Raw genomic sequence first — 57,671 nt, 5'->3', positions numbered from 1 at the left:
GCAGCTTGTAGTAGGCCGACCAGGTTTCGTTGAAGCGGGAATCGTCTTCCGGGTCGACGATCTCGATGTTCTTGCCCGGCGCCAGACGCAGGCCGAACTTGCTGATGCGCATGTTGATGACGCTGGGGCGGCCCACCAGAATCGGGAAGGCGATCTGCTCGTCGATGGCGGTCTGGGCGGCGCGCAGCACGCGCTCGTCCTCGCCGTCGGCGTAGATCACGCGCTTGGGCGCGGATTTTGCCTGGCGGAACAGCGGGCGCATCAATTGCCCGGAGTGGTACACGATGCTCATCAGGGACTGGCGGTAGGCGTCCATGTCCTCGATCGGGCGGCGCGCCACACCGGAATCCGCCGCCGCCTGGGCCACCGCCGGGGCGATCTTGACGATCAGGCGGGGGTCGAAGGGTTTGGGGATGATGTATTCGGGGCCGAAGGACAGATCCTGGTCGGCGTAAGCCCCGGCGACTTCGGCGCTGCTTTCGGCTTCGGCCAGTTCGGCGATGGCCTTGACGCAGGCCAGTTTCATGTCCTCGTTGATGACCGTGGCGCCGCAGTCCATCGCCCCCCGGAAAATGAACGGGAAGCACAGCACGTTGTTGACCTGGTTGGGGTAGTCGGATCGGCCGGTGGCCACGATGCAGTCCGGGCGGGCGGCCTTGGCGTCCTCCGGCCGGATTTCCGGGTCGGGGTTGGCCAGGGCCAGGATCAGCGGCTGCTTGGCCATGCTGCGCACCATGTCCTGGGTCAGCACGCCGGGGGCCGAGCAGCCCAGGAACACGTCCGCGCCCTGGCAGACGTCGGCCAGGGTGCGCGCATCGGTGTCCTGCGCGTAGCGGGCCTTGTTGGCTTCCATGTTTTCGTCGCGGCCCCGCCAGATGACCCCGCGCGAATCGACGACGAAGATGTTTTTCTGCGCAACGCCCAGCTTGACCAGGAGATCCAGGCAGGCGATGGCGGCGGCCCCAGCCCCTGAACACACCAGCTTGACTTCGTTGAGCGCCTTGCCCACGACCTTGAGGCCGTTGAGCACCGCCGCCGAGGAAATGATGGCGGTGCCGTGCTGATCGTCGTGGAACACGGGGATTTTCATGCGCTCGCGCAGCTTCTTTTCAATATAGAAGCATTCGGGCGCCTTGATGTCTTCGAGGTTGATGCCGCCCAGGGTCGGCTCCAGCGCCGCGATGATGTCCACCAGCTTGTCGGGATCATGTTCGTTCAGCTCGATGTCGAACACGTCGATGCCGGCGAATTTCTTGAACAGGCAGCCCTTGCCTTCCATGACCGGCTTGGCCGCCAGCGGGCCGATGTTGCCCAGGCCCAGCACCGCCGTGCCGTTGGTGACCACCCCCACCAGATTGGCGCGCGAGGTGTATTTGGCCGCGGCGGCCTCGCCTTCGGCATGGATGGCCATGCTGGCGGTGGCCACGCCGGGCGAGTACGCCAGGGTCAGGTCGTCCTGATTGGCCAGGGGCTTGGTGGGTACCACCGAGATTTTGCCCGGGGTGGGGAATTCATGGTAATCCAGCGCCATTTTGGCGCGGTCGTCGTTCTGGATCATGATGTGCGAGGCTCCGATGTTATTTGGATATGGGGTGCTGTCGGGTCTGGTCGCGGGGTGTGGGGGCCAGGCCGTGCAAGTGTTTGATAAACCCAACGCCAATTTCGTGAAAAGCGGCATAGACCGGGCGTTTTGAGCCGTTCAGTTTAAACCCGCGAGGCAAGACGGGTATACTTTAGCCTTAATACGGCTTATGCAAGGCGTCGTACAACCGGCCTTCTGCCCCTGCTATCCGCTAATCGGTCTGGCCGAGTCGCGGAAGGTTTATTAATCTGCATCGTTCGGGTGAAACACCCGTCAGGTGAAGCGCACAATGTCCACGGAACAAGAACTCCAGTCCAACTCTTATCTTTTCGGTGCGAACGCACCCTACGTAGAAGAACTCTACGAAGACTACCTCAATAACCCAGGTTCCATCCCGGATCAATGGCGCGGCTACTTCGACCAGCTGCAGCATCAGCCCGCCGCCGATGGCCGCGAGGCCACCCGCGACCAGGCCCACGCCCCCATTGTGGCTTCATTCGCCCAGCGCGCCCGCGAAAACACCTTCCAAGTGCGCCCGGCCCAGGCTTCCGACCAGTCGCTGGCCATCGCCAGCAAGCAGGTCTATGTCCAGTCCATTATCGCCGCCTATCGTTCGATGGGCTCGCGCATCGCCCAGCTCGATCCCCTGAAACGCAGCGAACGCCCGGCCATCCCCGAGCTCGATCCCGCGTTCTATGGCCTGTCCGAGGCCGATCTCGACCAGATCTATTCCGCGACCAATACGTATTTCACCAAGGCCGACACGATGACCATGCGGGACATCATCAAGGCCCTGCAGGATACGTACTGCCGCAATATCGGGGTCGAGTTCATGTACATCGCGGACCCCGCCATCAAGCGCTGGATTCAAGAACGCCTCGAATCCACCTTGGGCGTGCCCGAATTCACCACCGAACAAAAGCGCAACATCCTGCAGCAGGTCACCGAGGCCGAGGGCCTCGAACGTTTTCTGCACACCAAATACGTGGGCCAGAAGCGTTTTTCGCTGGAAGGCGGCGAAAGCTTCATCGCCGCCATGGACGAAGTCGTCAACCACGCGGGTGAAAACGGCGTGCAGGAAATCGTGGTCGGCATGGCTCACCGGGGCCGTCTGAATCTGCTGGTCAACATCATGGGCAAGATGCCGGGCGATCTGTTCGCCGAATTCGAAGGCAAGCACACTCAGGCGCTCAGTGACGGCGACGTCAAATACCACAACGGCTTTTCCAGCGATCTCTCCACGCGCGGCGGCCCTGTGCACCTGTCGCTGGCGTTCAACCCGTCCCATCTGGAAATCGTCAATCCCGTGGTCGAGGGCAGTGTGCGCGCCCGCCAGGATCGCCGGGGCGATGCCAAGGGCGACCAGGTTCTGCCCGTGCTGGTGCACGGCGACGCGGCCTTCGCCGGCCAGGGCGTGGTCATGGAGACCCTCAACCTGGCCCAGACGCGCGGCTACGGCACGGGCGGCACCCTGCACATCGTCATCAACAACCAGATCGGCTTCACCACCTCCGACCCGCGCGATACCCGCTCCACCACCTATTGCACCGATGTCGTCAAGATGATCGAAGCGCCGGTGTTTCACGTCAATGGCGACGACCCCGAAGCCGTGGTGTTTGCCACCAAGCTGGCCCTGGATTACCGCCAGCAGTTCGGCCACGACGTCGTGGTGGACATCGTCTGCTTCCGCAAGCTGGGCCACAACGAACAGGACACCCCGTCGCTCACCCAGCCGCTGATGTACAAAAGCATCGGCAAGCATCCTGGCACCCGCAAGGTCTATGCCGACCGCCTGGTGGCCCAGGGGGTCTTGGCCGAAGGCGAACCCGATCAGTTGGTCAAGGATTACCGCCAACTGATGGAAGACGGCCAGCGCACGGTCGAACCCGTGCTGACCGACTACAAGAACAAATACGCCACCGACTGGTCTTCTTTCCTCGGGGCCAAATGGACCGATCAGGCCGATACCGCGGTGCCGCTGGCCGAACTCACCCGCATCGGCGAAAAGCTCACCCAGGTGCCCGACGGCTTTACCGTGCATCCCCTGGTGAACAAGCTGCTGCACGACCGCCTGGCCATGGCGCGCGGCGAACACCCCCTGGACTGGGGCATGGGCGAACACCTGGCCTTCGCCACCCTGGTGGCCAATGGCTACGCCATCCGCATCACCGGGCAGGATTCCGGCCGGGGCACGTTCACGCACCGCCACGCGGTCTTGCACGACCAAAAGCGCGAACGCTGGGACGCGGGCACCTATATCCCGCTGCAAAACGTTTCCGAAAACCAGGCGCCCTTCACGGTGATCGACTCGGTGCTGTCCGAAGCCGCCGTGCTGGGGTTTGAGTATGGCTATTCCACGGCCGAGCCCAACATCCTGACCATCTGGGAAGCCCAGTTCGGCGACTTCGCCAACGGCGCCCAGGTCGTCATCGACCAGTTCATCGCTTCCGGCGAGGCCAAGTGGGGCCGCGCCTGCGGTCTGGTGCTGATGTTGCCGCATGGCTACGAAGGGCAGGGCCCGGAACACTCCTCGGGCCGCATCGAGCGCTTTTTGCAGCTGTGCGCCGACAACAATATGCAGGTGGTGCAGCCCACCAACGGGGCGCAGATTTTCCACGTCCTGCGTCGCCAGATGATCCGCCAGTTTCGCAAGCCGCTGGTCATCTTCACGCCGAAATCCCTGCTGCGCAACAAAAGCGCGGCGTCGCCTCTGGAAGACCTGGCCACCGGCGGTTTCCTGCCCGTCATCGGGGAAACCCAGGCCGACATCGTGGCCGAAGACGTCAAGCGCGTCCTGGTGTGCTCGGGCAAGGTCTACTACGACCTCGTCCATGCGCGCGACGAACAGGGCCGCAAGGACGTGGCGGTTTTGCGCATCGAACAGCTGTATCCGTTCGCGCACAAATCCTTCCAGGCCGAGCTGCAAAAATACGGCAACGCCAAGGAATTGGTCTGGGTTCAGGACGAACCGCAGAACCAGGGGCCCTGGTTCTATGTGCAGCACCACTTGTACGAGAACATGAACGACGGCCAGAAACTGGGTTACGCCGGCCGACCGGCTTCGGCGTCGCCGGCCGTGGGCTACATGGCGAAACACCAGGAACAGCAGCGCGCCCTCATCGAGCAAGCCTTTTCGCCCAAGCTGAAAAGCTTTTCGCTGATCAAATAAACCGACTCATTCAAAGACAGATATACCGGAAAAATCACTATGGCCATTACCGAAGTTCTCGTTCCTCAGCTTTCAGAATCCATTTCCGAAGCCACGCTGCTCAACTGGAAAAAGCAGCCCGGCGAAGCCGTCGAGGCCGATGAAATCCTGATCGAGGTCGAAACCGACAAGGTCGTCCTCGAAGTCCCGGCGCCCGCCTCGGGGGTGCTGTCCGAGATCGTCAAGGGCGATGGCAGCACCGTCACCTCGGGCGAGGTGCTGGCGCGCATCGACACCGAAGCTAAGGCCGCCGCCCCGGCGGCACAGGCCCCCGCCGCCGCGCCCGAAGCCGCCGCTGCCGCCCCGGCCACCAAATCCTCGGTGGCATCGCCCGCCGCGGGCAAGATCCTGTCCGAAAAAGGCATTGATCCCGCCACCATCGAAGGCACGGGCCGCGCCGGCCGCGTCACCAAGGGCGATGCCCTGAACGCCGCCTCCGCCGCCCCGGCGGCGTCGGCCACCCCGGCCGCGCCCGTGCCGGTCAATCTGGATGGCCGTCCCGAACAGCGCGTCCCCATGAGCCGCCTGCGCGCCCGCGTGGCCGAGCGCCTGATCCAATCGCAGTCCGAAAACGCCATCCTGACGACGTTCAACGAAGTCAATATGCAGGCCATCATGGATCTGCGCAAGAAATACAAGGAAGCCTTCGAAAAAGAACACGGCGTGAAGCTGGGCTTTACGTCTTTCTTCGTCAAGGCCGCCGTGGCGGCGCTCAAGCGCTACCCCGTCGTCAATGCCTCGGTGGACGGCAAGGACATCATCTATCACGGCTTCTTCGACATCGGCGTGGCCGTGGGCAGCCCGCGCGGGCTGGTGGTGCCCATCCTGCGCAATGCCGATCAGCTGTCCCTGGCGGACATCGAAAAACAGATCGCCGATTTCGGCCGCCGCGCCCAGGATGGTAAGCTAACCCTGGATGAACTCACCGGCGGCACCTTCTCCATTTCCAATGGCGGGGTGTTCGGCTCGATGCTCTCCACGCCCATCATCAATCCGCCCCAGTCGGCTATTTTGGGGATTCATGCCACCAAGGATCGCCCGGTCGTCGAAAACGGCCAGATCGTGATCCGACCCATGAACTACCTGGCGCTGTCCTATGATCACCGCATCATCGACGGCCGCGAAGCGGTTCTGGCCCTGGTCGCCATGAAAGAAGCCCTCGAAGACCCGCAGCGCCTGCTGCTGAGTGTCTGACCGCCGGGTTGATGTAGTTTTGTACGCACCCTTCGGGGTGCGTCTTTTTGAGAGAACAAAATGGCAAAACAGTTTGATGTAATTGTGATCGGCGCGGGCCCCGGCGGCTATATCGCGGCCATTCGGGCCGCCCAGTTGGGTTTGAGCGTGGCCTGCGTGGACGCCTGGTCCACGGCCGAGGGCAAGCCCGCCCCCGGCGGCACCTGCACCAATGTCGGCTGCATTCCGTCCAAGGCGCTGCTGCAGTCGTCCGAGCACTACGACCAGATCAACCACCATTTCGCCGAGCACGGCATTACCGCCCAGGGCGTCACGCTGGATCTGGCCAAGCTGATCGGCCGCAAGGACACCGTGGTCGAGCAGAACAACCAGGGCATTCTGTACCTGTTCAAGAAAAACAAGGTGTCGTTCTTCCACGGCACCGGATCCCTGGCGGGCAAGACCGATTTCGGCTGGTCCGTCAAGGTCGCGGGCAAGGCTGATGAAGACCTCGAAGGCCGCCACGTGGTGGTGGCCACCGGGTCCAGCGCGCGCGCGCTGCCGGGCCTGCCGTTCGACGAGGACAAGATCCTGTCCAACGATGGCGCCTTGCGCATCCCGTCCGTGCCCAAGAAACTGGGCATCATCGGCGCGGGCGTGATCGGCCTGGAAATGGGCAGCGTCTGGCGCCGCCTGGGGGCCGAAGTCACCATCCTCGAAGCCATGCCCGATTTCCTGGGCGCGGTGGACCGCGATGTGGCCAAGGAAGCCCAGAAAGCCCTGGTCAAGCAGGGGCTCGCCATCCACACGGGCGTGCGCATCGGCGAAGTCAAGGCTGGCGCCAAGTCGGTCAGCGTGCCGTACACCGATGCCGCCGGGGCCGAGCAGTCCCTGGACGTCGACCGCCTGATCGTTTCCATTGGCCGGGTGCCCAACACCCAGGGCCTGGGGGCCGATACCATCGGCCTGAAGCTGGACGAGCGCGGCTTCGTCGTGGTGGACGAGGACTGCCGCAGCAACCTGTCCAACATCTGGGCGGTGGGCGACGTGGTGCGCGGCCCCATGCTGGCCCACAAGGCCGAGGAAGAAGGCGTGGCGGTGGCCGAACGCATCGCGGGCCAGCACGGGCATGTCAATTTCGACACCATCCCCTGGGTCATCTACACCTCGCCCGAGGTCGCCTGGGTGGGCAAGACCGAACAGGCCCTGAAGGCTGAAAGCCGCGACTACAAGGCGGGGTCTTTCCCCTTCATGGCCAATGGCCGCGCCCGCGCCCTGGGCGATACCACCGGCTTCGTCAAGGTCCTGGCCGACGCCAAGACCGACGAAGTCCTGGGGGTGCACATTGTGGGGCCGATGGCCTCCGAGCTCATCGCCGAGGCCGTGGCCATCATGGAATTCCGTGGCGCCGCCGAAGACATCGCCCGCATCTGCCACGCGCATCCCACCTTGTCCGAAGCCGTCAAGGAAGCCGCCCTGGCGGTGGACAAACGCACGCTCAACCTGTAAAGCCTTCGGATGGATGTCAGCGCGTATTACGCGCAGGCCCTGCGCGACAAGGGCTTCGTCGCCGACGAAGCCCAGCGCGCGGCGGTTCAGCGCCTGCAACAGTATTACGACGATTGGATTGCGTTCAAGCAGCAGCGCTCCAGCCGCCTGAAAAAACTTTTCCTGCACCCGGCCGTGCCCCGCGGGGTCTACCTGTGGGGCGGGGTGGGGCGCGGCAAAAGCTTTCTGATGGACGCGTTTTACCTGACAGTGCCCGTCAAACGCAAAGTCCGCCTGCATTTTCATGAATTCATGCGCGGCGTGCACCGCGAAATCCGCGCCGTCAGCGGCGAGGCCGACCCGCTGGATCACGTGGCGCGCAATATCGCCAAGCGCTACCGGCTGATCTGCTTCGACGAATTCCATGTCTCGGATGTGGCCGATGCCATGATTCTGTACCGGCTGCTGATGCGCCTGTTCGAATATGGCACGTCGTTCGTCATGACGTCCAACTACGAGCCTTCCACCCTGTATCCCGATGGCCTGCACCGCGACCGCATTTTGCCCGCCATCGCCCTGATCCAGGAAAAAATGGACGTTTTGAACGTCGATGCGGGCGTCGATTATCGCCGCCGCACGCTGGCGCAACTGCGCGCCTATATCACGCCCATCGTGGCGGCCACGCATGACGAGCTGCGTTCGGCCTTCGACCGTCTGGCCGACACCGCTCGGCAAAAACCCGTGCTGCTGATCGAAAACCGCGAAATCCAAGCCATCGCCCTGGCGGGCACGGTGGTGTGGTTCGACTTCATGGCCCTGTGCGGCACGCCGCGCTCGCAAAACGATTACCTGGATCTGGCCGACCGCTTTCAGACGGTGATCGTGTCGGACGTGCCGCGCATGGCGCCGCGCCAGGCGTCCGAGGCGCGCCGCTTTACCTGGCTGGTGGACGTGCTGTACGACCACAAGGTCAAGCTGATCCTGTCGGCCCAGTGCCCGCCCGATGAACTCTATACTGATGGCCCCCTGTCCAACGAATTTTCACGCACGGTGTCGCGCCTGATGGAGATGCAGTCGCGTGAATATCTGGACGAAGCCCGCCGGGCCGCCGTGGTGCTGTAGTGTGATGCGCCGGCGCTTCGTTGAACCTGAAACGAACCGCCGGGGCACGATGCTGACGCCGGGGCGGTATTCATTTTCGCCTTTTTCAAGCCTATGACCACGACCTCTCCTTCTCTCGCCGGCCGCCGCCGCGTCCTGACGGGCATCACCACGTCGGGCACGCCCCATTTGGGCAACTATGCCGGGGCGATCCGGCCGGCCATCCAGTCCAGCATCGAGCCGGACGTGGATGCGTTTTTCTTCCTGGCGGACTACCACGCCCTGATCAAGTGCGGCGACCCGCTGCGGGTGGCCCAGTCGCGCATGGAAATCGCCGCCACCTGGATTGCCGCCGGGCTGGACACGGATCGGGTCACGTTCTACCGGCAGTCGGATATCCCCGAGATCCCCGAGCTGTGCTGGATGCTGACCTGCGTCACCGCCAAGGGCCTGATGAACCGGGCGCACGCCTACAAAGCTTCGGTGGACGCCAATCTGGAAAAAGGCGAAGAACCCGACGATGGCGTCACCATGGGCCTGTTTTCCTATCCCATTCTGATGGCGGCGGACATCCTGATGTTCAACGCCCACCGGGTGCCGGTGGGGCGCGACCAGATCCAGCACCTGGAGATGGCGCGCGATATCGCCCAGCGCTTCAACCACCTGTATGGCCAGGATTTGTTCGTCCTGCCGGCGGTGCAGATCGACGAGGACGTGGCCACTTTGCCCGGCCTGGACGGGCGCAAGATGTCCAAGAGCTACCACAACACCATTCCCTTGTTCGAAGGTGGGGCCCGGGCCCTGAAGGCGGCGGTCGCGCAGATCGTGACGGATTCGCGCCTGCCGGGCGAACCCAAGGACGCCGACAGCGCCCATCTGTTCACCTTGTACCGGGCTTTCGCCACGCATGCGCAGGCGGATGCGTTCAAGCAGGCGCTGGCCGATGGCCTGGGCTGGGGCGAGGCCAAGCAGGCCCTGTGCCGATGCATCGAGGATCAGATCGGGCCGATGCGCGACAACTACGCCCGGCTGATGGCCAATCCGGGGCGCATCGAAGATATTCTGCAGGCGGGGGCGGAAAAGGCCCGCCGCATTGCAGTGCCTTTCATGGATCAATTGCGCGCCGCCGTGGGCCTGCGCCAGCCCGCGGCCGCCGGGGCGGCCGGTGGCCGGAAAACCGATGCCGCCCGGGCCGGAAAAGCCGCCCAGGCGCGCCTGGTGTCCTTCCGCGAAGCGGATGGCGGGTTTCGCCAGCGCCTATTTGCCGCCGATGGCGCCGAACTGCTGCTGAGTGAACCCTTTGCCGATCCCAAGCAGCTGAACCAGCTGGGCCGCCAGGTGGCCCAGCTGGATTTTGCCGCCCTGGCGCCGGACGCCGATGGCCAGGTCAGCCTGGCGGTGGCGGGCCAGTGCTGGGCGCGCTGCCTGCCCGAGGCCTTGCCCCGGGTGCAACAGGCCCTGGCCAGCCTTTAACCTTGGGGCCGGCTGGGCTTATTTTTGATAAGGCAGCAGCTTGCCGTCCTTGACGATGACATGCCGGTAGGATTCGGTCTTTTGCATGCCGTCTTCGTCGAAGGCCTTGTCGCCGGTCACCCCCGCATAGTTTTGCGAAACCGGGGTCAGGGCGTCGCGGATGGCGTCCGCATTGGCCGCCCCCGCCTGCTGGATGGCCAGGGCCACCAGCATGGCCGAGTCGTAGGCATAGCTGCCAAAGACACTGGTCGGGCTTTCGCCGAAGGCCTGCTTGTAGTCGGCTGAATAGGCGTCATAGGCCGGGCCGGCCGAACCGGGTTCCAGGCCCTTGATGCCTTCGCCGATTTCCGGGGTTTTCTCGATGTCGGTGATCCACAGGGACGGATAGTCGGCGTACCAGTTTTTCCCGACCTGGATGCCCTGCTGGTAGGCTTCCTGCATCAGCAGGCGGGCTTCGGCCCCGTAGGCGGTGAACATCACCATATCGGGGTCTTGGGAGACCGTGCGGCGCAGGTCGGCGTTGTAGTCCGATTTGCCTTCTTCATAGCGCACCTTGGTGACGCATTTGCCCTTGCCGGCGCTTTCCAGTTGCTGGCACGCCTGGATTTCCATCCCCACGCCGAACGGGTTGTTGGTCGACAGGGTGGCCAGTGTGCTGCCGCCGGAGTCTCCCTGGGCGAATTCCGCCACGGCGCGGCCCATCAGGTCATCCAGGCCCATGGTGCTGAACAGGTAGGGGCCGATTTTCCGCAGTTCGGGCGAAGTCGACGAGGAGCAGATTTCCACGACCTTGGCCTGCTGCGCGAATTGTCCGGTGGGGACGCAGACCCCGCTGGACAGAACCCCCAGCACCACGGGGACTTTGTCCACGTTGACCAGTTTGCGCATGGCGTCCAGGGCCGATGCCGGGCGGGATTCGGTGTCTTCGATCACCAGCTTGATCTCGCCGCCCAGTACTTTGGGATCGACGCGGATGGTCGAGCCGTCTTTTTGCGGGATGTCGAAACCCTGGTTGATGCGCTGGGCGGCCAGCTGGATGCCCCGGGAAATATCCTTGCCTTGGATGGCGCTGGTGCCGGTCAGGGGAACCAGGACGCCGATCTTGATGTCGGCGGCCAGGGCCGGGCTGATCAGGCCCGCGCAGAACAAGGCCGTGGTGGCCCCTGCGGCCAGGTGGATGAATGTCTTTTTCATGCTGTCTACCTCCGGGTGGGTGGCGGGCTTGCGGCCAGTGGCCGGGGCTGCGGGCCCGCCGGGTGGGCGCGCACACCGTGCGCGGGTTTCGTCAGGCTAGTGCTTGGCCGTGCCAAGATAGGCTTCACGAATCTTTTCGTCCGTCAGAATGCGGTCGGCGGGGCCGTCGAAGGCGTTTTTTCCGTCCGCCATCACAATGCCGAAGGCCGAGCACCGCAAAGAGAGTTCGGCATTTTGTTCAACAATCAGCACCGTGCGCCCCCGGGCGTTGATTTCCTGGATTTTCTCGAAGACTTCGGCGGCAATGCGCGGCGACAGGGCGGCGGTGGGCTCGTCCAGCAGCAACAGGCGGGGCTCGGTCATCAGGGCGCGGGCCAAGGCCAGCATCTGGCGCTCGCCGCCGCTCATGGTGTGCACCCGCTGGTGGCGGCGTTCGGCCAGGCGGGGGAAGCGTTCGTATTGCAGGGCGATGCGCTCGGCGACCTGGTCGCGCGCCAGGGTGTAGCCGCCCATCTTCAGGTTTTCCTCGACCGACAGCGACGGGAAGACATTGTCCAGCTGGGGGACGAAGGCGATGCCTTCCAGCACCCGGCTGTGGGCGGCCAGATGGGTGATGTCCCGGCCGTCGAACAGCACCCGGCCGGAGCGGGGGATCAGGAAACCCATGAGCGACTTCAGCAGGGTGGATTTGCCCGCGCCATTGGGGCCGATGATGGTGGTGATTTGGTTTTCGGCGACGTCCAATTGCACGCCGTGCAGGATTTCCGTATCGCCGTAGCCGGCCACCAGGTTTTGAACTTGCAGGATACCCATATGCCTTCCTATGCCTCGGTGGATTGGCCGCCGCCGGCGACTGCCGTGTCGGGGTCGAGCTGGCCCCCGGCGGCGATATAGGCCCGCAGCACGTCTTCTCGTCCCAGCACGTCTTCGACGGGGCCTTCGGCCAGCACGTGGCCCATGTCGAGCACGCACAGGGTGTCGCACAGTTCGCGGATCACCGCCATATTGTGTTCGATGATCAGGAAGCTCTGGCCGCCTTTGCGCAGGGTCTTGATGACCTCGACGATGTCGTCGATCAGCCGGGGGTTGACCCCCGCCACGGGCTCGTCCAACAGGATCAGCCGGGGGTCGGCCATCAGTACCTGCACCAGGGCCAGCAGCTTTTTCTGGCCCCCCGACAGGCCGCCGGCCAGTTCGTTGGCGTGATGCTGCAGCTTCACCATTTCCAGCAGATGCCAGGCGCGATCCAGGTTGCGCTGTTCTTCGCGGCGCACGGCCTGCGGATGCAGGGCGGCCATCAGAAGGCGCTCGCCTAGTTGCTGGCGGGCGCCCAGCAGCATGTTTTCCATGACGGTCATGCGCTGGGGATTCAGGGTGATCTGGAATGTGCGGCACAGGCCCAGGCGGGCGATCTGGTGCGGTTTCAGCTGTTCGATGGCCTGCCCTTCAAACAGGATCTGGCCGGCGCTGGGCCGCAGAAAGCCGGAAATAATGTGCACCAGCGTGGTCTTGCCCGAGCCGTTGGGGCCGATCAGGCCGGTGATCTGGCCTGCCGCCGCGGTCAGGGACACGTCCTGCAGCGCCACCAGGCCGCCGAAATGCCGCGATACTTTGTTGACTTCAAGCAGCATGGCGGTCTCCTGCGGCCGGGGCGGGCCGGTGGTACAGGCGTTTGCGTTCGGGCACCAGGCCGCGCGGCAGGTACAGGATGACCAGGATGATCAGCACGCCGATCAGCACCATGCGCAGGGCGGCCAGGGTGGCGGAGAATTCCGGCGGGACGTCGATGAAGCGGGTGGAGTTGTAGATCAGCTCGATGACCAGGGTGCCGGCCAGGGCGCCCAGGTTGTTGCCCGGCCCGCCCATGATCACCATGGCCCAGATCAGGAAGGTTTCCAGCGGCATGAAGAAGCGGGGGTCGATGAAGCCCACGAAATGGGCGTACAGGCTGCCGCCGGCGGCAGCCAGAATGCCGCCGATCACCAGGGCGCCGATCCGGGCGCGGCGCACGTCCTTGCCCAGGGCGCGCGCCACTTCGTCGCTTTCGCGGATGCCCTTGAGCACCCGCCCGAAGGGCGAGCGGTTCAGCCAGGAGACCAGCAGATAGGCCCCGGCCACGCACAGCAGGACGAGCGCCAGATAGAAGTAGCCGTATTGCGCGGCGGGGATGACGTCGCGCAGCGGCGCGGGGATGCCGCTGATGCCGTAGGATGCCCCCACGTAATCGCTGCCCAGGTTGGTGTTGAGGAAAATGATGCGGATGAGTTCGGCCGCCGCCAGGGTGGCGATGGCCCAGTAGTCCTGGCGCAGGTCGCCGATGGGCAGGGCCATCAGGGCGCCCAGCAGGCCGCCGCCGATCAGGGCCAGGACAAAGCCGGTGAGCATGGACCAGCCCATGATCGCCGTGGCGATGCTGGACAGGTAGGCCCCCACCATGAAGAACGCCACCTGGCCGAAATTGACCAGCCCGGTCTGGCCGTACTGGAAGCTGAGACTGAGGCTGATCAGCCCATAGATGCCGACGATGGTCAGCAGATAGACGAGAAAGTCGATCATCAGGCGCGCCTCCCCAGAATGCCCCGTGGCATGACCAGCAGGATCAGGATCAGGATGACAAAGGTGATGCCGGTTTTGAACCCGACGGGGATGTAAAGGTGGGCTTCGGTCGTCAGGCCCAACAGCCTGCCCAAGGGGGCCCAGTTGATGACCAGGCCGATGTTTTCCGCAAAAGCGACCACACCGGCCCCCAGCACGGCGCCGTGGACATTGCCGATGCCGCCGACGATCACGGCGGCGAACACCGCCACCATGATTTCAAAGCCCATATTGGACTGGATCTGGGCCACCAGCCCCAGCATGATGCCGCCCAGGGCGCCCAGCGCCGCCCCGATGAACCAGACGATGCGGATGATGCGCTCGGTGGTGATGCCGCTGGCTTCGGATAGCTGGGGGTTGTCGGCGGTGGCCCGCATGGCGACCCCCAGCTTGGTGCGGGTCAGCAGCAGGTGGAAGGCCAGCATCGAAACGGCGGCGGCGGCGATGACCCCGGCGCCGGCGGGCGAGAGGCGGCCGCCGAACACGATCCAGGGCCGCGCCAGGGGCAGGGGATAGGCGTGGGCCCCGGCCCCCCAGATGGCCTGCACCCCGTATTGCATGACCATGCCCAGCCCGAACGAGGCGATCATCAGGATGGCGGCGGGCCGGTTGCGCAGCCGGGCGAAGATGAGTTTGTCGCTGAGTACCCCCAGGCCGCCGGTGATGACGCAGGCGACCAGCGCGCCGACCAGGATGGCCCAGGCGGCGGGCAGGGGCAGCGCCAGGCTGATGGACAGGGCGACGAATGCGCCGATGGTGCCGAACTGCACGTGGGCGAAGCTGGCGAAGCGCAGGATGTCGTAGACCATGGTCAGGCCGACCCCGATCAGGGCCAGCTCCGAGGCGCGGATCAGGCTGTCAAGAATGATCTGGATCATGGGGGGCCTCCGGTGCCGGGTGGCTGCGCAGCGCCGCGTCGCGCAGGCGGCTGATGGTGGTGGTGGGCGTGATGGCTTCGGGATCGAGCAGGCAATGCACGATGGCCGGCAGGCCGCTGTCCAGGGCGCGCCGCAGCGCGGGGGCGAATTCGGCCGTGGTTTCGACGCGCTCGCCGTGGCCGCCGAAGGCCCGGGCATAGGCGGCGAAATCCGGGTTGTGCAGGTCGGTGGCCGAGACCCGGCCCGGGTAGTGGCGTTCCTGGTGCATGCGGATCGTGCCGTACATGTGGTTGTCGATCAGGATCACGATGACGGGCAGTTTGTACTGCACGGCGGTGGCGAATTCCTGGCCGTGCATCATGAAGCTGCCGTCCCCGGTGAAGCACACGACGGTGCGATCCGGGCAGATGCGCTTGGCCGCCACGGCGGCGGGCATGTCGTAGCCCATGGAGCCCGACGTGGGGGCCAGTTGCGTGCCGTAGGCGCGGAATTGATAAAAGCGGTGAATCCAGGTGGCGTAGTTGCCGGCCCCGTTGGTGATGATGCTGTCCAGCGGCAGGGTGGCGTTCAGGTGCTGCACGATTTCCCCCATCTGCAGCGCCCCGGGGGTGTGGATGCGCGTTGGATCGCTCCAGGCCAGACGCTGGGCGTGCAGGGCATCGCAGCGCTGCCGGCGTTCGGCGGTGAGACTGCCGGGGATGTCCTGGATGACACGCACCCAGGTGCGCGGCGTGCAGGCCAGGGCCGCGTCGGCCTGGTAGACCCGGTTCAGTTCGTTGATGTCCGGGTGGACGTGCGCCAACAGCCGGCCCGGGTTGGGGATGCCGAACAGGGTATAGCCCTGGCTGGGCACTTCGGACAGGCGCCCCCCCACCGCCAGGATCAGGTCGGACTCGCGGATCGCCGCCAGCAGTTGCGGATCGACGCCCAGGCCCAGGTCGCCGATGAAGTTGGGGTGGTCGGTGGGGCACAGCATCTGGCGGCGAAACTGCACCGCGATGGGGATGCCGTGGCGGATGGCGAAATCGCCGAACGCCTGGACGGATTCGGCGTCCCAGCCGCTGCCGCCCAGAATGGCCAGGGGCCGCTGGGCCTGGGCCAGCAGGCCGGCCAGTTTGTCCAGCTGGGCGGGGTCGGGGTAGCTGTCTGTGCGCTGGCAGGGGCGGGCGTCGGCCACGGCCAGGGTCTCGGTCAGCATGTCTTCGGGCAGGGCCAGCACCACCGGCCCCGGGCGGCCCGATTGCGCCACGTGGAAAGCCCGTGCCAGATATTCGGGGATGCGTTCGGCCTGGTCGATTTCGGCCACCCATTTGGCCTGCGAGCCGTACACGGCCTTGTAGTCCATTTCCTGGAAGGCTTCGCGGTCGCGGTGGTCGCGCTGGATTTGTCCCACCAGCATGATCAGGGGGGTGGAATCCTGCGAGGCGATGTGGATGCCCGGGGTGGCGTTGGTGGCCCCGGGGGCGCGGGTCACCAGGCACACCCCGGGGCGGCCCGTCAGCTTGCCGTAGGCTTCGGCCATCATGGCGGCGCCGCCTTCCTGGCGGCAGACCGTGACCTGGATTTCGGCGTCCACCAGGCCGTCGAGCACGGCCAGATAGCTTTCGCCCGGGACGCAGAAGACATGATCCGTCCCGTGCAGACGCAATTGATCTACCAGAATATGGCCCGCCAGGCGGGGTTGCAATGCCATTGTCATGATGTTCAGTCCAAGGTAGTGAGCGGTTGATGCGCCAGGGCGCAGCGGGCGGCGGCCAGATCCCAGGCGGCGCACCCGACGGTTTTGAAGACGCAGGGCCCGGCGGGCGGCGCGTGATCCAGCAGGTCGGTCAGGTCGAACACGCGATCCCAGGCGATGCCCGCCTGCAGCAGGTCGCCCGCTTCGTGGCGGGCCCCTTCCAGTTCGTCGACATAGACGGTGCTGGCCCGCAGCGTGGCCGGGCTGATTTCCGCCAGGTCGGCGCGATAGGCGCCCACCGCGATCACCAGCCGGCCCGCGCGGGCCGGCAGTGCGTAGACCGGATCGGCGCTGGTGGTGGCGGTGATGACCAGATCGCTGGTTTCCGCCACCTGGGCGACGGCCTGGAGCTGGGGCAGGGACAGGGATTGCGCCAGCGCGGCCGCCTTGGCCGGAGTGTGGCCGATGAGGTCGATCCGGCAGTCGGGGTGCAGGGTCCGCAGCGCCTGGATGTGGCCGCCGGCCTGCGTGCCCGTGCCGAATACGGTGGCGTGGCGCGGGCCGCCGGGCAGCAGGCGGGAGAGGCCCAGCATGGACACCGCGACGGTGCGCCGCGTGGTGACCGCGGGGCCGTCCAGCAGCAGCCTCGGCTGCCCGGTCTGCCCGTCATAGACCGAGACCATGCCGTGGATGGTGGGCAACTGGCGTTCGCGGTTGCCCGCCACCACATTGACCAGTTTGTGCACGCCGATGTCGGCGGCGGTGGCGGGCATGGACAGCAGCACCCCGCCCTGGGGGAAGGGCACGGCCTGGCGCGGCGGGGCCTGGATTTTGCCCTGTTTCAGGTCGCGCGCGGCCTGGGCGATGGCTTGCATCAGCGCGGGCCACGGCAGGCAGGCCTGGGTTTGTGCGGCGTTCAATACCATCATGGGCGAGGGGCTCATGGCGTGTGATGCTCCTGGGGGGTGAGGGGCGGGTCGGGGCGCGCCTGGGTTTTCGGGCCGAGGTCGGGCGTGGTGCTGACCCACAGGACTTCGGCATCCGCGTCGCCCAGGCTGATCACGCGGTGGCGCATGCGGCTGTCGATGTAGAAGCCTTCGCCCCGGGACAGATCGACGGGCTGGTAGAACTCGGTGTGCAACTGGATTTGCCCCGCCAGCACGAACACGAATTCCTCGCCTTCGTGGCGGCTCCAGCCTTCGTCGGCGTGGAGATGGTGTTTTTTGATGCGCGTGACGAACGGCATCATGGCCTTGTTGGCCAGCTGGGAAAACAGCAGGCGGTGGTGATACAGCGGCGTGTCATGGATTTCGCCGCTGTCGTGGCGTTCGATGCTGCGCCGGCCGGCCCCCATGTGGGATTGCGTGGTGGCGAACAAGGCCGCCACGTCCACCCCCAACCCGTGGGCCAGGCGCAACAGCACGTCGTAGGTGGGCGACAACTGGCCGTTCTCGATCTTGGACAGCGTGGGGGTGGAAATCCCGCTGGCGGTCGTCACCTGCCCTTGCGTCAGGCCGCGCTGCAGGCGCAAGGCTTTCAGGCGTTCGGCCAGGGCGGATTTCTGTGCCTGGGTCTGGGCTTCGGTGAGTACGGTTTCTTGCATGGCGCGGGTGTTCTCGTGCGGGGGATGGTGCGTGTGCTGCCGATTCGGATGCAATGAGCCGGACAGGGCGCTAGACCACGTTGTGTTCGATGATGGGCTGGTGCTGCAGAATGCGCGTCCAGCCCAGGCGGGACAGGTCCAGCGTCTGGAATTTTCCGGCGGTGATCAGTTCGGACAGGGCCCGGCCGATGGCCGGCGCCTGCTGCATGCCGTGGCCGCTCAGGCCATTGGCGAAGTACAGGTTGTCGATGGCGGGGTGCAGGCCCAGGATCAGGTTCTGGTCGAACAGGTTCATGTCGTAGTGGCCCGCCCAGCTGCGGCCGCAGCGCAGGGCCTCGAAGGCGGGCACGCGGGCCGCCAGCGTGGGCCACAGGATGTCGTCGAACAAATCGTATTGCACGTCGAAGTCCGTGGCGTCGGGGTCTTGGTCGGCGGGGGGGGAGATGCCCATGATGAAGCCCTGGCCCTCGGGGCGGAAGTACGCGCCGCTGGGGTCGATCACCATGGGGCAGTCGGGCAGCGGCTGGGGGCAGGTGACATAGAACACGCTGCGCTTGCGCGAGCGCACGGGCAAGTCGATGCCCGCGGCCTGCGCCAGGGCGGGCGCGCCGGTGCCGGCGGCGTTGACCACCGCCCCGCACGAAATGCGCTGGCCGTCGGCCAGGCGCACCCCGTTGACGTGGCCGTTGGCGTGATCCAGGCCCGCGACCCGCTGGTTGATATACGTGGCCCCCTGGGCGATGGCTTTGCGTCGCATGCCCTGCATCATGCCGTAGGCATCCAGCCAGCCTTCGCCGCTGAGTCCCAGCGCGCCGCCCGCCAGGTCGGCGGTGTTCAGCCAGGGGTAGCGGGTTTGCAGCTGGGCGGGCGTCAGCAAGGCGATGTCCGCGCCCAGGCTGCTTTGCAGGCGGTGGTTGTCCCGCAGGATGTCCAGACCCGCGCCAGAAGCGAGGAACAGGTAGCCGCCTTCGTGGAAGGCCGGATCCGGGCAGTCGCCGTCCACCGTCATGCGCTGGCTGAACTGGCGCAGGAACTGGGTGCCGAACAGCGACATGGCGATGTTTTCCGGGGTGGAGAACTGGTGTCGGATCGAGGCCGCCGACAGCGCGGTGGCGCTGTGCTGGTAACTGGCGTCGGCCTCGATGACGGCCACCGAGCCGCTGAAGCCGGCCTCGGCGGTCAGGAAATAAGCCGTGGCGCTGCCAATGGCGGCGCCGCCTGCGATGACGACGTCGAAATGCGGTTGTGCCATCCAAAGTGCTCCTGGGAGAAAGTGGCGATTCGAAGCGCGGTCTGTTGCCCGGTTGTTGTCTATTGTGGATTTAAATTTTTCTGATTTATGTAGGTGTTTTCCCGTGGAGAAAATAATTTGCAGTTATTTGCTTGCGTGCTATTCTGGTTTTCTTAGCGGATTCACGCATGCAAAAGGAGCATCCGATGTCCCCCCATGAAGTACTGAAAACCCTGGGCCTGTCCCCTGAAAGCCTGGCGCAGGGCGATCTGGCCGTGCATTCCCCGATAGATGGCGCCTTGCTGGGCCGGGTCGCTTGCCATGCCCCGCAGGATGTCGACGCCATGGCGGCGCGCGCGCATCAGGCGTTCTTGCGCTGGCGCGCGGTGCCCGCCCCGCGGCGGGGAGAACTGGTGCGTCTGCTGGGCGAAGAACTGCGCGCTCAAAAGCAGGCCCTGGGCCGCCTGGTGTCGCTGGAAGTCGGCAAGATCCCCGCCGAGGGCGAGGGCGAAGTCCAGGAAATGATCGACATCTGCGATTTTGCCGTGGGTTTGTCGCGCCAGTTGTATGGCCGCACCATCGCGTCCGAGCGCCCCGGCCACCATATGCTCGAATCCTGGCATCCCCTGGGGGTGGTGGGCGTGATTTCCGCCTTCAATTTCCCGGTGGCGGTCTGGTCCTGGAACACCGCCATTGCCTTGGTGTGCGGCGATCCGGTCATCTGGAAGCCCTCCGAAAAATCCCCCCTGACCGCCCTGGCGTGCCAGGCGATCTTCCGCCGCGCCTGCGAGCGCTTCGGGGCCGATGCCCCGGCCGACCTGCTGCAGGTGCTGATCGGCCATCGGGACGTGGGCGAAGCCCTGGTCGACGATGCCCGCGTGGCGCTGGTCTCGGCCACCGGATCCACCCGCATGGGGCGCGAGGTGGGGCCGCGCGTGGCGCGGCGCTTTGGCCGCAGCTTGCTGGAACTCGGCGGCAACAATGCCATCATCGTGGCGCCGTCGGCAGACCTCAATATGGCCGTGCGGGCGATTCTGTTCGGGGCCATCGGCACGGCCGGCCAGCGCTGCACGACCACGCGCCGCCTGATCGTGCACGAATCCGTGGCGGACGATCTGCTGGCCCGCCTGAAGACCGCTTACGCCAGCGCCACCGTGGGCAACCCGCTGGAAGCCGGCACGCTGGTGGGGCCGTTGATCGACCAGGCGGCCTATGAGGGCATGCGGCAGGCGCTGGATCGCGCCCGCGAGGCCGGCGGGGTGGTGACCGGCGGTGAACGCGCCCTGGCGGATCGCTACCCGGATGCCTGGTATGCGCGTCCCGCCCTTGTCGAAATGCCGTCCCAGCTGGAATTGGTGTGCAGCGAAACCTTTGCCCCGATCCTGTATGTGATGCGCTATCGGGATTTCGCCGAAGCCATGGCCATGCACAATGCGGTGCCGCAGGGTTTGTCGTCGGCCATCTTTACGACCGATTTACGCGAATCCCAGGCCTTCATCAGCGCCACGGGCTCGGATTGCGGTATCGCCAACGTCAATATCGGCACTTCCGGGGCCGAGATCGGCGGGGCTTTCGGGGGCGAGAAAGAAACCGGCGGCGGGCGTGAGTCCGGGTCGGATGCCTGGAAGGCCTATATGCGGCGGTCGACCAACACCATCAATTATTCGCATGAACTGCCCCTGGCTCAGGGAATACAGTTTGGCGATTGAGGGGCGGGAGAGGCGCCAGCCCTGGTGGTGTCCGCTGTCCGCGTGGCCGCTGACGTCAGAGATGCCGCCAAGGCACGCCGGATATCAGCGGCTTAAATTCCCCCCATGCACAGGTATTTGATCACCAGGTAATCGTCCAGGCCGTGGCGCGAACCTTCGCGCCCCAGGCCGGATTGCTTGACCCCGCCAAAGGGCGCGGCCGGGTTGGACAGCACCCCGGCGTTGATGCCCACCATGCCGTATTCCAGGGCTTCGGCCACGCGCCAGATGCGGCCGATGTCGCGGCTGTAGAAGTACGCGGCCAGGCCGTATTCGGTGGCATTGGCCAGGCGGATAACTTCGGCGTCGTCCTTGAAACGGAACAGGGGCGCCACGGGGCCGAAGGTTTCCTCGGTGGCGACTTTCATGTCGGCGGTCACGCCGGTCAGGATGGTGGGCTGGAAGTAGGTGCCCCCCAGGCTGTGCGGCTGGCCGCCGGCCAGCACGTGCCCGCCCTTGCTGACGGCGTCCCGCACATGGCTGCGCACTTTTTCCAGGGCGGCCTGGTCGATCAGCGGCCCCTGGTTGACGCCTTCGTCCATGCCGTTGCCCACTTTCAGTTCGGCCACCTTGGCCGCCAGGCGGCGGGCGAATTCGTCGTAGACGCTGTCCTGGATGTACAGGCGGTTGGCGCACACGCAGGTTTGCCCGGTATTGCGATATTTGCAGATCATCGCGCCTTCGACGGCGGCGTCCAGGTCGGCGTCGTCGAACACGATGAAGGGCGCGTTGCCGCCCAGTTCCAGCGAGAGTTTCTTGATGGTGGCGGCGCTTTGGGCGTACAACAGGCGGCCGACTTCGGTGGAGCCCGTGAAACTGAGTTTGCGCACGATGGGGTTGGCGGTCATTTCGCCGCCGATGGCCGGGGCGTCGCCCGTGATGATGGAAAACACCCCGGGCGGCACGCCGGCCTGTTCGGCCAGCACCGCCAGCGCCAGGGCGGAAAATGGGGTTTCGGGCGCGGGCTTGACCACCATCGGGCAGCCCGCCGCCAAAGCGGCCGCCGCCTTGCGGGTAATCATGGACGAGGGGAAGTTCCAGGGCGTGATGACAGCGCACACGCCGATGGGTTCGCGCAGCACCACCACGCGGCGGTCGCCCGCCGGGCCGGGGATGACTTCGCCGTAGGCCCGTTTGCCTTCTTCGGCATACCACTCGAAATAACCGGCCCCGTAGGCGACTTCGCCCCGCGCCTCGGCCAGGGGCTTGCCTTGCTCGGCGGTCATGATGCGGGCCAGGTCTTCGGCGTGGGCCAGCATCAGGTGGTGCCATTTCAGCAGGATGTCGCCGCGCTGCTTGGCGCTCAGGGCGCGCCAGGCGGGCCAGGCGGCCTGCGCGGCTTCGATGGCCTCGCGGGTTTCCGCCGCGCCCATCACCGGCACCTTGCCCAGAATCTCCCCGGTGGCGGGGTTGATGACCGGATCGGCGGCGCCATCGGCGGCATCGCGCCACTGGCCGTTGATATAGCACTGCTGGCGCAGCAGGCCGGGTTCCTTCAGTTGCAGCATTTGGGTCTCCTAGGTTTTTAGGGGGGCGGTGTCTGCCGCCGGCCCGTGGGTTCATTCAAATCGTACCGCTGTCGCGCAATGCCGCCAGCGCCTGGTCGTCCAGGCCCAGCACTTGCGACAGGACTTCGTCCGTGTGGTCGCCCAGGCCGGGCGGCGGCAGCCGGTAGTCCACCGGCGTGTCCGACAGACGGATGGGGCTGGCCACCAGGGGTGCCCGGCCCACCTGGGGGTGGGGCAGGTCGATTTTCAGGCCGCGCGCGCGTACCTGGGGATCGGCGAACACCTGTTCCAGCGTGTTGATGGGGCCGCAGGGCACTGCGCGGGATTCCAGCGCCTGAACCCATTGCGCCGTGGTGCGGGCCGTGGTGATGTGGCGCAGGATGGGAATCAGGGCGGCGCGGTTTTCCACCCGCGCCCGGTTGCTGGCAAAGCGGGCATCCTGGGCCAGGTCGGGCTGGCCGGCCTCTTGGCAGAAGCGGGCGAACTGTCCGTCGTTGCCGATCGCCAGGATCATGTGGCCGTCCGCAGTGGGAAAATCCTGGTAGGGGACGATGCTGGGGTGCGCATTGCCCAGGCGCTGCGGGCTGTGCCCCGTGGCCAGGTAGTTCATCGCCTGGTTGGCCAGGCAGGCCAGTTGCACATCCAGCAGGGCCATGTCCACGTGCTGGCCCTGGCCTGTGTGCCGGCGCGCCGCCAGGGCGGCCTGGATGGCGTTGGCGGCGTACAGGCCGGTCAGGATGTCGGTCAGGGCCACCCCCACTTTCATGGGGCCGCCGCCGGGCTCGTCGTCGGGCCGGCCGGTGATGCTCATCAGCCCGCCCAGGCCCTGAACCAGGAAGTCGTAACCGGCGCGCTCGGCGTAGGGGCCGGTTTGCCCGAAGCCGGTGATCGAGCAATACACCAGCCGGGGATTCAGCGCGTGCAGGCTGTCGTAGTCCAGGCCGTAGCGGGCCAGGCCGCCGACCTTGAAGTTTTCGACCAGCACGTCCGATTCCAGCGCCAGCCGGCGGATCAGCGCCTGCCCTTCGGGGCTGGCCATATCCACCGTGACCGAGCGTTTGTTGCGGTTGGCGCACAGGTAATAGGCCGCCACCCGGGAATCCTGGCCGTGTTCGTCCGGCATCCAAGGCGGGCCCCAGCCCCGGGTGTCGTCGCCGCTGCCGGGGCGTTCGATCTTGATGACGTCCGCGCCCAGGTCGCCCAGGATCTGCGTGGCCCAGGGGCCGGCCAGCACGCGGGAGAGATCCAGCACCCGGATCCCGGCCAGCGCGGCCCGCGGGCCGCCATCCTGCGCGGCGTGGGGGGCGGCGGGCGCGTCCCCGGGCCTTGGCTGGGCGTTGGGCGGGGAAGCGGCGGTGTCGGGCGGCTGTGCCATGGCGGCCTCCTTAGTTGGCGAAGGCGGCGATGCCGGTGATGGCCCGCCCCAGGATCAGGGCATGCACATCGTGCGTGCCTTCGTAGGTGTTGACGACTTCCAGGTTGACCAAATGGCGGGCGATGCAGAATTCGTCCGAGATGCCGTTGCCCCCCAGCATGTCGCGGGCGGTGCGGGCGATGTCCAGCGCCTTGCCGCAGGAATTGCGCTTGATGATGGACGTGATTTCAACCGGCGCCTCGCCCTGGTCTTTCAGGTGCCCCACGCGCAGCACCGACTGCAGGCCCAGCGTGATTTCCGTCAGCATGTCGGCCAGCTTTTTCTGGATCAGCTGGTTGGCGGCCAAGGGGCGGCCGAACTGCTTGCGATCCAGCACATATTGGCGCGCGGTCTCGTAGCAGGCCTCGGCCGCCCCCAAGGCCCCCCAGGCGATGCCGTAGCGGGCGGAATTCAGGCAGGTGAACGGGCCTTTCAGGCCGCGCACGTCGGGGAAGATGTTGTCTTCGGGGACAAAGACCTCGTCCAGCACGATTTCGCCGGTAATGGACGCCCGCAGCCCGACCTTGCCGTGGATCGCTGGGGCGGACAGGCCTTTCCAGCCTTTTTCCAGGATGAAACCCCGGATATCGCCGGCCTCGTCCTTGGCCCACACCACGAAGACATCGGCGATCGGGCTGTTGGTGATCCAGGTCTTGGCCCCGGTCAGCTGGTAGCCGCCGGGCACTTTGCGCGCCCGGGTGGCCATGGCGCCGGGATCCGAGCCGTGATCGGGCTCGGTCAGGCCGAAGCAGCCCACCCATTCGCCGCTGGCGAGTTTGGGCAGGTATTTTTCTTTTTGGGCCTCGGTGCCGAAGGCATTGATGGGCACCATGACCAGCGAGCTTTGCACGCTCATCATCGAGCGGTAGCCGGAATCGACGCGCTCGACTTCGCGCGCGATCAGGCCGTAGCAGACGTAGTTGAGGCCCGCGCCGCCGTAGGCTTCGGGGATGGTGGCGCCCAGCAGGCCCAGTTCGCCCATTTCGCGGAAAATGGCGGGGTCGGTCTGTTCGTGGCGAAAGGCCTGCTGCACCCGGGGCAGCAGACGGTCTTGCGCGTAGGCGCGGGCCGCGTCGCGCACCATGCGTTCGGTATCCGTCAGTTGCTGATCCAGCAGCAGGGGGTCGAGCCACTGAAACGAGGGACGCGAGGCAGACATAGGGTTCTCCTGTGATTTCGGTTGAAAGTTTTATGAGTGATGATTACTCATGCTATAGCGATAATTGTTAGGGCACAACCGATATAATCTGGGCTATCTATGAATTTATTGCACACCTTAAAGGCGTAAAAATGCGTAAACGCCTGCCCAGCACCCAGGCCCTGCTGGCCTTCGAGGCCGCCGCCCGCCACGAAAGCTTTACCCGCGCCGCCCAAGAGCTGTCCCTGACCCAGGGCGCCATCTGCCGACAGGTGGCCGGCCTGGAAGCCCTGGTGGGGGTCTTGCTGTTCCAGCGCGTGCGCCGGGGCGTGCGCCTGACCGACGCGGGTGAACGCTACGCCCGGCTGGTGCGCCGTCAGCTGGACACGCTGGAACGCGATACCCAGGCCGTCATGGCGCATCAATCGGGCGGGGTGCTGGAACTGGCCGTGGTGCCCACCTTCGCCACCCGCTGGCTGCTGCCCCGGCTGGCGCAGCTGCGCAGCGCCCGGCCTGGCCTGCAGATCAATATGGCCACCCGCACCCGGCCCTTTCTGTTTGAAGACACCGAATTCGATGCCGCCATTTATTCGGGCGACCCGCGCTGGCCGGGCACGGAGGCTTTTTTCCTGATGCACGAAAACCCGCTGCCGGTGTGCAGCCCGGCCCTGGCGCGCGGCCCGCTGGATGCCGCCGGGATCGCCGCCTTGCCCTTGCTGCAGCAAAGCACGCGCCCCACGGCCTGGCGCGACTGGTTTGTCTCGGCTGGACAGCCCAAGCCCGGGGATATGGCCGGCATGCGGCTGGAGCTTTTTTCCATGCTGGCCCAGGCCGCCAGCGACGGCCTGGGCGTGGCCCTGATCCCGCCGTTTTTGATCCAGCAGGAATTGGCCGAAAACCGCCTGACCGTCCTGAACCCGCACAGCGGCCCCGGCCAGCGGGCTTTCCACCTGATCGTGCCCGAACGCAAGCTGGGCCAGCCCGCGCTGGTGGCCTTCAGGGATTGGCTGACCCGGCAGGCCGGCCCCGAAGCCGCCGCTACAGCGCGCGCGTGACATCTTCCAGCGCCTGCTCGAAGCGGTCGGCCAGGGCGTGAACCTGTTGCGCCGTGATGATCAGGGGTGGGCAGAAGGCCAGCGTGTCCTGGATGCCGCGCAGGATCAGACCGTGGCTCTGGGCCTGGCGCGCGGCCAGGGCCCCCGCTTTGCCGACGGGGTCGAAGGTCTGGCGGGTGGCCTTGTCCGCCACCAGCTCGACGGCGGCGATCAGGCCAACCCCGCGGACTTCGCCCACCAGGGGGTGATCGGCCAGGGCGCGTAGCCGCTGCTGCAGCACCGCGCCCACCTCGGCGGCGTGGGCAACCAACTGGCGTTCTTCGATGATGCGGATGTTTTCCAGGGCCACCGCCGCCGCCACGGGGTGGCCGCTGGCGGTGTAGCCGTGGCCGAAACTGCCCAGCTCGCCGCTGTGGCGCACCAGAACCGAGGCCACGCGCTCGTTCATGAGCACGGCGGCCAGCGGTTGATACGACGAGGTCAGCTGCTTGGAGAGCGTCATGAAATCGGGTTCGATGCCAAACAATTCCGAGGCGAACAGATGCCCCGTGCGGCCGAATCCGGTGATGACTTCGTCGGCGATCACCAGCACGTCGTATTTGCGGCACACGGCCTGCATCTTGGGCCAGTAGTGTTCCGGCGGCACCACCACGCCGCCCGCCCCCATGACGGGCTCGCCGATGAAGGCGGCGACGGTGTCCGGGCCTTCCCGCAGGATCAGGGCTTCGAGTTCCGCCGCCAGGCGGTCGCCGAAGGCGGCTTCGGTCTCGCCGGGGAGACCCTCGCGATACCAATGCGGACAACTGACGTGCAGCATGCGCGGCAGGGGCAGGTCGAAGCTGCGGTGATTGCCGGGCAGGCCCGTCAGGCTGGCCGACGCCACGGTCACCCCGTGGTAGCCGCGCTGGCGGGCGATGATTTTTTTCTTCTGGGTGCGGCCCAGCGCGTTGTTGTAGTACCAGACCATTTTCACGATGGTGTCGTTGGCCTCGGAGCCGGAATTCGTGAAAAAGGCCTGCGCCATGCGGCCCTGGGTCAGGCCGATGAGTTTTTCCGCCAGCTCGATGGACGGGATGTTGGATTTCTGGCTGAACGTATGGTAGAAGGGCAGGTTTTGCATCTGCTCGTAGGCGACCTGGGCCAAGCGCGGCTCGCTGAAGCCCAGGGCCACGCTCCAGAGGCCCGCCATGGCCTCGATGTATTGGCGCCCGTCGGTGTCATAGACGTAGATGCCGTCGCCGCGCGCCATGATGCACGGGCCTTCTTCGCGCAGGCGCTGGGCGTTGGTGTAGGAATGGAACTGGTAGGCCACGTCGCTATGGGCCAGGCTGTCGGGTGTATACATGGCGGATCCTTGAGTAGAGGGAAAGTCAAAGGTAGGCGCCCACGACACCGGCCAGGATGTCGGAGGCGGGCCGGATTTCCGTCGGGGTCACCCCGGCATAACCCAGCAACAGGCCGGGGCGGGCATGGGCCCGCTCCAGGTAATAGGTGCTTAGGGCGCGGGTCACGACGCCTTGCTGCAGGGCGTCGCGCACCACCAGCGTGTCATCCACCCCATCGGGCAGCGCCAGGATCAGGTGCAGGCCCGCGTCGTCGCCGATGATCTCCAGCGCCTGCCCGAAATGGCGGTCGATGGCTTCGATCAGGCACAGGCGGCGCTCCGCGTAGCGGCGCCGCACGCGGCGGATGTGCTGGGCCAGGTGGCCGTCGCGGATGAATTCGGCCAGCACGGCCTGGTTCATCATGTTGCCTTCCCGGTACAGGTCCGCCACCGCGTTGGCGAAGACGTCGGCCAGGCTTTCCGGGACCACCAGAAAGCCCACCCGCAGGCCGGGGCACAGGGTCTTGCTGAAACTGCCCGCGTACAGCACCCGGCCCGATTCGTCCATGCCCTGCAGGGACGCCAGCGGGCGGGTGCCGTAGCGGAATTCGCTGTCGTAGTCGTCCTCGATGATCCAGCACGAGACCTGGCGGGCATAGTCCAGCAGCATGCGCCGCCGGGCGAGGCTCATGACCATGCCCAGCGGGTACTGGTGCGACGGCGCGACGACGATCAGGCGGGGTGGCTGATCCAGCGCGGCGCCTTCGGGCCAGAGGCCTTCATCGTCCACCGGGATGGGTACCAGGCGCAGCCCGCTGACGGACAGCAGATTGCGCACGCCCCAGTACGCGGGTTCTTCGACCCAGACGGTGTCGCCGGGATCGCACAGCAGCCGGGCGGCCACGTCGACGCCCTGGTGGATGCCCGTGGTCATGATGACTTGCTGCGCCGTGCTGCGCACGGCGCGCACGCTGCCCAGGTAGTCTGAAATCGCCTGGCGCGCCGGGCCGTATCCACCGGCGGGGGCGTAGCGCATCAGGCCCCAGGGTTCGGTGCGCCAGAGGCGGTTTTGAATCCTGGCCCAGGTTTTCAGGGGGAATTCCCGCACGTCGGGGATGCCGGGCATGAAGGCGCCCGCCTGCCGGTTGGAGAACCCCAGGTGGGAAATCAGCGCCTGCCCGCGCGTGGAGAGCGTCTGGACGTCGGCGGCGCGCACCGCGGGGCGTTCGGTATCCGGGCGGGAGGCGGGCAGGGTTTCGACCAAGTCCTGGCTGATGTCCTGGACGTAGGTGCCGCGCCCCACCCCGGCGCGGACGTAGCCTTCCTCCGACAACTGGTCGTAGACTTGGAGCACCGTGTTGCGCGCAATGCCCAGTTCGGCGGCCAGGTCGCGGGACGACGGCAGGCGTGCCCCGGCGACGAGATGGTTGTCCAGAATGGCCCTACAGATCAGCTGATATAAACGCCGATATGCGGGGCCGCCGTCCGACGGGTCGAAACGCTGTAGCAACCATTCAGAAAGTAGAAAAGAATCCAAATTGGCCCCATTAATTTTATTAAAATGGATCTATTTGATAAACCAAAATATCAGTATAGTGAAAAAAAGATCAGGCGGATACACCCCCGATTGACCGGAGACAAGCATGAATGAAATTCAAATAATCCCTGATGGCCTGATGGACAAGAGTCTGGCTATCCTGACGCAAGTGATGGCACCCCCCGCCTGATTCCCCCCCACTGTTTTCGCGCCCCAGGAGACTGCTGACGATGTCCACCGTGCCCCCCCTCGAACCGCTGGTCAGGTTCCAAGGTGTCCAAAAATCCTACGACGGCGACCATTTGGTGGTTCGGGATCTGAACCTGGATATTTATCCGGGGGAATTCCTGTCCTTGCTGGGGCCGTCGGGCTCGGGCAAGACCACCTGTCTGATGATGCTGGCGGGGTTTGAATCCCCGACCCAAGGCGATATTTTTCTCGAAGGACGCCGCCTGAACGACGTCCCGCCGCACCACCGCAACCTGGGGATGGTGTTCCAGAATTACGCCTTGTTTCCCCACATGACCATCGAGCGCAACCTGGACTACCCCCTGCAGGTGCGCAAGATGCCCGCCGCCCAGCGCAAACAGCGCATTGGCGACGCCTTGGCCATGGTGCAGATGGAAAGCTTCGCCAAGCGCTATCCCGCCCAGCTCTCGGGCGGACAGCAGCAGCGCATCGCCTTGGCGCGCGCCCTGGTCTTCGAGCCCAAGATCGTGCTCATGGACGAACCCCTGGGGGCCCTGGACAAGCAGCTGCGCGAGCACATGCAGCTCGAACTCAAGGCCCTGCACCGCAAGCTGGGCGTCACCTTCGTCTATGTCACGCACGACCAAAGCGAGGCCCTGACCATGAGCAATCGGGTCGCCGTCTTCAACCAGGGGGTGATCCAGCAAGTCTGCAGCGCCGACCACCTGTACGAATTCCCCTGCAACCGCTTCGTGGCCGGGTTCGTGGGCGACAGCAATCAGTTCCCCGGCATCGTCAGCGCGGCCGACGACCGCTGGTGCGAAGTCCAGATCACCGATGGCCCGCGCTTGCGCGGCCTCAATGTCCAGGGGCTGCGGGCGGGCAGCGATTGCGTGGTGGCCGTGCGACCCGAGCGCATCCTGGCCGTGTCCGGCAAGCCGTCCAATCAGTTCCAGGCCCACGCGGTCGACGAGGTCTATTTCGGCGATCACGTCCGGCTGCGCTGCCGCCTGTCGGATCACGAATCCTTTTTTGTCAAAATGCCCTTGGCCGCAGAAGCCAGGCAACACACCCCCGGGGTGCCCATCCCGTTGTGGATAGACCCCGAACATATCCGCGTTTTTCAACCCTGAAGTCCGCAGATCATCCCATTACAGGAGACAACCATGAAAAAACACGTATTGACGGCACTGGCCGCCACGCTGCCCCTGGTGCTGCTGCAGGCCCCGGCCCAGGCCCGCGATCTGACCGTCGTCAACTTCGGCGGCGCCAATGGAGATGCGCAGAACCAGGCCTACATCCAGCCGTTCGAAAAGGAAACCGGCCAGAAAATCATTCCGGTGGCCTATAACGGGGAACAAGCCAAGGTCAAGGCCATGGTTCAGTCCAACGGCGTCGTCTGGGACGTCGTCGAGGTCGAGACCGGCGACCTGGGCCGGGGCTGCGACGAGGGGCTGTATGAAGACATTGATTGGGGGACGATCGTCAACAAGGGCGATATGGTGCGCGGGGCGCTGAAATACTGCGGGGTGGGGACGTTCGTGTGGTCCACCGTGCTGGCCTATAACGCCGATACGCTCAAGACGCCGCCCGCCAGCTGGGCCGATTTCTGGGATGTCGAGAAATTCCCGGGCAAGCGCGGCCTGCGCAAGGGCGCCCACTACAACGTCGAATTCGCCCTGATGGCCGACGGCGTGCCTCCCGCCGATGTCTACAAGGTGCTGTCCACCCCCGAGGGCGTGGATCGCGCCTTCAAGAAGCTGGACGAGCTCAAGCCGCACATCCAGTGGTGGGAGGCCGGCGCGCAGCCGCCGCAGATGCTGTCGGCGGGCGACGTCGTCATGTCGGCGGCCTATAACGGGCGCATCGACGCGGCCCAGCGCGAAGGCCGCAATCTGAAGGTCGTCTGGAACGGCAGCGTCTACGATTTCGACTATTGGGTCATCCCGACAGGCTCGCCCAACAAGGAACAGGCCATCGAGTTCGTCCGCTACGCCAGTTCTCCCAAGGCGCAGGCCGCGTATTCTTCCGCCATCGCCTATGGCCCGGTCAGCAAAGAAGCCATCGGCCTGCTGGATCGCAGCGTCCTGGCCAATCTGCCGAATTCTCCGGCCAATGCGCGCAATGCCTTGTTCAACGACCTGGAATTCTGGACCGACCACGGCGAAGAACTCGAACAGCGCTTTACCGCCTGGGCCGCGCGCTAGCGCGCGGTTCGGCCGCTGCGCCCCGCTGGCCGGCATGCCGGCCGGTGACGGCGCCGCGCCGCCGTCACGGCGGCGCATCCGGCGCGGCATGGCCGCCGCGCCGACGATGCCTTTCCCTGTCCATTCCCGCTTCAGGACGAGCACGCCATGGATATGATTTTTGAAGACCCGGTGGCCATCCGCCGCGCCATGCGGCGCACGCAACGAAAAAAGAACTTGCGGGCCCTGTTGCTGGTGGCCCCCCTGGCAGTGTTTTTGCTGCTGGTCTTCCTGGTGCCGATTGCGACCCTGCTGACGCGCGCGGTGGACAACCCCGAAGTCCAGCAAACGCTGCCCCGGACCCTGCAGGCCCTGCAGGCATGGGACGGCAGCGGCCCGCCGCCGGATCCGGCCTACTTGGCCCTGACTCAGGATCTGGCCCAGGCCAAGAGCACCCCGGCCGCGGGCGAGCTGGCGCGGCGCCTGAACTACGAAATTTCCGGCTACCGTTCGCTGCTGTTCAAGACGCTGCGCCGCCTGCCGGCGGCCGATGGCAGCGCCGAAGACGCCCGCGTCCAGCTGCTGGCCCTGGACAAGCGCTGGGCCGAGCCCCAGTACTGGTCCGTCATCGCGCAGAATAACCGCGCCTGGACGCCCTACTACCTGCTGGCCTCGCTGGATATGAAGCTGGATCTCCAGGGCCATGTGGTCGCCGCCCCGCCGGATACTTCCGCCTTCCAGGAGATTTTCTCGCGCACGTTCCTCATCAGCGGCATCGTGACCCTGGTCGCGCTGGCGCTGGGCTATCCCCTGGCCTACTGGATCACCCGGCTGGAAAAGCGCCGGGCCAACCTGGTGCTGATCTGCATCCTGATTCCGTTCTGGACTTCGGTGCTGGTGCGCATCGCGGCCTGGGTCGTTCTGCTGCAGCGCGAAGGGCTGATCAACACCGCCTTGGTGGATATGGGCTTGATCTCAGAACCCCTGCCCCTGTTGTTCAACCGCCTGGGCGTGTATATCTCGATGGTGCACATCCTGCTGCCCTTCATGGTGCTGCCCCTGTACAGCGTGATGCAGTCGGTGCCCGCCACGTACCAGCGGGCGGCGGTCTCCCTGGGCAGCCACCCCTTCGCGGCTTTTTGGCGCATTTACGTGCCCCAGACCTATCCCGGCATCGCGGCGGGATCGCTGCTGGTGTTCATTATCGCCATCGGCTACTACATCACTCCCGCCTTGCTGGGCGGGGCCGCCGACCAGATGATCAGCTACTACGTGGCGTATTTCACCAACCAGACCATCAACTGGGGGATGGCCAGCGCGCTGGGCCTGATCCTGCTGGCCGGCACCCTGCTGCTGTATGGCTTGTACCGCCGGATTTCCGGCCGGGAACTGGCCCTGAACTAAACGCCGCCCCCTTGTCTTTTGGTCCCGCGCCCGATCCTGGGGGCGGGGCCAGGCCCTGAAAAACCAGAAGGACGATCATGCTGAAGCCGAATTTCCCGCCCTATCTGTCCCTGACCGAGCGCATCTGGTATTACGCCTTGCGCATCCTGTGCGCCCTGATCCTGGTGTTCCTGCTGCTGCCCATCCTGGTGATCATCCCCCTGTCGTTCAACCAGGGTTCCATGCTGCTGTACCCCATCGAGCAGTATTCCCTGCGCTGGTACAGCGCGCTGTTCGAATCCAGCGACTGGGCCCGCGCTACCGCCAACAGCTTCATCGTGGCGCCCGCCGCCACGGTTCTGGCCACCGTCCTGGGCACGCTGGCCGCCGCCGGCCTGCACCGTGCCAGCTTCCGGGGCAAGGGCCTGCTGATGTCGATCCTGATTTCCCCCATGATCGTGCCTCTGGTGGTCACGGGCCTGGGGATTTACCTGTTTTTCGCCCCGTATGGCCTGGTCAACAGCTACGCCGGCCTGATCCTGGCCCTGGCCGCCATCGGAGCGCCCTTTGTGGTGACCACGGTGTCGGCCACCCTGCAGGGCTTCGACGCCAATTTGCTGCGCGCCAGCCAGAGCCTGGGCGCCGGGCCAGTCCATACGTTTTTCCGGGTGACCCTGCCCATCATCGCCCCCGGCGTGATCGCGGGCGCGTTGTTTGCGTTTGCCACGGCTTTCGACGAGGTCGTGATCACCCTGTTTCTGGCGGGGCCCGAGCAAGTCACCCTGCCGCGCCAGATGTTCACGGGCATCCGCGAGAACATCAGCCCCATCATCGCGGCGGTGGCGACCATCCTGATTCTGTTTTCGACCGCCTTGCTGCTGGTGCTGGAATGGCTGCGCGGCCGGGCGGCGGCCAAGATGACCGCCGCCTGAGGCCGCTGTTTTGGGTCGGGTGCGGTAGCCGCCACCCGCGCCGGCAGTCCGTTTCCCGCATCCGTGCAGGCTGTTTTGGGAGAGGGAGGTAACCGCAGCCCGCGTCGGCGGCAGTCCGTTACCCGCATCCGCGATGGCTGTTTATCCGCCTTTTTTCAGCCGCGCAAAGGCTTCGGCCATGGCCCCTTGCGGGGCGGCCGCGGCGGGCCGTCCGCCGGGGCGGGCCGGGCGCGGGTTTGCGCGCCCGCCGGGGTGCCTGGCCGTCGCTTCCGCGCGCGAACCGGTGCGCGCCGCGGGGTCGTCGTCCTTGCGCATGCTCAGGGCGATGCGCTTGCGGGCCACGTCCACTTCTAGCACGCGCACCTGCACCGTCTGCCCGACCCGCACCACGTCGCGCGGGTCTTTCACGAACTTGTCGGCCAGGGCGGAGACATGCACCAGCCCGTCCTGGTGCACGCCGATGTCCACGAAGGCCCCGAAATTGGCCACATTGCTGACCACGCCTTCCAGCATCATGCCCGGCGTCAGATCCTTGATATCGTGGATGCCCTCTTTGAAGCGGGCCGTCTTGAATTCCGGGCGCGGGTCGCGCCCGGGCTTTTCCAGCTCGGCGAAGATGTCGCGCACCGTGGGTAGGCCAAAGCGCTCGGTGGTGAATTCGGCCGGCGACAGGCCCTTCAGCGCCTGGGCCTGGCCCATCAATTGGGCGGCGGACAGGCCTGTTTTCAGGATGATCTGCTCGGCCACCGGATAGGCTTCCGGGTGGACGGCGGAGGCGTCCAGCGGGTTGTCCGAGCTGGGGATGCGCAAGAAGCCGGCGGCCTGCTCGAAGGCTTTTTCGCCGAAGCGGGGCACGTCGCGCAGGGCCTTGCGGTTGGGAAACGCGCCGTGGGCTTCGCGCCACTGCACGATGTTGCGCGCCAGGGTGGCGTTGAGGCCGGATACCCGGGTCAACAGCGGCGCCGAAGCGGTGTTCACATCCACCCCCACGGCGTTGACGCAGTCCTCGACCACGGCATCCAGCGAGTGGGCCAGTTCGCGTTGATTGACGTCATGCTGATATTGCCCCACGCCGATGGCCTTGGGCTCGATCTTGACCAGTTCGGCCAAGGGATCCTGCAGGCGGCGGGCAATGGATACCGCCCCGCGCAGGCTGACGTCCAGATCCGGGAATTCGTGGGCCGCCAGCTCGGAGGCCGAATACACCGAGGCCCCGGCCTCGGACACCACCACGCGGCTGAAGGCGAGCTCCGGGTGGCGTTCTTGCAGGGCGCCCACCAGGCGCTCGGTCTCGCGCGAGGCCGTGCCATTGCCGATGGCCACCAGGGGGATGCGGTGGCGTGTCATCAGGGCGGCCAGCGTGCGCAGGCTGCCTTCGACGTCGCGGCGGGGTTCAAAGGGGTAAATGGTGGCGGTGTCCAGCACTTTGCCGGTGGCGTCGATGGCCGCCGCCTTGACCCCGGTGCGGATGCCCGGATCCAGTCCCAGCACGGCCTTGGGGCCCGCCGGCGCGGCCAGCAGCAGGTCTTTCAGATTGGCGGCGAACACGCGGATGGCTTCGGCTTCCGCCGCTTCGCGCAGGCGGCCGATCAGTTCGGTTTCAAAGGCGGTGAGCAGCTTGACGCGCCAGGCCCAGCGGCAGACCTCGGCCAGCCAGTGCTGGCGGGCATCGGCCTGGGCGTCGAAGCGCGCATCCACCGGCAGGATGTCGGCCACGCGCTGCACGCAGGGGTGCGGGCTTTGGGCCTCGCGCTCGGCGTCCAGCCCCAGGCGCAGATCCAGCACGCCCTGCTGGCGGCCGCGCAGCAGCGCCAGGATGCGGTGCGAGGGCAGGGTGCGCAGCGATTCGCTGAAATCGAACCAGTCGCGGAATTTTTCGCCTTCGTTTTCCTTGCCGTCCACCACCTTGGCGATCAGCAGGCCGGTCTGCCAGAGCTCGGTGCGCAGGGTGTCCAGCACGGTGGCGTCTTCGGCAAAGCGTTCGGCCAGGATGTCGCGCGCGCCGTTCAGCACCGCCTTGGCGTCGGCAAAGCCGGCGTCGGCGTTCAGGTAGCCCTCGGCCAGGGCCTGGGGGTCGGCTCCGGCTTCGGCCAGCAAGCGGTCGGCCAGGGGTTCCAGCCCGGCTTCGCGGGCAATCTGGGCGCGGGTGCGGCGTTTGGGCTTGTACGGGGCGTAGAGGTCTTCCAGCCGCTGCTTGCTGTCGGCGGCCAGTATCCGGGCCCGCAGGGCGTCGTCCAGCTTGCCTTGCTGGGCGATCGAATCCAGGATGGCGACGCGCCGGCTTTCCATTTCGCGGATGTACAGCAGGCGCACTTCCAGCTGGCGCAGAACCGTGTCGTCCAGCCCCCCCGTGGCTTCTTTGCGGTAGCGGGCGATGAAGGGCACCGTGGCCCCTGAATCCAGCAGTTCCACCGCCGCCGCGATCTGAGGGGGACGGGCGTCCAGTTCCGCGTCCAACAGGCGCAGGACACGCGCCGGGTCAACCTGATGGGCAGTGGGGGTGGGTTCGGTAATCGACATGCGGGGGCCTAAAATAATACGGAGTCCAAGCGGCGCATTTTGCCATACCTCGTTTCGGCCGGGGGCGGCGGGTGTTATCTTGGCCTCTCGTCCTTCCGTCCATTTGCCCTGTGTTTTCCATGTCCAAGCCCGACCTGAGCGAAATCTTTGCCGCCGACGGCCCCCTGGCGCGCTGGCTGCCGGGCTATGTCCCGCGCCCGGCCCAGCAGGCCCTGGCCCAGGCCATCCAGGCCGCCATCGAGTCCAGCCAGGTGCTGGTGGCCGAAGCCGGCACCGGCACGGGCAAGACGTGGGCCTATCTGGCGCCCGCCTTCCTGCTGGGCGAAAAAGTCCTGGTGTCCACCGGTACGCGCACGCTGCAGGATCAGCTGTTCAAGCGCGATATCCCGCGCCTGCGCGAAGCGCTGGCCGTGTCCGTGGACGTGGCTTTGCTCAAGGGCCGCGGCAATTACGTCTGCCACTATCACCTGGATCGGCTGGAACACGACGAGCGCGGGCTGAAGTCGCGTGAGGAAAGCGCCCAGCTGCGTAAAATCCGGCAGTTCACCCAACTCAGCCGGACGGGGGACAAGGCCGACCTGCCCGGCGTGCCCGAAACCGCGGACATCTGGAACCGGGTCACTTCCACCCGCGAAAACTGCCTGGGACAGGATTGCCCCTTCGTGCGCGATTGTTTTTTGCTGAAGGCCCGGCGCCATGCCCAGGAGGCCGACGTCGTGGTGATCAACCACGCTTTGTTCATGGCCGACCTGGCCCTGCACGAGGAAGGCATCCCCGACTTGCTGCCCGAAACACGCCTGGTGGTGTTCGACGAAGCCCATCAGTTGCCCGATACCGCCACGCGATTCCTCGGACAGAGCCTGTCCCTGCACCAAGTGCTGGATTGCGCCCGCCAGGCCGAGGCCGCCGGCCTGGCCCATGCCCGCGAGGCCGCGCGCTGGTCCGAGCGCAGCCAGGCGCTGGAAGCCGCCGCCCGGGATCTGCGCCTGGTCAGCGCGGACGTCGGGCGCATGCCCGGCGCGCGCGCCACCTTCCAGCAAATCCCCAACTCGGAACAATTCGATCCCGCCGTGGCGCGGCTGGGCCAGTCGCTGGACGCCCTGGCCGACGCCCTGGGCACTCAGGAAGAACGCCACCCGGATCTGGCCGCCGCCGCGCGCATGGCGCGCACGCTGCGCGCCCGGCTGGCGCAGTGGGCCCAGCCCGCCCGGGGGCTGCCCGAGCCCGCCGATCAGGCTGCGGTGCGCTGGATCGAGCACAGCCCGCATTCCGTGCGTCTGCACCGGGCGCCCCTGTCCGTGGCCCAGGTGTTTTCCGGCTTCAAGCGCCCGGAACAGGCCTGGGTGCTGGCGTCGGCCACCTTGTCCGTGCGCGGCGATTTTTCACACTTTCAGCACCAGTTGGGCCTGCATGCCGCCCAGACCGCCAGCTGGCCATCTCCTTTCGACTATCCGGCGCAAGGGCTGCTGTATGTGCCGCACGGCCTGCCCTGGCCCAGCGACCCGGGGTTTACCGATGCGTTCGCGCAAGCCCTGGTGCCGTTGGTGGACGCCTGTGCCGGCGGGGTCTTGATTCTGTGCACCACTTTGCGGGCCGTGGATCGGGTGGCCGACCGGCTGCTGCGCGGCCTGCTGTCGTCCGACCGGCCCGTGATGCGCCAGGGCGAGGCCAGCCGGGGGGCGCTGCTGGAGCGTTTCCGGGCCGGCGGCAATGCCGTGCTGGTGGGCAGCACCAGCTTCTGGGAAGGCGTGGACGTGCCCGGCGACGCCCTGACCCTGGTGGCCATCGACAAACTGCCCTTCGCGCCGCCGGACGACCCCGTGCTGGAAGCCCGCCTGAATGCCTGCCGCGCCGAGGGCGGCAACCCGTTCATGGCGTACCAGCTGCCGCAGGCGGCCCTGCTGCTGAAGCAGGGGGCCGGGCGGCTGATCCGGTCAGAGTCCGACTGGGGGGTGCTGGTGGTGGGCGATGGCCGTTTGGTGGACAAGCCCTATGGGCGCGTGCTGTGGCAGGGCTTGCCGCCCTTCGCCCGAACCCGTGATGCCCGGGTGGCCGCCGATTTCCTGCGGCACCCGCCGCTGGCCGAGGCCGAGCCGGCCGCCGAAACCGCCGCGCCCGCCACGGGAGACTAGAACCAGTTGATGGGGTTCCAGTAATTGAGGGGCGCGTGCAGGCCCTGCTGATAGTATTTGCTGTCGGGGAAATTGCGATCCAGCACGCGCTTGGCGTCGGCGGCCAGTTCGGGGAGTGCCAGCTTTTCGTAGCTGATCATCATCAGGTACAGGGCTTTTTCGGCGATGGGCGCGCCTTCGAAATCCGTGACCACGGTCTGGGCCCGGTTGGCGGCCGCGACATAGGCTCCCCGCTCGTAATAATACTGGGCGATATGGACTTCGTTTTCGGCGATGGTGTTGACCAGCCAGGCGGCGCGCTTGCGGGCGTCGGGCGTATAGCGGCTGTCGGGGTAGCGCTTGATCAGCTCGTTGAAGGCTTCGTAGGATTCGCGCAGCCCCTTGGGGTCGCGTTCGCTGGGATCCTGGCGGGTGATGTTGGACAGCACGGCGCTGGGCGGCGTGAAGGTGATCATGCCTTTCAGGTACAGCATGTAGTCCGTGCCCGGGTGGTTGGGGTACTGCTGCATGAAGCGGTCGATGGCCGCCTTGGCCTGTTCGGGTTCTTCGTCTTTCCAGTTGATGTAGGCCTGGTCGATCAGGGATTGCTGGGCATAGACGCCGAAAGGATAGCGGGCCTCCAGGGCTTCCAGGTGCTTGCGCGCCTCGGACCAGTTGTTGGAGCCCATGTCGGCGCGGGCCTGGCTGTACAGGCGTTCGGCGCTCCAGCCGGCGGTGGGGTCGACTTTTCCGGCCGTGGAACTGCAGCCCGCCACCAGGGCCAGACACAGCCCGGCCAGCGCCAGGCGCGACAGGGATGACAGGGATTTCAGCAAAGCAGAGACATGCGCGGCCACGGGGCATCCTTGATCAAGGTGTTAGCATTGTCGGCAGATTATATGATTTGTGGCCATGTCTGACATACCCCCCACCCCCGAAGCGCCGGCGACCGACGAGATTCTGTTGTTTCAGCTGCCCCTGCAGGCCCTGCCGGATCGTCTGGACAAGGTGCTGGCGCGGCTGCTGCCGCAGCATTCCCGCAGCCGCCTGCAGGCCTGGATCGAAGACGGCCATGTCCGGGTGGATGGCGCGGTCGGGCGCGTGCGCACCCGGGTGGGGCCCGGGGCGCGCATCCAGGTTCGGCCGCAGCAGGCCCCTGAAGACCTGGCGTTCGCGCCCGAACCCGTCGATTTCCAGGTGGTGGCCGAATCCCCCGATTGGGTGGTGGTGAATAAGCCGGCCGGCCTGGTGACCCACCCCGGGGCGGGCAATTGGCGGGGGACTTTGCTCAATGGCCTGCTGTACCGCTACCCCGAGCTGCTGCACGTGGCGCGTGCCGGCATCGTGCATCGCCTGGACAAAGACACGTCCGGCCTGCTGGTGGTGGCGCGCACCGAAACCGCGCAGACCGCGCTGGTGCGCCAGCTGCAGGCGCGTTCGGTCAAGCGCGAATACTGTGCCCTGGTGCATGGCGTCCTGTCGGGCCAGGGCCGGGTGGATGCCGCCATCGGGCGCGATCCCCGGGTGCCGGTGCGCATGAGCACAGAACACCCCATCGCGCCCAAGCCCGCCGTCACGCACTATGCCGTTCAGCGCGCGGGCCACTGGCAGGGCCAGGCGGTCACGCAGGTGGTTTGCCGCCTGGAGACCGGCCGCACGCACCAGATCCGGGTGCACATGGCGCTGCTGCGCCATCCCCTGCTGGGGGATGCGGTCTATGGCGGGCGGCCCATCGCCCTGGCTGGCCGGCAGATGCTGCATGCCCAGGCACTCAGCTTCGAGGATCCCGGCAGCGGCCAGTGGCAGTCCTTTGCGGCGCCGCCGCCCGCGGATTTTCAAGCCTGCCTGGCCCAGATCGACTGGCAGGCGGCCGCATGACGCGCCCGGGCGAGCGGGGCCCGGGGCACGGGCCTGCGGGCCTGCAGGCCTGCACCGGGTCGCCCTGGCCCGGGGTGCGGTATTTTTCCACCGGACGGCAGGGCGGCGCCAGCCTGCCGCCCTGGGACAGCCTGAACCTGGGCCTGCATGTGGGGGACGACCCCGCCATCGTGCGGCGGAACCGGGATCGCCTGCGGGCCGCGCTGCCGGGGCCGCCCGTCTGGCTGGATCAGGTGCATGGCACGGATGTCTGGGATGCCGCCCAGGGGGTGTTGCGGGTTTGGCCGCCGGATCGCCGTCCCCCCGCGCCGCCGTTGATCCCCACGGGGGCGCCCTGCGCCGATGCGGCCATTACCTGCGTGAAGGGCCAGCCCCTGGCGATCCTGACGGCCGACTGCCTGCCGGTGGTGCTGGCCGATCAGGCCGGCGCCGTCCTGGGGGTGGCCCATGCCGGTTGGCGCGGCCTGGTGGCCGGGGTGCTGGAAAACACCCTGACGGCCATGCGCCGGCAGGCCCCGCAGGCGCGTGTCTGGCGCGCCTGGCTGGGGCCGGCCATCGGGCCCGCCGCCTTCGAGGTCGGCGACGAAGTGCGCCAGGCCTTCGTGGCGCGCCTGGCGGGCCACGCGGACAGTTTCGCGCCCGCCGCGCGGGCGGGGCATTGGCTGGCCGATCTGGCCGGGCTCGCCCGGCGTCAGTTGCTGGCGGCCGGTGTGGCGCAGGTCGAACTCAGCCACGAATGCACGTACCATCAGGCGGGCCGATATTTTTCCTATCGCAGGCAAGTACGCACAGGCCGGCAAGCCACCGTCGCCTGGCTGGTATGATACAAATTGAATATTCCATGGCGGGCTGGCGCCGTTGCGTCGGGATACCGATTTACCCGGATTGACGCAGCGCATCAGGCTGTCAGAATGTCTGACACCAAGATCACAAAGCCAAGCAGGGTTTTATCAGGGCGGGGAGATGCAATGGGCAATACGAATTCATCTCGGCAGGCGTTTCCGTCCGACGCCGCCGAACAACTGGCCGAAATCCAGTCCGATTTTCTGCAAGACTGGCAAGCGCTTTTGGCGCAGGCCGCCCAGGGCGCGCTGGCGCCCCTGGCCGACCGCCGCTTTGCTTCGGATGCCTGGGCGGGCAGCCCGCAGTCTCTGCTTGCCGCGCATGCCTACCTGATTTTGTCGCGCACCCTGCAGCGGCTGGCGCAGTCCGCCGATGTCAGCGAAGCCGTGCGCGAGCGTCTGGCCTTTGCCGTCATGCAGTGGGTCGAGGCCGCCGCGCCGTCCAACTTTTTGGTCAGCAACCCGGATGCCATCCAGGAATGCCTGCGCACCGGGGGCGAATCCCTGCAAAAAGGCCTGGCCAATCTGCTGCACGACATCCGCCGCAAGCGCATCACTCAAACCGACGAATCCGCTTTTTCCCCGGGCGAGAACCTGGCCGTCACCCCGGGTGCGGTGGTCTACGAAAACCCGCTGATGCAGCTGATCCGGTATCGGCCCGCAGGCCCCCAAGTGCATCAGCGCCCCTTGCTGATGGTGCCGCCCTGCATCAATAAATACTACATCCTCGACCTGCAGCCGGGTAATTCCCTGGTGCGTCACGCCGTGCAGGCGGGGTTCGACGTCTTCATGGTGTCCTGGCGCAATCCGCGCGCCGACGACGCCGACCCCATCGACACCAAGACTTGGGACGACTACATCGAGGACGGCGTTTTGCGGGCCATCCAGGTGGCCTGCGACGTCAGCCGCCAGCCCCAGGTCAATGCCCTGGGCTTTTGCGTGGGGGGCACCCTGCTGGCGACGGCGCTGGCCGTGGCGCGCGCCCGGGGCCAAGACCCCGTCGCCGCCCTGACCCTGCTCACCACCTTCCTGGATTTCCGCGAAACCGGCATCCTGGACGTTTTCGTGGATGAATTCCACGCCCGCACCCGCGACCAGCAACTGGGCCGGGGCGGCCTGATGACGGCGGGCGAACTCTCCACCACGTTTTCCTTTTTGCGGCCCGCCGAACTCGTCTGGAACTACGTCGGCGCCAACTACCTGATGGGCCAATCGCCCCGGGCCTTCGATCTCCTGTCCTGGAACGCGGATGGCACCAATCTGCCGGGGCCCTTCTTTGCCTGGTATTTTCGCAATACCTACCTCGAAAACCAGCTGAAGACCGGGCATTTGCACGTGTGCGGGCAGGCGGTCGATTTCCGCACCCTGGACATGCCCGCGTATCTCTATGCCTCGCGCGATGACCACATCGTGCCCTGGGCCTCGGCATATGCCTCCACGCTGCTGCTGCGCGGGCCGCTGCGCTTCGTGCTGGGCGAGTCCGGCCACATCGCGGGGGTGATCAATTCGCCCGAGCGCCAGCGCCGCGGGTATTGGTCCCGTGACCCCGGCGCCTTGCCCAGCGACCCCGGCGAATGGCTGGGCGGCGCCGCGCACGCCAAGGGCAGCTGGTGGCCCGATTGGCTGGCCTGGCTGGCGGATCATTCCGGCGGCATGCGCCGGGCGGGCCGCAGCCTGGGCACGAAACAATACCCCACCATAGAGCCCGCTCCCGGGCGCTATGTCAAAGTCAAAGCAGACTGAAGGAGAATCCTATGAGCGGAAAACTGGCTTACGTCACCGGTGGTATGGGCGGCATCGGCACGTCCATTTGTCAACGCCTGGCCAAAGAAGGCTTCACTGTCATCGCGGGCTGCGGGCCCAGCCGCGACTACGCCAAGTGGCTGGACGAGCAGGCCGCCCTGGGATACAAATTCCATGCCTCGGTGGGCAATGTGTCCGATTGGGATTCCACGGTTCAGGCCTTCATCCAGATCAAGGAAAAACACGGGCCCGTCGACGTCCTCGTCAATAACGCCGGCATTACCCGCGACGGCCTGTTCCGCAAGATGTCCCAGGACGACTGGCGCTCGGTCATCGACACCAACCTGAACAGTCTGTTCAACGTCACCAAGCAGGTCATCGACGACATGGTGGATCGCCAGTGGGGGCGCATCATCAACATCAGCTCGGTCAACGGCCAGAAAGGCCAGTTCGGCCAGACCAACTATTCCACCGCCAAGGCCGGCATCCATGGCTTCACCATGGCGCTGGCCCAGGAAGTCGCCAGCAAGGGGGTCACCGTCAATACCGTGTCGCCGGGCTATATCGGCACCGACATGGTGCGCGCGATCCGCCCCGACGTGCTCGAAAAAATCGTCGCCACCATCCCGGTCAAGCGCCTGGGCACGCCCGAAGAAATCGGCTCCATCGTGGCCTGGCTGGCTTCCGATGACGCGGGCTTTGCCACCGGGGCGGATTTTTCGCTCAATGGCGGCCTGCACATGGGTTGATGTCGATGCCCCAGACCGCAGAACCCCAGGCGGGCCGCCTGATCAAAAAATACCCCAATCGGCGGCTGTACGACACCCAGGCCAGCGTCTACATCACGTTGGCCGATGTCAAGCAGTTGGTGCTGGACAATGTGGATTTTCAGGTGGTCGACGCCAAAAGCGGCGACGACCTGACCCGCAGCATCCTGCTGCAGATCATCCTGGAGGAAGAATCCGGCGGGATGCCCATGTTCTCGGCCACGGCGCTGGCCCAGATCATCCGCTTCTATGGCCATGCCATGCAGGGGGTCATGGGCACTTTCCTGGAAAAAAACATCCAGGTGCTGATGGACATCCAGGATCGCATGGCCGAACAATCCCAGGGGCTGTACCAGCAGCATTTCGGCCCCGAGGCCTGGGCCCAGTTGGTCAGCATGCAGACGCCCGCCCTGCAGAACATGATGAACAACTATCTGGAACAAAGCCGCAGCGTCTTCGTGCAGATGCAAGATCAGATGCAGGATCAGGCGCGCAATCTGTTTCCGGGGTTTCCGTTTCCGGGGCCGGCGGATGCCGACAAGAAAAAGCCCTGATTTCCCGGATGCGCCGAGCCCGCGGCCCGGGGCATGCCCGCCCAGCCGGTTCCCGCAGTGGCCCGGCTGGACAGTGCGGCTGTGGATGCCGGTCTTGGGGGCTTGGTGGGCGGTTCGGGCCGGTATGGCAGAACGGGCAGTTCCCCCGGGCCAGGGCGTTGGGGATCGGCGGATTTCACTTGGGTTCAGAAAGCGGGATGCGGCTCGGCCACATCCCGCTTTCTTGCGAAAATCATGCGTGTTTTTTCCAGGGATAGGAGTATATTATTGACTCTTGTCATTAACGAGAATCATTCCCTTTATTGGACTGGAGACCATTGATGGTTAAAAAGCTGCTCATCGCATTGGCTGGCCTGGGGCTGGCGTCGTCCGCCTTGGCGGCCGAATACCCCATCGGCGAACCCGCCGAACTGCACGGCCTGGAAGTCGCCGCCGTGTACCTGCAGCCTGTGGAAATGGAGCCCGACGGCATGATGCGCGCCGCCCAGGATTCCGACATCCACCTGGAGGCCGACATCCATGCCACGGCGGACAACACCAATGGCTTGCCCGAAGGCGCCTGGGCGCCGTACCTCAATATCCAGTATGTCCTGCAAAAACAGGGCAGCGACCAGCAGATCAAGGGCGACCTGATGCCCATGGTAGCCAACGACGGTCCGCACTATGGCGATAACGTCAAGCTCGACGGCCCCGGCAAATACCAGCTGACTTTCGTCATCGGTTCGCCCGACACCGCTCCTCATAACCACTTCGGCCGCCACGTCGATAAGGAAACCGGGGTGGCCCCGTGGTTCCAGCCCTTCGAGGTCAAGTACGACTTCGTCTTCGCGGGCACCGGCAAAAAGGGCGGATACTGACATGCGCGCCGGCTTGGCGGGGGGGGTGCTGGTCCTGGCGGGCTGGCTGGGGCCTGTGGCGGCGGCCCGGGCCGAGATGCCGGTCTATCAGCTGACTTTCAAGGCCGACGGCACCTTCGAGCCCGCCCGGCTCGAAGTCCCCGCCGGGCGTTTCAAGATCGTCCTGGTCAACGAAAGCACCGAAGCCGTCGAATTCGAAAGCCTGCCGTTGCGCAAAGAAAAAGTCCTGGGGCCGGGGGTGACGTCGTTCGTCGTCCTGTCCTTGTCGCGTCCGGGCGAGTATCCTTTTTTTGATGATTTTCATCCCCAGGTCAAGGGCACGCTGGTGGTGCTGCCCAAGCCCTGATCCCTGTCGCCGGGCGGTGCGGCGTATGTCCGCGCAGTCCGCCTATTGGCATACCGGCCCGGCGCATCCGGCCTTGTAGATGGCGTGTGCATGATGGAACAAGTCGCCTTTATCGTCTGGCGCGAAAGCGTCGAAGCCCTCCTGGTGGTGGGCATTCTCTACGCCTGGCTGCGGGCCTCGCCCGAAGGGCGGCGCGGCCTGCCCTGGCTGTGGGGCGGCGTGGCGGCGGGCCTGCTGCTGGCCGGCGCGCTGGCGCTGGTGCTGCTGGGGCTGGCGTCCTGGCTGTCGGACACCGGCCAGGAATGGTTCCAGATCGTCATGGCCCTGGCGGCATGCGCCCTGGTGGTGCAGATGGTGCTATGGATGCGCCAGCATGGCCGCAACCTCAAGCGCCAGCTGGAGGCCGGCGCGGCGCGGCAGCTAGATGGCCGGCATTGGTGGGGCCTGCTGGTCCTGGTCATGATCGCCGTGGCCCGCGAAGGCAGCGAAACCGTGGTGTTTCTGTATGGCACGGTGCTGTCGGCCACCGAAGGCGGCCTGGGTGGCCTGCTGCTGGCCGGCCTGGGGGGCTTCGTGGCGGCGCTGTGCACTTTTTGGCTGCTGCAGCTGGGGGGGCGCGTCATCACCTGGCGGCGGTTTTTCCAACTGACCGAAATCCTCTTGCTGCTGCTAGCCGGCGCCTTGCTGGTGTCCGCCACCGACCGCTTGATTTCCCTGGATGTCCTGCCCACGTGGGTGGACCCGGTCTGGGACAGCAGCGCGCTGCTGGATACCGAAGGCGTCCTGGGGCGGGTCCTGGCCGATTTCGCGGGTTATCGCGCCTACCCGGCCTTGTCCCAGCTGCTGATCTGGCTGGCGTATTGGGCCGTGGTGCTGTGGCTGCTGCGCCGCGCATCGCGCCCGGCCGCGCGGCCCGCCACGCCGGCGCAAGCGGCGGCGCCCACCCAGTCGTCCTGACGCCGGGCGGAGGGACGGCATGGCTGCCATCACACGCGGGATGCGGTTTCGGGCGTCGGTCGCCCGGGCAGGTGACTTCCTGCGGGATCACCAGCGGGCGATTCGCCTTCTCCAGTGGGTCATCGTGGTGTTTTACCTGGTCTTGCTGGTCGTTCCGGCGATCCTGCCCTTGCCCGACCGCACCGCGTCGGTCTTCAACCATCTCACCATTGTGGCCCAGTTTGCCTTCTGGGGCGTCTGGTGGCCTTTTGTCCTGGTCTCCATTCCCTTGCTGGGACGGGCGTGGTGCGGCCTGTTCTGTCCCGAAGGCACCCTCACCGAGTGGGCCAGCCGGCACGGGCGCGGCGGGGCCATCCCGCGCTGGATGCGCTGGGGCGGCTGGCCGTTCGTGGCGTTTTCCCTGACCACCATTTATGGTCAGCTGGTCAGCGTATACCAGTATCCCTGGGCGGTGGCGGCGGTGCTGGGCGGGTCCACCGTGGCGGCCATGGGGGTGGGGTGGCTGTATGGCCGCGACAAGCGCGTCTGGTGCAAATACCTGTGTCCGGTCAGCGGGGTGTTCAATCTGCTGGCGAAACTGGCCCCCTGGTATTACCGCGTGGACGCCCAGGCCTGGCGCGCCCCGGTGCGGCGCGTCGAAACCATCAACTGTGCGCCCTTGCTGCCGCTGCGCAATATGCAAGGCGCCGCCGAATGCCACATGTGCGGCCGCTGCAGCGATTATCGCGGCGCCATTACCTTGTCGCCGCGCTCGCCCGAGGCCGAGATCGTCCGGGTGGCCGAGGGCAGCGGCTGGCAGACCATGCTGATCGTCTTTGGCCTGATGGGGCTAGCCGTGGGGGCCTTTCTCTGGAGCGCGAGCCCCTGGTATGTCGCCATCAAACAAAGCCTGGCCACCTGGCTGGTGAACCACGACATCTACTGGCCTCTGGCCGACAATGCCCCCTGGTTCCTGCTCACGCACTATCCCGAAGTCAACGACAGCTTCAGCTGGCTGGATGGCGCCGTCATCCTGTTGTTCATCTTCGGCGCTGCCGTGGGGGTAGGGGGCGGCGTGTTCGCGGGCCTGTGCTGTGCCGACCGCCTGTTGCTCGCCTGTCGGCAGCCCGGCGTGCGCGCCGCCGATGGCCGGCTGCTGCGCAGCCGCCTGGCCGGGGTGCACAAGCTGGCCCAGGGCCTGATTCCCATCGCCGGGGCGGGGGTCTTTCTGGGGCTCACCGCCACGACGCTGACCCTGCTGCAGCACGAAGGCGTGCCCACCGGCTGGGCCAACCCCGCGCGCTTCGCCTTGCTGGCCCTGGCGCTGGCCTGGAGCCTGCGTTTTCAGTGGCGGCTGGCGGGCCTGCGCACCCCGTCGCCCTGGCGTCGGCTGTCGGCGGTGGCCGCCGTCGGCCTGGGGCTGTTGCCCTTTATCTGGGCCTGGGTGCTGTTTTTCGTCCTCTGGTAGCGCGCGCCGTCGATCAGGGCTTGCCGCCATGGTCGGGTCGGGATAAATTCGTTATTCTTTTGCTTGGATATCCTATCCATGGAGCATGGAATGACGGCAGCCCGATGGCGGCAGGGGTTCAAACAATGGTGGGTTGGGGCCTTGGTCTGCCTGGTTGGCTGGGGCATTACCGCCATCCTGGCGCGCCAGCAGCTGGACGCCGCGCAGGCCACTCGGCAGGCCCGTTTTTCCCATGAGGTTCAGGCATCCACCCAGGCCATTGCCCAGCGCGTTTCATCCTATACCCAAGTGGTGGCGGGGTTTCGAGACTTGTTTCTGGTTCGGCCCAACCTGTCCCGCAGCCAGTTCGAGCAGGTCGCGCAGCGTCACGACATCCCCGACGTCTACCCGGAATTCGTCAATCTTTCCTTTGTGCGCTACGTGCCCGCGCCGCAGCTGCCGGACTACGAGCGCCGCATGCGGGCGAAGATGCAGCAGATGACGGGCGTGGATGCCGCGTTCGTCCATCCGGCGGGCCTGGCGGGCGACCATTACATCGTCGAATATCTCTGGCCTTTGCAGGACAATGAAAAAGTCCTGGGCCTGGACATCGCCTCGCAGCCCAATAACCTGGCGGCGGTGCTGGCGGCCCGGGACACTCGAAGTCCGGCGCTTTCCGCGCCGTTTTCCCTGGTGCAGGATCCCGGCGGCGCGCAGGCCGTGGTGGTGCGCTTCCCGATCTACCTCATGGCGTCGGATGCCGGGGCGGCGCAATTGCCGCTGTTCGTCGGGGCGGTGGGCTCCATCGTGCGTGTGGCGGACATGCTCAACGGCTTGCGTCAGGCAGGGTTTTTGCGGGGCCTGTCCGTGCGGCTCTACGACGAGGAAAACTTGGGTTCAGCCGAGCCCGGGCAGGCGGCGCATGCGCCCTTCGGCGTGTCGGTGCTGGACGGCGGCCCGCGCTCGTCCCAGCCCCTGCAGACCGTCCAGCGCCTGAGCCTGCTGGGCCGCCATTGGCAGGTGCAATACACCCAGGCGCGGCCCCTGCTGTCCCCGGTCGAGCGCAACCTGCCGTGGTGGGTCGCCGGCGTCGGCGCCGCCCTGTCGCTGCTGTTGGGCGCCTTGGTTCATTACCTGGTCAATCGCCATCGCCGGGCGGTCTCCGATATCATGGCCACCACGCAGGCCCTGGAAACCAGCGAGGAACGCGTCAGCGCCATGTTCAACCAGGCGGCCATCGGGGTGGCCCTGACCGATGTGCGCACGGGCTGTCCCGTGCGGGTCAACCGGCGCTATGCGGCCATCCTGGGGTATACCCCGGAAGAAATGCAGCTGCTGTCGTTCCAGTCGCTGACCCATCCCACCGATCTGGCGCGCGATCTGGCCCTGGGCCGGCAGCTGCGGCGGGGTGAAATCCCCGAATTCCAGATGGAAAAGCGCATGCGGCACAAGGATGGCTACGATGTGTGGGTCGAAATCATTGTCTCGCCGATCTGGCAGGGCGGGGCGATTTCCGACTACCAGATCGCCATCCTGCAGGACATCACCCAGCGCCGCTTGCTGCAAGATGCCCTGCAAGACAGCGAACACCACCTGCGCACCCTGCTGGACCACCTGCCCGTGGGGGTGTGCCTGGTGGACGCCCAGCAGCAGATCGTTTTTCGCAACCAGCAGTTCCTGCAGATTTGCGGCTACGATGCCGCCGACATGCCGGATGCGCGCAGCTGGTGGAGCCTGACCTTTCCGAGCCCGGCCGACCGCCGCCAGGTACGCCGCGCCTGGGAACACCAGTGGCGGCACGCGGCGGCGTCGGGTGAGCGCCGCGCCTTGCTGGAAACCTCCATTCTGTGCAAAGACGGCCAAATCCGCACGGTCGAGCTCTCCGGGCTGAAATTCGGCGCCGAATACCTGTTGACGCTGGTGGATCTGACCGCCCGCAAGGCGGCTGAAGAAGAAATCCACTACCTGGCCTACCATGACGCCTTGACCGGCCTGCCCAACCGCCGCTTGCTGGTCGACCGGCTGCAGCAGGCCCTGGCGGTCAGCGGCAGCCGGCGCCAGTATGGCGCTTTGCTGACCCTGGATCTGGACAATTTCAAGACCCTCAATGAAACCCGGGGCCATGAAGTCGGCGACGAGCTGCTGCGCCAGGTGGCCCAGCGCCTGAAAAGCTGTCTGGATGCCTCGCAGACCATCGCCCGCCATGGGGATGATGAGTTCGCCGTGGTGCTCGGCGGCCTGGATGACCAAGCCGGGGCCGCCGCCCAGCAGGTGGAGGCCATGGGGCAGCATATCCTGAATGCCCTGCGCGTCCCCTATCAGCTGCAGAATGTCTATCATTATTCCAGTGTCAGCATGGGGGTCAGCCTGTTCCTGGGGCGGGGCGAAAAAGTCGACGAACTGCTGCGCCGGGCCGACCTGGCCATGTACCAGGCCAAATCGGCCGGCCGCAATACCCTGCGCTTCTACGACCCTCACATGCAGGATGTCGTGCGCGGGCGCGCCGCGCTGGAATCCGACCTGCGCGTGGGCCTGGAACAAGACCAATTCGAGCTTTTCTATCAGGCCCAGGTGGGGCCGGACGGCATCATGGGCTGCGAAGCCCTGCTGCGCTGGAACCACCCGCGGGACGGCTATGTCTCGCCCGCCGTCTTCATCCCCCTGGCCGAAGAATCCGGCCTGATCCTGCCGCTGGGCGACTGGGTGCTGCGCACGGCCTGCCGGCAATTGGCCCATTGGGCCGATACCCCCGCGATGGCGGATCTGCGCCTGTCCATCAACGTCAGCCCCCGGCAGTTTCGCCAGCCCGATTTCGTCGATCAGGTGCTGGCGGCGCTGGCCAGCACCGGCGCCGACGCCCGGCGCCTGGCGTTGGAGCTCACCGAAGGGCTGCTGCTGCAGAACCTGGGCGATACCGTGCACAAGATGGAGCGCCTGAAAAGTTACGGCATCAGCTTCGCGCTGGATGACTTTGGCACGGGGTATTCATCCCTGGCGTATCTCAAGCGCCTGCCGCTGGACGAACTGAAGATCGACCAGAGTTTTGTGCGCGACGTGCTGGTCGACCCCAACGACGCCACCATTGCGCGCACCATCGTGGCCCTGGGGTTGAGCCTGGGCCTGCAGGTGATCGCCGAAGGCGTGGAGACCACCGAGCAGCGCGATTTCCTGCAGCGGCATCATTGCCATGCCTGGCAGGGGTATTTGTTCAGCCGCCCGTTGCCCCTGGCCGATTTCCGAACCCTGGTGCAGGCGGACTGGCAGGCCAGGCGGCAGCAAGCGGAGCAGGAATCAGGGTAGCGCCTGAGGCAGGAATTCGGGGTAGTACCCGGGGCGGCACTCGGAGCAGCACTCGGAGCAGCACTCGGAGCAGCAGTCGGAGCAGCAGTCGGCGCAACAATCGGAGCAGCCCCCGGCGCGGCAATCGGTTTAGCCGCCCGTCGTCTGGTTGGCCTGGCCACCTGAAAAGCGGTGGCATGGGGTTTTTCCAGGCGCTGAAGGCAAGCAATGCGCCGCAGCCAAACAGGTGGCCGGTGTCACGCGTGGGCGGCCCGGCCTTCGCCTGACGGCTTGCGCGCGGGGCCGCGCCGAACCGCCGGACATCGGCTGGGACAGCGACGGATGGCGCGTCCGGGCGCGGGCGCCGCGCCTTGAGGATAAACATCTGGTTTCACTTTCAGGAAGCCGCGTCCTCGCTGGCTGAACGGCGTTCCGGGCGCGCCGGCGAGTTATTTTGGTCAATTTGCGACCACTATATGTGGTGTATTTGTTGTAGCATACGCACTATATTTGGTGTGAAACGCCAGTGCGCCTGCGCACGGGCGCATGCCGCACCGCTCCTCCTCCACCCAAAGAAGATACCGCCATGATCAAGACCGTCGTCAAACGTGATGGACGCAAAGAGCCCTTTATCCCGTCGAAACTGAACGGCTGGGGCGAATGGGGGGCCACCACTCTGGGCGACCGCGTGGACTGGCCGTCCGTGGTGCTGGAAACCGTCACCAACATGCCCGAGGAATGCTCCTCCGAGTTCCTGCAGATGCAGTTGATCCGGCACTGCCTGGATGCCGACACCTGGTCGTATAACCGCATGGCCGGCCGCCTGTATGCCGCTCTGGCGCAAAAAGAACTCAAGGACGTCTGCGGCGGGGCTTTCCCCACGGTGCTGACCCTGCACCGCCAGCTGGAAACCCTGGGCTACATGGAACGCCTGGACTATTCCGAAGAAGAATACTTCCAGGTCGAGGGCCTGATCGACCACACGCGCGACTTCGAATACGCGCACTACCAGATCCACACGCACCGATCCAAATACGCCATCTCCGACCGCGTCAAGGGCATCCACTACGAAACCCCGCAGTTCGTCTACATGCGCATGGCCATGGCGCTGGCCGTCGATCAGCCCCGTCAGCGCCGCATGACCGACGTCGCCAAATTCTACGAGCACCTGTCCAAGAACCGCATCAACGCGCCCACGCCCAACCACATCAACCTGGGCACGCCCCTGCGCGGCTATGCCAGCTGCTGCCTGTATGCCTCGGGCGATTCGGCGCGCTCCATCGCGGTGGGCAACCACATCGCCAACACCATGACCTACATGAGCGCGGGCATCGGTTCGTACCTGCAGACGCGCTCGGTCAACGACCCCGTGCGCGGGGGCGTCATCCGCCACCAGGGCAAGCTGCCCTATCTGCGCGCCGTGGTGGCCGAAATCAAGGCCAACCTGCAAAACGGCCGGGGCGGGGCCTGCACCAGCTATTTCTCCATCTTCGACCCCGAGGTCGACGTGCTGCTGCGCCTGAAAAACCCCATGTCTACCGAAGACCGCAAGATTCGCGGCATGGATTATTCCTGGGGAGGCAACCGCTTCTTTGCGCGCAAGGTCGCCCGCAACGAAGACGTTTTCCTGTTCAACTGCTATACCGCGCCCGATCTTTACGACGCTTTGTATAGCGACGACGAGGCCCGCTTCGAGCAGCTGTACGCGCAGTACGAGCAAAACCCCGGCTTCAAGAAGCAGCGCGTCAATGCCCGCGAGCTGCTGATCACCGCCATCAACGAATGGAACGAAACCGGCCGCATCTACGAGCACAACATCTACGAGATGAACCACCACACGCCGTTCAAGGGCACGATCTACAGTTCCAACCTGTGTTCCGAGATCGCCCTGCCCACGGCCCCGTACAACCACATCACCGAACTCTACCAGACTGCGGACATCACCCTGGTCGAGTTCGAGGACGCCGACGGCCGCCCGCACACCCTGCAGCCCGGCACCGGGGTGGTGGACACCGCCCGGGGACAGGTCTATCTGGAAGACCTGGCCGCAGGCGACACGCTGGCCGACGGCCGCCAGGTGGCGCGCATCGTGCGCTATTCCTCGCCCGAGGTCGCCACCTGCAACCTGGCCGGCATCGTGGTGTCCAACATCGAGTCCGACGCCCAATACCAGGAAGTCGCCTACTACGCCTTGCTGATGATCGACAAGTGCATCCACTTGGCCGACTACGAGCTGCCCCACGTCGGGGTCACCTCCAAGGCCCGCCTGAATGCCGGGGTGGGGATGCTGGGCCTGGCCCACCTGATGGCGCGCAACCACAAGCGCTACACCGAGGCCGAAGGCAAACAGTATGTGCATTGGGTGGCCGAACGCCACTACTACCATTTGGTGCGCGCCAGCCTGCAACTGGGCCGCGAGCTGGGCAACGCCCCCTGGATGCACAAGACCCGCTGGCCCGAAGGCTGGCTGCCCGTCGATACCTACAACCGCAACGTCGACAAGATCGCCGACCTGCAAAACCACTACGACTGGGAAACCCTGCGCGCGGAAATCATCGCCAACGGCGGTATCCGCAATTCGGTGGTGGCGGCGCACATGCCCACTGAAACCTCCGCCAATTCCTCGGGCACCACCAACGGCGTCTACCCCATCCGCGAACTCACCATGATCAAGACGGACAACCAGCGGGTCAACTACTGGGCCGCCCCCGAGGGCGACGAACTGGCCGCCTGGTACGAATCCGCCTGGGACGTCCCGGCCCAGGACATGACCGACGTCTACGCCATCATCCAGAAATGGACCGATCAGGGGATTTCCGCCGACTTCTACCGCAAGGTCATCGGCGACGCCAGCATCGAATCCACCGAGATGATCCAGAACTACCTGTACCGGGTCAAGATGGGCCTGAAGTCCAAGTACTACATGAACCAGAAAACCTCGGCCGGGATGAAGCAGGTGGCCGATATCCCCGCCGCCCAGGGTTTCGTCAACCTGTCCGGGGCCCTGGGCATCCAGGTGCCGGCGGGCCAGCCGCTGGTCGAGGCCCTGCACGGCATGGACGACCCCGACGATCCCGTTTGCGCCGGCGGCTGCACCCTGTAATCCAACCCCGTTCATTCGGCGTCGCCCGGCCCGCGCCGGCTCGGCGCCCCTATCTTGTGGATATGCCCATCATGTCAGAAAACGTTTTCAACTACGATAAGCAGGATTACGCCAAGCCCTTGTTGTTCCTGGGCGAAAAACAAGGCCTGTTCGACACCATCAACCGCCACTATCCCGATATCTGGGCCTTGTACAAGACCCAGAAATCCCTGGACTGGGACGAAAACGAATTCGACTATTCCTCCTGCAACGCCGACTTCAAGAACTGCCCGCGCGCCACTTACGACATGATGGTCAAGACGCTGGCCTGGCAGTGGGAAGCCGACAGCGTGGCTTCGCGCGCGATTGCGCCGGTGCTGGCCCCGTTCATCACCTCGTCCGAGCTCTGGGCCGCCTGGCAGCGGATTTCCGACAACGAAGTCGTGCACGCGGCCACATATTCCGAGATCGTGCGCAATTCTTTCGACGATCCTTCCGCCATCATCGACGAAATCCTCAGCGTGCGCGAAGCCCACGAACGCCTGGCCCGCGTGGTCAAGGCTTTTGCCGATGGCTACGAAGCCTCGCACCAGTACGCCATCGGCCAGATCGAAAACAACCAGGACACCTACAATGCGCTGTTCATGATGGTGGTGGCGCTGTTCTGCATGGAACGCATTCAGTTCATGGCGTCCTTTGCCGTGACTTTCGCCATCTGCGACACCGGCATGTTCCAGCCCATCGGCAAGGCCATCCAGAAAATCGCCCAGGACGAGCTCGAAATCCACGCCGAGCTGGATCGCGCCGTGCTGAAGCACGAACTGGCCACCGAGCGCGGCCAGCAGGCCTTCGCCCAATGCCGCCTGGATATCGAACAACTGATCGCCGAGGTCGTGGACAGCGAACTGGACTGGATTCACTACCTGTTCTCCGAAGGCCGCGAACTGGTCGGCATGAACAGCGACCGACTGGCCGCCTGGACCCTGTACTGCGCCAAGGACGTCTACAACACCCTGGGCATCCTCACCGACCGCTATGAATTTCCGCAGTCCAATCCATTGAAATACATGGAAAAATGGCTGAACATCAGCAAGACCCAGGCCTCCCCGCAAGAACAGGACATTGCCGCCTATAAAGTGGGCGTCATGCGCCGCACCGACGAAGGCGTGGTCTTCGACGACGAGTTCTAAGGGCGGCGCCCGACGACCGGGGGGCCGCCCCTCAATAGGCTTCCGGCGCGGTGTCCGCCTGCTGGCTGCGCAGCGAAAACTCACGCGGGGTCTCGCCCGTGTGTTCCTTGAATGCGGCGATGAACGATGACAAACTGTCATAGCCGCAGGCCAGGGCCACGTCCGTGGCCCGCAGACCCTGTTCCAGCAGGGGAAGGGCGTGCACCAGCCGGGCGCGCTGGCGCCATAGCCTGAAACCCAGCCCCGTCTGCTGTTGAAACAGGCGCGTCAAGGTTTTCTCCGACAGCCCCACCCGCCGTCCATATTGCGCCAGCCCCGGTGCCGTATCCGGGTGTTGATGAAGCTGGCGGCACAGGCTTTGCAGGCGCTTGTCCGACGGCCAGGGCAGCACCAGGCCCGCTTGCTGGCACACGGCAATCTGGTCGATCAGTACCTGGGCCAGGCGTCCGTCCGGGCCGTCTTCCTGGTATTCGATGGGGATGATGCTGAAGGTGCGGATCAGTTCCTGCAGCAGCGGGCGGATCACCAGCACCCGGCAATCGGCCCAGTCCAGCCCCACCGCCTCGGCGTCGATGTACAGGCTGCGGATGACTGTGTAGGGGGATTCGTGCACCTGGTGCTGCACGCCCGCCGGTATCCAGACCGCCCGCTGGGGCAGGGCGATGAAGCGGGCCTGTTCGGTGACCACCTGCAAATGCCCACGAATGGCGTAAGATAGCTGCGCCCAGTGGTGCTCATGCGGGCGCGGGATGATCATGTTCGACTGGCTGTTGATGTGGCCATACAGGGGCCGGGGCAGCTGGTGCAGGAATCCTTGCTGGATGATCGGGGCATGGCCGGGCACCCGCGCCGGGGCGACGAGGCGTGTTGTGTCGTCCGCCGGGGCCGGGATCGCCTGAGGAAAGGGTTCATCCATCATGGCTGATTGTCCGTTCGGAGATGTTTCATGGTTTATTGCCGTTAAACATTGCTTGCCGACTAGTTTAATCTACACCCTGAGAGCCCCGGACCGCCGGGCTGTTGATGTGGGTGTCGCCAAGAGACCCGCATCGCGGCCTGGTCGGTCTTTTTTTCTCAATTTCATGGCAGCACATCAGAGTCATTGCGTCAGTATCAGCCTGCGCGGCGCCGGACAGGTGTTTTTTCTGGGCAACGCCCTGGCGGGTGCGCTGTTCATCGCCGCCATTGCCTATGCCGCTTTCGACAGCCATCACTGGGCCCCTGCGGGGGGCGCCCTGTTGGGCCTGATCATCGCCACCGGGACGGCCCTGGGCTGGATGCGCGATCGATCCGCGGTGCGCGCCGGGTTGTATGGGTTCAACGGCATCCTGGTTGGGGTGGCCCTGCCCACGTTCCTGGCGGCCTCGCCCTGGCTGTGGGCCGGCGTCGTGCTCGGGGCGGCAGCCAGCACCGTGGCGGTGGATCTGTTTTCCGCCCTGCTCACCCGGCGCCGGGGCATTCCGGGGTCTACCGGACCGTTCGTGGCCGTCACTTGGCTGCTGTTGGCCGGGGCCTTGGCCCTGGGCGGGCAGGGGCCGGTCGCCGCCACCCCCTTGCCAGCGACTTCGGCCTATCTGGCCGGCGCCGCCGCCTTGCCCTCGCTGGCCGAAGCCGTTCAGATTTTTTTTCGCAACATTGCCCAGGTCTTTTTGCTGGGCAGCGCCGTCAGTGGCGCCCTGGTTCTGTTGGGCGTTGCGCTGGCCTCGCGCCGGGCCGCCCTGGCCGTCGTCGCCGGGTCGCTGGTGTCGATGGCCTGCGCCCTGGCCTTGCGGGCGAATCCCGCCGCCGTGCTGCAAGGCTTGTGGGGCTTCAGTCCGATCCTGACCGCCATGGCGTTGGGCGTGGTCTATTTGCCGCCGTCCCGACGCACGGCCTGCTATGCCTTGCTGGGCACCCTGACTACCGTGCTGCTGCAAACGGGGGCCGATGCCCTCGCCGCCCGGGTGGGCCTGCCCATGTTGACGGCCCCGTATTTGCTGACCCTGTATGCGTTCATGGGCCTGGCGCCTTATTTCAGGCTGACACCACCCGCCATCCGGCCGGCCGAGTGCTGAAAACCGCCATCAATCCCGAAACACGTCATCCAGTTCGGTGGCGTCCAGGATGTTCAGCAACCAGGTTTCCAGTTGCGCCGCCGTGGCGGCCTGGATGCGCCGGGCAATGGCGTCGGGCTGCGGGCCGAAGCGGCGCTGTATCTGCAGCAGCAAGGTCTTCGACTGGCCCTCCACACTGCCTTCTGCTTTGCCTTCGACAAGCCCTTCGGCGTGGCCCCGGGCATGGCCGGCGCGTTCGATCAGCGTGACATACGTCATCTCGTTCTCCTTGGTCAGGGTCTCGACCGTCTGTAAAAACTCCGCTTCCAGGTCTTCGGGCAGCGCAATCATCCATTCGATCAGGCGGTACACCTGCATGGCCACCACGGGATCGTAGCCATAATGCTGCAGCCGGCGCACCAGTTGCAATTTGGGTACCAGCCGCGTGCGCTTGTCCCGGTGGCGGTT

General features: G+C 65.8%; 44 protein-coding genes (1 of these 44 running past the window's edge). 25 read left to right on the top strand and 19 right to left on the bottom strand.

The genetic code is table 11. The features are described from left to right. On the bottom strand, window positions 1–1,558 hold the 5' portion of the coding sequence (locus ACMHYJ_RS13920) for an NADP-dependent malic enzyme (RefSeq protein WP_414246785.1). Its footprint begins 737 nt before the window's first position; 1,558 of the gene's 2,295 nt are visible here — the first part of the coding sequence; the start codon lies at window positions 1,556–1,558; its stop codon lies beyond the left edge, outside the window. A 313-nt stretch (window positions 1,559–1,871) separates the two neighbouring features. Between ACMHYJ_RS13920 and ACMHYJ_RS13915 the strand changes: the two genes are divergently transcribed. The 5 genes from ACMHYJ_RS13915 (at window position 1,872) to ACMHYJ_RS13895 (ending at window position 10,025) form a co-directional block, all read left to right on the top strand. After that, window positions 1,872–4,751, top strand: coding sequence for a 2-oxoglutarate dehydrogenase E1 component (locus ACMHYJ_RS13915; protein ID WP_414246784.1), 2,880 nt, complete (start codon window positions 1,872–1,874; stop codon window positions 4,749–4,751). 39 nt (window positions 4,752–4,790) lie between these two features. Continuing rightward, the gene (odhB, locus tag ACMHYJ_RS13910) at window positions 4,791–5,984 is read left to right on the top strand and encodes a 2-oxoglutarate dehydrogenase complex dihydrolipoyllysine-residue succinyltransferase (RefSeq protein WP_414246783.1); all 1,194 of its coding nucleotides are present in this window, start codon (window positions 4,791–4,793) and stop codon (window positions 5,982–5,984) included. Between the two features lie 60 nt (window positions 5,985–6,044). Next, complete coding sequence (gene lpdA, locus ACMHYJ_RS13905) at window positions 6,045–7,472, top strand: dihydrolipoyl dehydrogenase (RefSeq protein ID WP_414246782.1); 1,428 nt, start codon at window positions 6,045–6,047, stop codon at window positions 7,470–7,472. A 9-nt stretch (window positions 7,473–7,481) separates the two neighbouring features. Then, the gene (gene zapE, locus ACMHYJ_RS13900) at window positions 7,482–8,573 is read left to right on the top strand and encodes a cell division protein ZapE (protein ID WP_414246781.1); all 1,092 of its coding nucleotides are present in this window, start codon (window positions 7,482–7,484) and stop codon (window positions 8,571–8,573) included. Window positions 8,574–8,666: 93 nt separating this feature from the next. Continuing rightward, window positions 8,667–10,025 (top strand): tryptophan--tRNA ligase, encoded by a 1,359-nt coding sequence (locus tag ACMHYJ_RS13895; protein WP_414246780.1) that lies wholly within the window; start codon window positions 8,667–8,669, stop codon window positions 10,023–10,025. 18 nt (window positions 10,026–10,043) lie between these two features. Here the strand turns inward: ACMHYJ_RS13895 and ACMHYJ_RS13890 are convergent, their stop codons facing one another. The 9 genes from ACMHYJ_RS13890 to ACMHYJ_RS13850 form a co-directional block, all read right to left on the bottom strand. Then, complete coding sequence (locus ACMHYJ_RS13890) at window positions 10,044–11,219, bottom strand: ABC transporter substrate-binding protein (protein WP_414246779.1); 1,176 nt, start codon at window positions 11,217–11,219, stop codon at window positions 10,044–10,046. 96 nt (window positions 11,220–11,315) lie between these two features. Next, window positions 11,316–12,032, bottom strand: coding sequence for an ABC transporter ATP-binding protein (locus ACMHYJ_RS13885; protein ID WP_414246778.1), 717 nt, complete (start codon window positions 12,030–12,032; stop codon window positions 11,316–11,318). A gap of 8 nt (window positions 12,033–12,040) precedes the next feature. Continuing rightward, complete coding sequence (locus ACMHYJ_RS13880) at window positions 12,041–12,850, bottom strand: ABC transporter ATP-binding protein (RefSeq protein ID WP_414246777.1); 810 nt, start codon at window positions 12,848–12,850, stop codon at window positions 12,041–12,043. Continuing rightward, on the bottom strand, window positions 12,840–13,775 hold the full coding sequence (locus ACMHYJ_RS13875; protein ID WP_414246776.1) for a branched-chain amino acid ABC transporter permease: 936 nt from the start codon (window positions 13,773–13,775) through the stop codon (window positions 12,840–12,842). The genes ACMHYJ_RS13880 and ACMHYJ_RS13875 overlap by 11 nt, the downstream gene beginning before the upstream one ends. After that, window positions 13,775–14,692 (bottom strand): branched-chain amino acid ABC transporter permease, encoded by a 918-nt coding sequence (locus ACMHYJ_RS13870; protein ID WP_414246775.1) that lies wholly within the window; start codon window positions 14,690–14,692, stop codon window positions 13,775–13,777. Before ACMHYJ_RS13870 ends, ACMHYJ_RS13875 begins: the two co-directional genes overlap by 1 nt. Continuing rightward, entirely contained in the window at window positions 14,673–16,391 is a 1,719-nt protein-coding gene (locus tag ACMHYJ_RS13865; protein ID WP_414246774.1) for a thiamine pyrophosphate-binding protein, read from the bottom strand. The genes ACMHYJ_RS13870 and ACMHYJ_RS13865 overlap by 20 nt, the downstream gene beginning before the upstream one ends. 5 nt (window positions 16,392–16,396) lie before the next feature. After that, the gene (locus tag ACMHYJ_RS13860; protein WP_414246773.1) at window positions 16,397–17,314 is read right to left on the bottom strand and encodes a delta(1)-pyrroline-2-carboxylate reductase family protein; all 918 of its coding nucleotides are present in this window, start codon (window positions 17,312–17,314) and stop codon (window positions 16,397–16,399) included. Beyond that, entirely contained in the window at window positions 17,311–17,973 is a 663-nt protein-coding gene (locus tag ACMHYJ_RS13855) for a helix-turn-helix domain-containing protein (protein ID WP_414246772.1), read from the bottom strand. Before ACMHYJ_RS13855 ends, ACMHYJ_RS13860 begins: the two co-directional genes overlap by 4 nt. 70 nt (window positions 17,974–18,043) lie before the next feature. Beyond that, on the bottom strand, window positions 18,044–19,225 hold the full coding sequence (locus ACMHYJ_RS13850) for an NAD(P)/FAD-dependent oxidoreductase (RefSeq protein ID WP_414246771.1): 1,182 nt from the start codon (window positions 19,223–19,225) through the stop codon (window positions 18,044–18,046). A 185-nt stretch (window positions 19,226–19,410) separates the two neighbouring features. On the opposite strand from ACMHYJ_RS13850, the gene ACMHYJ_RS13845 reads away from it, so the two are divergent. Then, a complete protein-coding gene (locus ACMHYJ_RS13845; RefSeq protein WP_414246770.1) occupies window positions 19,411–20,913 on the top strand; it encodes an aldehyde dehydrogenase family protein in 1,503 nt (500 codons plus the stop codon). 92 nt (window positions 20,914–21,005) lie between these two features. Here the strand turns inward: ACMHYJ_RS13845 and ACMHYJ_RS13840 are convergent, their stop codons facing one another. The 3 genes from ACMHYJ_RS13840 to ACMHYJ_RS13830 are packed head-to-tail and all read right to left on the bottom strand — an operon-like array spanning window position 21,006 to window position 25,033. Next, window positions 21,006–22,460, bottom strand: coding sequence for an NAD-dependent succinate-semialdehyde dehydrogenase (locus ACMHYJ_RS13840; RefSeq protein ID WP_414246769.1), 1,455 nt, complete (start codon window positions 22,458–22,460; stop codon window positions 21,006–21,008). 55 nt (window positions 22,461–22,515) lie between these two features. After that, window positions 22,516–23,835 carry a CaiB/BaiF CoA transferase family protein gene (locus ACMHYJ_RS13835; protein ID WP_414246768.1) on the bottom strand — a complete coding sequence of 440 codons (1,320 nt, stop codon included), beginning with the start codon at window positions 23,833–23,835 and terminating at the stop codon, window positions 22,516–22,518. 10 nt (window positions 23,836–23,845) lie between these two features. Next, complete coding sequence (locus tag ACMHYJ_RS13830; protein ID WP_414246767.1) at window positions 23,846–25,033, bottom strand: acyl-CoA dehydrogenase; 1,188 nt, start codon at window positions 25,031–25,033, stop codon at window positions 23,846–23,848. 131 nt (window positions 25,034–25,164) lie between these two features. Between ACMHYJ_RS13830 and ACMHYJ_RS13825 the strand changes: the two genes are divergently transcribed. Continuing rightward, the gene (locus ACMHYJ_RS13825) at window positions 25,165–26,067 is read left to right on the top strand and encodes a LysR family transcriptional regulator (protein WP_414246766.1); all 903 of its coding nucleotides are present in this window, start codon (window positions 25,165–25,167) and stop codon (window positions 26,065–26,067) included. Here the strand turns inward: ACMHYJ_RS13825 and ACMHYJ_RS13820 are convergent. After that, the gene (locus ACMHYJ_RS13820) at window positions 26,051–27,412 is read right to left on the bottom strand and encodes an aspartate aminotransferase family protein (protein WP_414246765.1); all 1,362 of its coding nucleotides are present in this window, start codon (window positions 27,410–27,412) and stop codon (window positions 26,051–26,053) included. The genes ACMHYJ_RS13825 and ACMHYJ_RS13820 overlap by 17 nt on opposite strands. A gap of 25 nt (window positions 27,413–27,437) precedes the next feature. Beyond that, window positions 27,438–28,928, bottom strand: coding sequence for a PLP-dependent aminotransferase family protein (locus tag ACMHYJ_RS13815; RefSeq protein ID WP_414246764.1), 1,491 nt, complete (start codon window positions 28,926–28,928; stop codon window positions 27,438–27,440). Between the two features lie 230 nt (window positions 28,929–29,158). On the opposite strand from ACMHYJ_RS13815, the gene ACMHYJ_RS13810 reads away from it, so the two are divergent. The 4 genes from ACMHYJ_RS13810 to ACMHYJ_RS13795 all read left to right on the top strand — a co-directional run bounded on the left by ACMHYJ_RS13810 (window position 29,159) and on the right by ACMHYJ_RS13795 (window position 33,618). Next, on the top strand, window positions 29,159–30,250 hold the full coding sequence (locus ACMHYJ_RS13810; RefSeq protein ID WP_414246763.1) for an ABC transporter ATP-binding protein: 1,092 nt from the start codon (window positions 29,159–29,161) through the stop codon (window positions 30,248–30,250). A gap of 33 nt (window positions 30,251–30,283) precedes the next feature. Then, entirely contained in the window at window positions 30,284–31,324 is a 1,041-nt protein-coding gene (locus tag ACMHYJ_RS13805) for an ABC transporter substrate-binding protein (protein WP_414246762.1), read from the top strand. Window positions 31,325–31,471: 147 nt separating this feature from the next. Beyond that, entirely contained in the window at window positions 31,472–32,707 is a 1,236-nt protein-coding gene (locus ACMHYJ_RS13800; protein WP_414246761.1) for an ABC transporter permease, read from the top strand. Window positions 32,708–32,784: 77 nt separating this feature from the next. Continuing rightward, window positions 32,785–33,618 (top strand): ABC transporter permease, encoded by an 834-nt coding sequence (locus tag ACMHYJ_RS13795; RefSeq protein WP_414246760.1) that lies wholly within the window; start codon window positions 32,785–32,787, stop codon window positions 33,616–33,618. A 141-nt stretch (window positions 33,619–33,759) separates the two neighbouring features. Here the strand turns inward: ACMHYJ_RS13795 and ACMHYJ_RS13790 are convergent, their stop codons facing one another. After that, window positions 33,760–36,138 carry a Tex family protein gene (locus tag ACMHYJ_RS13790; protein WP_414246759.1) on the bottom strand — a complete coding sequence of 793 codons (2,379 nt, stop codon included), beginning with the start codon at window positions 36,136–36,138 and terminating at the stop codon, window positions 33,760–33,762. 119 nt (window positions 36,139–36,257) lie between these two features. Between ACMHYJ_RS13790 and ACMHYJ_RS13785 the strand changes: the two genes are divergently transcribed. Beyond that, window positions 36,258–38,270, top strand: a complete 2,013-nt coding sequence (locus ACMHYJ_RS13785; protein ID WP_414246758.1) for an ATP-dependent DNA helicase — start codon at window positions 36,258–36,260, stop codon at window positions 38,268–38,270. Here the strand turns inward: ACMHYJ_RS13785 and ACMHYJ_RS13780 are convergent. Then, window positions 38,267–39,085, bottom strand: coding sequence for an outer membrane protein assembly factor BamD (locus tag ACMHYJ_RS13780; RefSeq protein ID WP_414246803.1), 819 nt, complete (start codon window positions 39,083–39,085; stop codon window positions 38,267–38,269). The two genes, ACMHYJ_RS13785 and ACMHYJ_RS13780, sit on opposite strands and share 4 nt — an antisense overlap. Window positions 39,086–39,161: 76 nt before the next feature. On the opposite strand from ACMHYJ_RS13780, the gene ACMHYJ_RS13775 reads away from it, so the two are divergent. From ACMHYJ_RS13775 to ACMHYJ_RS13720, 12 genes are all read left to right on the top strand, one after another. Continuing rightward, window positions 39,162–40,127 carry an RluA family pseudouridine synthase gene (locus ACMHYJ_RS13775; protein ID WP_414246757.1) on the top strand — a complete coding sequence of 322 codons (966 nt, stop codon included), beginning with the start codon at window positions 39,162–39,164 and terminating at the stop codon, window positions 40,125–40,127. Continuing rightward, entirely contained in the window at window positions 40,124–40,951 is an 828-nt protein-coding gene (gene pgeF / locus ACMHYJ_RS13770; RefSeq protein WP_414246756.1) for a peptidoglycan editing factor PgeF, read from the top strand. Before ACMHYJ_RS13775 ends, pgeF begins: the two co-directional genes overlap by 4 nt. Window positions 40,952–41,095: 144 nt before the next feature. Beyond that, complete coding sequence (locus tag ACMHYJ_RS13765) at window positions 41,096–42,712, top strand: PHA/PHB synthase family protein (protein ID WP_414246755.1); 1,617 nt, start codon at window positions 41,096–41,098, stop codon at window positions 42,710–42,712. An 11-nt stretch (window positions 42,713–42,723) separates the two neighbouring features. Further along, window positions 42,724–43,461, top strand: coding sequence for an acetoacetyl-CoA reductase (gene phbB, locus ACMHYJ_RS13760; RefSeq protein WP_414246754.1), 738 nt, complete (start codon window positions 42,724–42,726; stop codon window positions 43,459–43,461). 5 nt (window positions 43,462–43,466) lie between these two features. Continuing rightward, window positions 43,467–44,033: a polyhydroxyalkanoate synthesis repressor PhaR gene (gene phaR, locus ACMHYJ_RS13755; RefSeq protein WP_414246753.1), complete on the top strand. Its 567-nt coding sequence runs from the start codon at window positions 43,467–43,469 to the stop codon at window positions 44,031–44,033. A gap of 320 nt (window positions 44,034–44,353) precedes the next feature. Next, entirely contained in the window at window positions 44,354–44,890 is a 537-nt protein-coding gene (locus ACMHYJ_RS13750) for an iron transporter (protein WP_414246752.1), read from the top strand. A 1-nt stretch (window position 44,891) separates the two neighbouring features. Next, window positions 44,892–45,236 (top strand): cupredoxin domain-containing protein, encoded by a 345-nt coding sequence (locus ACMHYJ_RS13745; RefSeq protein WP_414246751.1) that lies wholly within the window; start codon window positions 44,892–44,894, stop codon window positions 45,234–45,236. A 93-nt stretch (window positions 45,237–45,329) separates the two neighbouring features. Further along, window positions 45,330–46,193, top strand: coding sequence for an FTR1 family iron permease (locus ACMHYJ_RS13740; protein ID WP_414246802.1), 864 nt, complete (start codon window positions 45,330–45,332; stop codon window positions 46,191–46,193). 19 nt (window positions 46,194–46,212) lie between these two features. After that, window positions 46,213–47,640: a 4Fe-4S binding protein gene (locus ACMHYJ_RS13735; RefSeq protein ID WP_414246750.1), complete on the top strand. Its 1,428-nt coding sequence runs from the start codon at window positions 46,213–46,215 to the stop codon at window positions 47,638–47,640. Between the two features lie 90 nt (window positions 47,641–47,730). Beyond that, entirely contained in the window at window positions 47,731–50,919 is a 3,189-nt protein-coding gene (locus ACMHYJ_RS13730) for an EAL domain-containing protein (protein ID WP_414246749.1), read from the top strand. 565 nt (window positions 50,920–51,484) lie between these two features. Continuing rightward, window positions 51,485–54,001 (top strand): ribonucleoside-diphosphate reductase subunit alpha, encoded by a 2,517-nt coding sequence (locus tag ACMHYJ_RS13725; RefSeq protein ID WP_414246748.1) that lies wholly within the window; start codon window positions 51,485–51,487, stop codon window positions 53,999–54,001. A 71-nt stretch (window positions 54,002–54,072) separates the two neighbouring features. Then, complete coding sequence (locus ACMHYJ_RS13720) at window positions 54,073–55,170, top strand: ribonucleotide-diphosphate reductase subunit beta (RefSeq protein WP_414246747.1); 1,098 nt, start codon at window positions 54,073–54,075, stop codon at window positions 55,168–55,170. Window positions 55,171–55,201: 31 nt separating this feature from the next. Here the strand turns inward: ACMHYJ_RS13720 and ACMHYJ_RS13715 are convergent, their stop codons facing one another. Next, the gene (locus tag ACMHYJ_RS13715) at window positions 55,202–56,089 is read right to left on the bottom strand and encodes an AraC family transcriptional regulator (protein WP_414246746.1); all 888 of its coding nucleotides are present in this window, start codon (window positions 56,087–56,089) and stop codon (window positions 55,202–55,204) included. Between the two features lie 163 nt (window positions 56,090–56,252). On the opposite strand from ACMHYJ_RS13715, the gene ACMHYJ_RS13710 reads away from it, so the two are divergent. Continuing rightward, on the top strand, window positions 56,253–57,224 hold the full coding sequence (locus tag ACMHYJ_RS13710; protein WP_414246745.1) for an urea transporter: 972 nt from the start codon (window positions 56,253–56,255) through the stop codon (window positions 57,222–57,224). A gap of 9 nt (window positions 57,225–57,233) precedes the next feature. On the opposite strand, the gene ACMHYJ_RS13705 is transcribed toward ACMHYJ_RS13710, so the two are convergent. Further along, window positions 57,234–57,671, bottom strand: a 438-nt coding sequence (locus ACMHYJ_RS13705) for a DUF4351 domain-containing protein (RefSeq protein WP_414246744.1), incomplete at its 5' end; no start/stop codon positions are given.

The sequence above is a fragment of the Castellaniella hirudinis genome (assembly GCF_047468865.1).
GTDB classification, from domain to species: Bacteria; Pseudomonadota; Gammaproteobacteria; order Burkholderiales; family Burkholderiaceae_B; genus Castellaniella; species Castellaniella hirudinis_A.
This window is presented reverse-complemented; position numbering and strand designations above follow the sequence as displayed.

Excerpts from the sequence above, each read along its gene's own strand:
- odhB (WP_414246783.1), top strand. The coding sequence starts at position 4,791 with ATGGCCATTACCGAAGTTCTCGTTCCTCAGCTTTCAGAATCCATTTCC.
- ACMHYJ_RS13785 (WP_414246758.1), top strand. The coding sequence starts at position 36,258 with ATGTCCAAGCCCGACCTGAGCGAAATCTTTGCCGCCGACGGCCCCCTG.
- ACMHYJ_RS13880 (WP_414246777.1), bottom strand. The coding sequence starts at position 12,850 with ATGCTGCTTGAAGTCAACAAAGTATCGCGGCATTTCGGCGGCCTGGTG.
- ACMHYJ_RS13915 (WP_414246784.1), top strand. The coding sequence starts at position 1,872 with ATGTCCACGGAACAAGAACTCCAGTCCAACTCTTATCTTTTCGGTGCG.
- ACMHYJ_RS13835 (WP_414246768.1), bottom strand. The coding sequence starts at position 23,835 with ATGGCACAGCCGCCCGACACCGCCGCTTCCCCGCCCAACGCCCAGCCA.
- ACMHYJ_RS13890 (WP_414246779.1), bottom strand. The coding sequence starts at position 11,219 with ATGAAAAAGACATTCATCCACCTGGCCGCAGGGGCCACCACGGCCTTG.
- ACMHYJ_RS13740 (WP_414246802.1), top strand. The coding sequence starts at position 45,330 with ATGGAACAAGTCGCCTTTATCGTCTGGCGCGAAAGCGTCGAAGCCCTC.
- ACMHYJ_RS13720 (WP_414246747.1), top strand. The coding sequence starts at position 54,073 with ATGTCAGAAAACGTTTTCAACTACGATAAGCAGGATTACGCCAAGCCC.
- ACMHYJ_RS13735 (WP_414246750.1), top strand. The coding sequence starts at position 46,213 with ATGGCTGCCATCACACGCGGGATGCGGTTTCGGGCGTCGGTCGCCCGG.
- ACMHYJ_RS13825 (WP_414246766.1), top strand. The coding sequence starts at position 25,165 with ATGCGTAAACGCCTGCCCAGCACCCAGGCCCTGCTGGCCTTCGAGGCC.
- ACMHYJ_RS13795 (WP_414246760.1), top strand. The coding sequence starts at position 32,785 with ATGCTGAAGCCGAATTTCCCGCCCTATCTGTCCCTGACCGAGCGCATC.
- lpdA (WP_414246782.1), top strand. The coding sequence starts at position 6,045 with ATGGCAAAACAGTTTGATGTAATTGTGATCGGCGCGGGCCCCGGCGGC.
- ACMHYJ_RS13775 (WP_414246757.1), top strand. The coding sequence starts at position 39,162 with ATGTCTGACATACCCCCCACCCCCGAAGCGCCGGCGACCGACGAGATT.
- ACMHYJ_RS13850 (WP_414246771.1), bottom strand. The coding sequence starts at position 19,225 with ATGGCACAACCGCATTTCGACGTCGTCATCGCAGGCGGCGCCGCCATT.
- ACMHYJ_RS13830 (WP_414246767.1), bottom strand. The coding sequence starts at position 25,033 with ATGTCTGCCTCGCGTCCCTCGTTTCAGTGGCTCGACCCCCTGCTGCTG.
- ACMHYJ_RS13860 (WP_414246773.1), bottom strand. The coding sequence starts at position 17,314 with ATGAGCCCCTCGCCCATGATGGTATTGAACGCCGCACAAACCCAGGCC.
- ACMHYJ_RS13710 (WP_414246745.1), top strand. The coding sequence starts at position 56,253 with ATGGCAGCACATCAGAGTCATTGCGTCAGTATCAGCCTGCGCGGCGCC.
- ACMHYJ_RS13800 (WP_414246761.1), top strand. The coding sequence starts at position 31,472 with ATGGATATGATTTTTGAAGACCCGGTGGCCATCCGCCGCGCCATGCGG.
- ACMHYJ_RS13750 (WP_414246752.1), top strand. The coding sequence starts at position 44,354 with ATGGTTAAAAAGCTGCTCATCGCATTGGCTGGCCTGGGGCTGGCGTCG.
- ACMHYJ_RS13840 (WP_414246769.1), bottom strand. The coding sequence starts at position 22,460 with ATGCTGCAACTGAAGGAACCCGGCCTGCTGCGCCAGCAGTGCTATATC.
- ACMHYJ_RS13855 (WP_414246772.1), bottom strand. The coding sequence starts at position 17,973 with ATGCAAGAAACCGTACTCACCGAAGCCCAGACCCAGGCACAGAAATCC.
- ACMHYJ_RS13765 (WP_414246755.1), top strand. The coding sequence starts at position 41,096 with ATGGGCAATACGAATTCATCTCGGCAGGCGTTTCCGTCCGACGCCGCC.
- ACMHYJ_RS13845 (WP_414246770.1), top strand. The coding sequence starts at position 19,411 with ATGTCCCCCCATGAAGTACTGAAAACCCTGGGCCTGTCCCCTGAAAGC.
- phaR (WP_414246753.1), top strand. The coding sequence starts at position 43,467 with ATGCCCCAGACCGCAGAACCCCAGGCGGGCCGCCTGATCAAAAAATAC.
- ACMHYJ_RS13790 (WP_414246759.1), bottom strand. The coding sequence starts at position 36,138 with ATGTCGATTACCGAACCCACCCCCACTGCCCATCAGGTTGACCCGGCG.
- phbB (WP_414246754.1), top strand. The coding sequence starts at position 42,724 with ATGAGCGGAAAACTGGCTTACGTCACCGGTGGTATGGGCGGCATCGGC.
- ACMHYJ_RS13865 (WP_414246774.1), bottom strand. The coding sequence starts at position 16,391 with ATGACAATGGCATTGCAACCCCGCCTGGCGGGCCATATTCTGGTAGAT.
- zapE (WP_414246781.1), top strand. The coding sequence starts at position 7,482 with ATGGATGTCAGCGCGTATTACGCGCAGGCCCTGCGCGACAAGGGCTTC.
- ACMHYJ_RS13730 (WP_414246749.1), top strand. The coding sequence starts at position 47,731 with ATGACGGCAGCCCGATGGCGGCAGGGGTTCAAACAATGGTGGGTTGGG.
- ACMHYJ_RS13725 (WP_414246748.1), top strand. The coding sequence starts at position 51,485 with ATGATCAAGACCGTCGTCAAACGTGATGGACGCAAAGAGCCCTTTATC.
- ACMHYJ_RS13895 (WP_414246780.1), top strand. The coding sequence starts at position 8,667 with ATGACCACGACCTCTCCTTCTCTCGCCGGCCGCCGCCGCGTCCTGACG.
- ACMHYJ_RS13820 (WP_414246765.1), bottom strand. The coding sequence starts at position 27,412 with ATGTATACACCCGACAGCCTGGCCCATAGCGACGTGGCCTACCAGTTC.
- ACMHYJ_RS13715 (WP_414246746.1), bottom strand. The coding sequence starts at position 56,089 with ATGATGGATGAACCCTTTCCTCAGGCGATCCCGGCCCCGGCGGACGAC.
- ACMHYJ_RS13870 (WP_414246775.1), bottom strand. The coding sequence starts at position 14,692 with ATGATCCAGATCATTCTTGACAGCCTGATCCGCGCCTCGGAGCTGGCC.
- pgeF (WP_414246756.1), top strand. The coding sequence starts at position 40,124 with ATGACGCGCCCGGGCGAGCGGGGCCCGGGGCACGGGCCTGCGGGCCTG.
- ACMHYJ_RS13885 (WP_414246778.1), bottom strand. The coding sequence starts at position 12,032 with ATGGGTATCCTGCAAGTTCAAAACCTGGTGGCCGGCTACGGCGATACG.
- ACMHYJ_RS13805 (WP_414246762.1), top strand. The coding sequence starts at position 30,284 with ATGAAAAAACACGTATTGACGGCACTGGCCGCCACGCTGCCCCTGGTG.
- ACMHYJ_RS13745 (WP_414246751.1), top strand. The coding sequence starts at position 44,892 with ATGCGCGCCGGCTTGGCGGGGGGGGTGCTGGTCCTGGCGGGCTGGCTG.
- ACMHYJ_RS13875 (WP_414246776.1), bottom strand. The coding sequence starts at position 13,775 with ATGATCGACTTTCTCGTCTATCTGCTGACCATCGTCGGCATCTATGGG.
- ACMHYJ_RS13810 (WP_414246763.1), top strand. The coding sequence starts at position 29,159 with ATGTCCACCGTGCCCCCCCTCGAACCGCTGGTCAGGTTCCAAGGTGTC.